Origin of the sequence: Niallia endozanthoxylica, assembly GCF_008710145.1 — a bacterium.
Taxonomy (GTDB): Bacteria; Bacillota; Bacilli; order Bacillales; family Cytobacillaceae; genus Bacillus_BD; species Bacillus_BD endozanthoxylica.
Window position 1 is genome coordinate 403,701 of record NZ_VYKL01000015.1, and the last position, 57,671, is coordinate 461,371.

Annotated in this window: 59 protein-coding genes (2 of these 59 cut by a window edge); 20 read left to right on the plus strand and 39 right to left on the minus strand. The window is 36.1% G+C overall.

Features of this window, described 5'->3' with window-relative positions; all coding sequences use genetic code 11:
• Together F4V44_RS09080 and F4V44_RS09090 are read left to right on the plus strand one after the other, a co-directional pair.
• Window positions 1-238: the 3' portion of a DUF1885 family protein gene (locus F4V44_RS09080; protein WP_150439675.1), read on the plus strand. The gene continues 197 nt to the left of window position 1, outside the view; the window shows 238 of its 435 coding nt (coding positions 198-435); the start codon falls outside the window, past its left edge; it ends in the stop codon at window positions 236-238.
• A 470-nt stretch (window positions 239-708) separates the two neighbouring features.
• Complete coding sequence (locus F4V44_RS09090) at window positions 709-1,128, plus strand: thioredoxin domain-containing protein (RefSeq protein WP_150439677.1); 420 nt, start codon at window positions 709-711, stop codon at window positions 1,126-1,128.
• 72 nt (window positions 1,129-1,200) lie between these two features.
• On the opposite strand, the gene lpdA is transcribed toward F4V44_RS09090, so the two are convergent.
• The 4 genes from lpdA to pdhA form a co-directional block, all read right to left on the minus strand.
• Complete coding sequence (gene lpdA / locus F4V44_RS09095) at window positions 1,201-2,610, minus strand: dihydrolipoyl dehydrogenase (protein ID WP_150439678.1); 1,410 nt, start codon at window positions 2,608-2,610, stop codon at window positions 1,201-1,203.
• 3 nt (window positions 2,611-2,613) lie between these two features.
• Window positions 2,614-3,900, minus strand: a complete 1,287-nt coding sequence (locus F4V44_RS09100) for a dihydrolipoamide acetyltransferase family protein (RefSeq protein WP_150439679.1) — start codon at window positions 3,898-3,900, stop codon at window positions 2,614-2,616.
• A 150-nt stretch (window positions 3,901-4,050) separates the two neighbouring features.
• Window positions 4,051-5,028, minus strand: a complete 978-nt coding sequence (locus F4V44_RS09105) for an alpha-ketoacid dehydrogenase subunit beta (RefSeq protein ID WP_150439680.1) — start codon at window positions 5,026-5,028, stop codon at window positions 4,051-4,053.
• Window positions 5,029-5,031: 3 nt separating this feature from the next.
• Entirely contained in the window at window positions 5,032-6,147 is a 1,116-nt protein-coding gene (gene pdhA / locus F4V44_RS09110) for a pyruvate dehydrogenase (acetyl-transferring) E1 component subunit alpha (RefSeq protein WP_150439681.1), read from the minus strand.
• Between the two features lie 708 nt (window positions 6,148-6,855).
• On the opposite strand from pdhA, the gene def reads away from it, so the two are divergent.
• The 3 genes from def (at window position 6,856) to rnjA (ending at window position 9,943) form a co-directional block, all read left to right on the plus strand.
• On the plus strand, window positions 6,856-7,410 hold the full coding sequence (def, locus tag F4V44_RS09115; protein WP_150439682.1) for a peptide deformylase: 555 nt from the start codon (window positions 6,856-6,858) through the stop codon (window positions 7,408-7,410).
• Between the two features lie 652 nt (window positions 7,411-8,062).
• Complete coding sequence (locus F4V44_RS09120) at window positions 8,063-8,272, plus strand: DNA-dependent RNA polymerase subunit epsilon (protein ID WP_150439683.1); 210 nt, start codon at window positions 8,063-8,065, stop codon at window positions 8,270-8,272.
• 3 nt (window positions 8,273-8,275) lie between these two features.
• Complete coding sequence (gene rnjA / locus F4V44_RS09125; RefSeq protein WP_150439684.1) at window positions 8,276-9,943, plus strand: ribonuclease J1; 1,668 nt, start codon at window positions 8,276-8,278, stop codon at window positions 9,941-9,943.
• Window positions 9,944-9,992: 49 nt separating this feature from the next.
• Here the strand turns inward: rnjA and F4V44_RS09130 are convergent, their stop codons facing one another.
• From F4V44_RS09130 to F4V44_RS09165, 8 genes are all read right to left on the minus strand, one after another.
• A complete protein-coding gene (locus F4V44_RS09130; protein WP_150439685.1) occupies window positions 9,993-10,688 on the minus strand; it encodes a potassium channel family protein in 696 nt (231 codons plus the stop codon).
• Between the two features lie 97 nt (window positions 10,689-10,785).
• Window positions 10,786-11,907 carry an N-acetyldiaminopimelate deacetylase gene (locus F4V44_RS09135; protein ID WP_150439686.1) on the minus strand — a complete coding sequence of 374 codons (1,122 nt, stop codon included), beginning with the start codon at window positions 11,905-11,907 and terminating at the stop codon, window positions 10,786-10,788.
• 301 nt (window positions 11,908-12,208) lie between these two features.
• A complete protein-coding gene (gene dapD / locus F4V44_RS09140) occupies window positions 12,209-12,919 on the minus strand; it encodes a 2,3,4,5-tetrahydropyridine-2,6-dicarboxylate N-acetyltransferase (RefSeq protein ID WP_150439687.1) in 711 nt (236 codons plus the stop codon).
• A 161-nt stretch (window positions 12,920-13,080) separates the two neighbouring features.
• Window positions 13,081-13,710 carry a CAP domain-containing protein gene (locus F4V44_RS09145; protein ID WP_396897489.1) on the minus strand — a complete coding sequence of 210 codons (630 nt, stop codon included), beginning with the start codon at window positions 13,708-13,710 and terminating at the stop codon, window positions 13,081-13,083.
• Between the two features lie 161 nt (window positions 13,711-13,871).
• A complete protein-coding gene (locus F4V44_RS09150; RefSeq protein ID WP_150439689.1) occupies window positions 13,872-15,377 on the minus strand; it encodes an MDR family MFS transporter in 1,506 nt (501 codons plus the stop codon).
• 74 nt (window positions 15,378-15,451) lie between these two features.
• A complete protein-coding gene (cbpB, locus tag F4V44_RS09155) occupies window positions 15,452-15,892 on the minus strand; it encodes a cyclic-di-AMP-binding protein CbpB (protein WP_150439690.1) in 441 nt (146 codons plus the stop codon).
• A 150-nt stretch (window positions 15,893-16,042) separates the two neighbouring features.
• Complete coding sequence (locus tag F4V44_RS09160; RefSeq protein WP_150439691.1) at window positions 16,043-16,279, minus strand: YkuJ family protein; 237 nt, start codon at window positions 16,277-16,279, stop codon at window positions 16,043-16,045.
• A gap of 245 nt (window positions 16,280-16,524) precedes the next feature.
• Window positions 16,525-17,730: an EAL domain-containing protein gene (locus F4V44_RS09165; RefSeq protein WP_150439692.1), complete on the minus strand. Its 1,206-nt coding sequence runs from the start codon at window positions 17,728-17,730 to the stop codon at window positions 16,525-16,527.
• A 179-nt stretch (window positions 17,731-17,909) separates the two neighbouring features.
• On the opposite strand from F4V44_RS09165, the gene F4V44_RS09170 reads away from it, so the two are divergent.
• A complete protein-coding gene (locus F4V44_RS09170; protein ID WP_150439693.1) occupies window positions 17,910-18,785 on the plus strand; it encodes a metallophosphoesterase in 876 nt (291 codons plus the stop codon).
• Between the two features lie 100 nt (window positions 18,786-18,885).
• Here F4V44_RS09170 and F4V44_RS09175 read toward each other — a convergent pair whose 3' ends face one another.
• Both F4V44_RS09175 and F4V44_RS09180 read right to left on the minus strand, forming a co-directional pair.
• The gene (locus F4V44_RS09175; protein ID WP_150439694.1) at window positions 18,886-20,988 is read right to left on the minus strand and encodes an RNA degradosome polyphosphate kinase; all 2,103 of its coding nucleotides are present in this window, start codon (window positions 20,986-20,988) and stop codon (window positions 18,886-18,888) included.
• A gap of 113 nt (window positions 20,989-21,101) precedes the next feature.
• Window positions 21,102-22,637: a Ppx/GppA family phosphatase gene (locus F4V44_RS09180; protein ID WP_191090612.1), complete on the minus strand. Its 1,536-nt coding sequence runs from the start codon at window positions 22,635-22,637 to the stop codon at window positions 21,102-21,104.
• Between the two features lie 175 nt (window positions 22,638-22,812).
• On the opposite strand from F4V44_RS09180, the gene F4V44_RS09185 reads away from it, so the two are divergent.
• Both F4V44_RS09185 and F4V44_RS09190 read left to right on the plus strand, forming a co-directional pair.
• A complete protein-coding gene (locus F4V44_RS09185; RefSeq protein ID WP_150439696.1) occupies window positions 22,813-23,307 on the plus strand; it encodes a L,D-transpeptidase family protein in 495 nt (164 codons plus the stop codon).
• Between the two features lie 186 nt (window positions 23,308-23,493).
• On the plus strand, window positions 23,494-23,967 hold the full coding sequence (locus F4V44_RS09190; RefSeq protein ID WP_150439697.1) for a YkyB family protein: 474 nt from the start codon (window positions 23,494-23,496) through the stop codon (window positions 23,965-23,967).
• 58 nt (window positions 23,968-24,025) lie between these two features.
• Here the strand turns inward: F4V44_RS09190 and F4V44_RS09195 are convergent, their stop codons facing one another.
• Complete coding sequence (locus tag F4V44_RS09195; protein WP_150439698.1) at window positions 24,026-24,931, minus strand: chemotaxis protein; 906 nt, start codon at window positions 24,929-24,931, stop codon at window positions 24,026-24,028.
• Between the two features lie 152 nt (window positions 24,932-25,083).
• Window positions 25,084-25,614 carry an RDD family protein gene (locus F4V44_RS09200; RefSeq protein WP_150439699.1) on the minus strand — a complete coding sequence of 177 codons (531 nt, stop codon included), beginning with the start codon at window positions 25,612-25,614 and terminating at the stop codon, window positions 25,084-25,086.
• A 182-nt stretch (window positions 25,615-25,796) separates the two neighbouring features.
• Between F4V44_RS09200 and F4V44_RS09205 the strand changes: the two genes are divergently transcribed.
• A complete protein-coding gene (locus tag F4V44_RS09205) occupies window positions 25,797-26,951 on the plus strand; it encodes an aminotransferase A (protein WP_150439700.1) in 1,155 nt (384 codons plus the stop codon).
• 46 nt (window positions 26,952-26,997) lie between these two features.
• Here F4V44_RS09205 and F4V44_RS09210 read toward each other — a convergent pair whose 3' ends face one another.
• From F4V44_RS09210 to F4V44_RS09230, 5 genes are all read right to left on the minus strand, one after another.
• Window positions 26,998-27,180, minus strand: coding sequence for a hypothetical protein (locus tag F4V44_RS09210; RefSeq protein ID WP_150439701.1), 183 nt, complete (start codon window positions 27,178-27,180; stop codon window positions 26,998-27,000).
• A 64-nt stretch (window positions 27,181-27,244) separates the two neighbouring features.
• Window positions 27,245-28,120, minus strand: coding sequence for an NAD(P)-dependent oxidoreductase (locus tag F4V44_RS09215; RefSeq protein WP_150439702.1), 876 nt, complete (start codon window positions 28,118-28,120; stop codon window positions 27,245-27,247).
• 217 nt (window positions 28,121-28,337) lie between these two features.
• The gene (gene ptsP, locus F4V44_RS09220) at window positions 28,338-30,053 is read right to left on the minus strand and encodes a phosphoenolpyruvate--protein phosphotransferase (RefSeq protein WP_150439703.1); all 1,716 of its coding nucleotides are present in this window, start codon (window positions 30,051-30,053) and stop codon (window positions 28,338-28,340) included.
• Complete coding sequence (locus tag F4V44_RS09225; protein WP_150439704.1) at window positions 30,053-30,319, minus strand: phosphocarrier protein HPr; 267 nt, start codon at window positions 30,317-30,319, stop codon at window positions 30,053-30,055. The genes ptsP and F4V44_RS09225 overlap by 1 nt, the downstream gene beginning before the upstream one ends.
• A 469-nt stretch (window positions 30,320-30,788) precedes the next feature.
• Window positions 30,789-30,983 (minus strand): hypothetical protein, encoded by a 195-nt coding sequence (locus F4V44_RS09230; RefSeq protein WP_150439705.1) that lies wholly within the window; start codon window positions 30,981-30,983, stop codon window positions 30,789-30,791.
• Window positions 30,984-31,159: 176 nt separating this feature from the next.
• Between F4V44_RS09230 and F4V44_RS09235 the strand changes: the two genes are divergently transcribed.
• Complete coding sequence (locus F4V44_RS09235; RefSeq protein WP_150439706.1) at window positions 31,160-31,348, plus strand: YkvS family protein; 189 nt, start codon at window positions 31,160-31,162, stop codon at window positions 31,346-31,348.
• Between the two features lie 177 nt (window positions 31,349-31,525).
• On the opposite strand, the gene F4V44_RS27805 is transcribed toward F4V44_RS09235, so the two are convergent.
• Window positions 31,526-31,642, minus strand: coding sequence for a DUF6254 family protein (locus tag F4V44_RS27805; RefSeq protein ID WP_223881839.1), 117 nt, complete (start codon window positions 31,640-31,642; stop codon window positions 31,526-31,528).
• A gap of 202 nt (window positions 31,643-31,844) precedes the next feature.
• Here F4V44_RS27805 and F4V44_RS09240 point away from each other — a divergent pair, with 202 nt between their 5' ends.
• On the plus strand, window positions 31,845-32,456 hold the full coding sequence (locus F4V44_RS09240; protein WP_223881840.1) for a CPBP family intramembrane glutamic endopeptidase: 612 nt from the start codon (window positions 31,845-31,847) through the stop codon (window positions 32,454-32,456).
• Between the two features lie 65 nt (window positions 32,457-32,521).
• Here the strand turns inward: F4V44_RS09240 and F4V44_RS09245 are convergent, their stop codons facing one another.
• The gene (locus F4V44_RS09245; RefSeq protein WP_150439707.1) at window positions 32,522-33,571 is read right to left on the minus strand and encodes a YkvI family membrane protein; all 1,050 of its coding nucleotides are present in this window, start codon (window positions 33,569-33,571) and stop codon (window positions 32,522-32,524) included.
• 231 nt (window positions 33,572-33,802) lie between these two features.
• Between F4V44_RS09245 and F4V44_RS09250 the strand changes: the two genes are divergently transcribed.
• A complete protein-coding gene (locus F4V44_RS09250) occupies window positions 33,803-35,947 on the plus strand; it encodes an ATP-dependent Clp protease ATP-binding subunit (protein ID WP_150439708.1) in 2,145 nt (714 codons plus the stop codon).
• A gap of 84 nt (window positions 35,948-36,031) precedes the next feature.
• Here F4V44_RS09250 and F4V44_RS09255 read toward each other — a convergent pair whose 3' ends face one another.
• On the minus strand, window positions 36,032-36,469 hold the full coding sequence (locus tag F4V44_RS09255) for a MarR family winged helix-turn-helix transcriptional regulator (RefSeq protein ID WP_150439709.1): 438 nt from the start codon (window positions 36,467-36,469) through the stop codon (window positions 36,032-36,034).
• Window positions 36,470-36,675: 206 nt separating this feature from the next.
• Complete coding sequence (locus F4V44_RS09260; protein WP_150439710.1) at window positions 36,676-37,191, minus strand: hemerythrin domain-containing protein; 516 nt, start codon at window positions 37,189-37,191, stop codon at window positions 36,676-36,678.
• A 252-nt stretch (window positions 37,192-37,443) separates the two neighbouring features.
• Here F4V44_RS09260 and F4V44_RS09265 point away from each other — a divergent pair, with 252 nt between their 5' ends.
• From F4V44_RS09265 to F4V44_RS09275, 3 genes are all read left to right on the plus strand, one after another.
• Window positions 37,444-37,686, plus strand: a complete 243-nt coding sequence (locus F4V44_RS09265) for an aspartyl-phosphate phosphatase Spo0E family protein (protein WP_223881841.1) — start codon at window positions 37,444-37,446, stop codon at window positions 37,684-37,686.
• Between the two features lie 484 nt (window positions 37,687-38,170).
• The gene (locus F4V44_RS09270) at window positions 38,171-39,217 is read left to right on the plus strand and encodes an acyltransferase family protein (RefSeq protein ID WP_150439711.1); all 1,047 of its coding nucleotides are present in this window, start codon (window positions 38,171-38,173) and stop codon (window positions 39,215-39,217) included.
• Window positions 39,218-39,357: 140 nt separating this feature from the next.
• A complete protein-coding gene (locus F4V44_RS09275) occupies window positions 39,358-41,109 on the plus strand; it encodes a B12-binding domain-containing radical SAM protein (protein ID WP_150439712.1) in 1,752 nt (583 codons plus the stop codon).
• 45 nt (window positions 41,110-41,154) lie between these two features.
• Here F4V44_RS09275 and F4V44_RS27300 read toward each other — a convergent pair whose 3' ends face one another.
• Both F4V44_RS27300 and F4V44_RS27305 read right to left on the minus strand, forming a co-directional pair.
• Window positions 41,155-41,319, minus strand: a complete 165-nt coding sequence (locus tag F4V44_RS27300; RefSeq protein WP_191090639.1) for a hypothetical protein — start codon at window positions 41,317-41,319, stop codon at window positions 41,155-41,157.
• A gap of 3 nt (window positions 41,320-41,322) precedes the next feature.
• Window positions 41,323-41,484 carry a hypothetical protein gene (locus tag F4V44_RS27305; protein WP_191090613.1) on the minus strand — a complete coding sequence of 54 codons (162 nt, stop codon included), beginning with the start codon at window positions 41,482-41,484 and terminating at the stop codon, window positions 41,323-41,325.
• Window positions 41,485-41,634: 150 nt separating this feature from the next.
• On the opposite strand from F4V44_RS27305, the gene F4V44_RS09280 reads away from it, so the two are divergent.
• On the plus strand, window positions 41,635-41,979 hold the full coding sequence (locus F4V44_RS09280) for a DUF3905 domain-containing protein (RefSeq protein WP_150439713.1): 345 nt from the start codon (window positions 41,635-41,637) through the stop codon (window positions 41,977-41,979).
• A gap of 269 nt (window positions 41,980-42,248) precedes the next feature.
• Here the strand turns inward: F4V44_RS09280 and F4V44_RS09285 are convergent, their stop codons facing one another.
• Window positions 42,249-44,396, minus strand: a complete 2,148-nt coding sequence (locus F4V44_RS09285) for a DNA topoisomerase III (RefSeq protein WP_150439714.1) — start codon at window positions 44,394-44,396, stop codon at window positions 42,249-42,251.
• Window positions 44,397-44,845: 449 nt separating this feature from the next.
• Here F4V44_RS09285 and cspD point away from each other — a divergent pair, with 449 nt between their 5' ends.
• A complete protein-coding gene (cspD, locus tag F4V44_RS09290) occupies window positions 44,846-45,046 on the plus strand; it encodes a cold-shock protein CspD (protein ID WP_019155915.1) in 201 nt (66 codons plus the stop codon).
• 64 nt (window positions 45,047-45,110) lie between these two features.
• Here the strand turns inward: cspD and F4V44_RS09295 are convergent, their stop codons facing one another.
• Together F4V44_RS09295 and F4V44_RS09300 are read right to left on the minus strand one after the other, a co-directional pair.
• Window positions 45,111-45,293 carry a zinc-finger domain-containing protein gene (locus tag F4V44_RS09295; RefSeq protein WP_150439715.1) on the minus strand — a complete coding sequence of 61 codons (183 nt, stop codon included), beginning with the start codon at window positions 45,291-45,293 and terminating at the stop codon, window positions 45,111-45,113.
• Between the two features lie 29 nt (window positions 45,294-45,322).
• Window positions 45,323-45,979, minus strand: coding sequence for a ribonuclease H family protein (locus F4V44_RS09300; protein WP_150439716.1), 657 nt, complete (start codon window positions 45,977-45,979; stop codon window positions 45,323-45,325).
• Window positions 45,980-46,161: 182 nt separating this feature from the next.
• On the opposite strand from F4V44_RS09300, the gene F4V44_RS09305 reads away from it, so the two are divergent.
• Window positions 46,162-46,551 carry a reverse transcriptase-like protein gene (locus F4V44_RS09305; protein ID WP_150439717.1) on the plus strand — a complete coding sequence of 130 codons (390 nt, stop codon included), beginning with the start codon at window positions 46,162-46,164 and terminating at the stop codon, window positions 46,549-46,551.
• Between the two features lie 104 nt (window positions 46,552-46,655).
• Here F4V44_RS09305 and F4V44_RS09310 read toward each other — a convergent pair whose 3' ends face one another.
• Window positions 46,656-46,925, minus strand: coding sequence for a DUF6123 family protein (locus F4V44_RS09310; RefSeq protein ID WP_150439718.1), 270 nt, complete (start codon window positions 46,923-46,925; stop codon window positions 46,656-46,658).
• Window positions 46,926-46,988: 63 nt separating this feature from the next.
• Window positions 46,989-47,450, minus strand: a complete 462-nt coding sequence (locus F4V44_RS09315) for a divergent PAP2 family protein (RefSeq protein ID WP_150439719.1) — start codon at window positions 47,448-47,450, stop codon at window positions 46,989-46,991.
• An 84-nt stretch (window positions 47,451-47,534) separates the two neighbouring features.
• Between F4V44_RS09315 and sspL the strand changes: the two genes are divergently transcribed.
• Entirely contained in the window at window positions 47,535-47,675 is a 141-nt protein-coding gene (gene sspL, locus F4V44_RS09320) for a small, acid-soluble spore protein L (RefSeq protein WP_150439720.1), read from the plus strand.
• Between the two features lie 54 nt (window positions 47,676-47,729).
• On the opposite strand, the gene F4V44_RS09325 is transcribed toward sspL, so the two are convergent.
• The 6 genes from F4V44_RS09325 to F4V44_RS09350 all read right to left on the minus strand — a co-directional run bounded on the left by F4V44_RS09325 (window position 47,730) and on the right by F4V44_RS09350 (window position 55,943).
• Entirely contained in the window at window positions 47,730-48,623 is an 894-nt protein-coding gene (locus tag F4V44_RS09325; RefSeq protein ID WP_150439721.1) for a 5'-3' exonuclease, read from the minus strand.
• Window positions 48,624-48,795: 172 nt separating this feature from the next.
• Window positions 48,796-49,290 (minus strand): GNAT family N-acetyltransferase, encoded by a 495-nt coding sequence (locus tag F4V44_RS09330; RefSeq protein ID WP_150439722.1) that lies wholly within the window; start codon window positions 49,288-49,290, stop codon window positions 48,796-48,798.
• Between the two features lie 16 nt (window positions 49,291-49,306).
• Window positions 49,307-50,059, minus strand: coding sequence for a nucleotidyltransferase domain-containing protein (locus tag F4V44_RS09335; RefSeq protein WP_150439723.1), 753 nt, complete (start codon window positions 50,057-50,059; stop codon window positions 49,307-49,309).
• A 54-nt stretch (window positions 50,060-50,113) separates the two neighbouring features.
• On the minus strand, window positions 50,114-53,785 hold the full coding sequence (locus tag F4V44_RS09340; RefSeq protein ID WP_150439724.1) for a dynamin family protein: 3,672 nt from the start codon (window positions 53,783-53,785) through the stop codon (window positions 50,114-50,116).
• A 506-nt stretch (window positions 53,786-54,291) separates the two neighbouring features.
• Window positions 54,292-54,855: an isoprenylcysteine carboxyl methyltransferase family protein gene (locus F4V44_RS09345; RefSeq protein ID WP_223881842.1), complete on the minus strand. Its 564-nt coding sequence runs from the start codon at window positions 54,853-54,855 to the stop codon at window positions 54,292-54,294.
• Between the two features lie 2 nt (window positions 54,856-54,857).
• The gene (locus tag F4V44_RS09350) at window positions 54,858-55,943 is read right to left on the minus strand and encodes a type III polyketide synthase (RefSeq protein ID WP_150439725.1); all 1,086 of its coding nucleotides are present in this window, start codon (window positions 55,941-55,943) and stop codon (window positions 54,858-54,860) included.
• Between the two features lie 358 nt (window positions 55,944-56,301).
• On the opposite strand from F4V44_RS09350, the gene F4V44_RS09355 reads away from it, so the two are divergent.
• The gene (locus F4V44_RS09355) at window positions 56,302-56,766 is read left to right on the plus strand and encodes a chemotaxis protein CheX (RefSeq protein WP_150439726.1); all 465 of its coding nucleotides are present in this window, start codon (window positions 56,302-56,304) and stop codon (window positions 56,764-56,766) included.
• Window positions 56,767-56,857: 91 nt separating this feature from the next.
• On the opposite strand, the gene F4V44_RS09360 is transcribed toward F4V44_RS09355, so the two are convergent.
• On the minus strand, window positions 56,858-57,671 hold the 3' portion of the coding sequence (locus F4V44_RS09360) for a nucleobase:cation symporter-2 family protein (protein WP_150439727.1). Its footprint extends 512 nt past the window's final position; 814 of the gene's 1,326 nt are visible here — the last part of the coding sequence; the start codon falls outside the window, past its right edge; its stop codon occupies window positions 56,858-56,860.

The following is a 57,671-nucleotide window of genomic DNA, read 5'->3' on the forward strand; positions in this document are numbered from 1 at the left end:
ATTGATATCTAATCACGAACGATATCATTCAATTACACTGAGTATAAATGAGGAAAAGGCTTCTAACAGCGATGAAAATGAAGCCATTCAAACATATATACAGCTTACGCTTACGAATCGCTCAACATATGGAGATAAAGGGAAAGCAAATGAATTTTGCAAATTTCTAGCAAATAAATTCCAAGGTGAACTTCATTTATTTAATGGCCGCATTATGTATTACTATAAAAGAAAATAATGAATCTTTCTAAAATGGATATTAAGCTAAATAATAAAAAGTATGTCGGCTAGACATACTTTTTTACCATAAGCTTAACAAAACAATATGCAGAAAACTATATAGACTTAAACTAATAAAAGTAATCATCATTGTTTTTCTTGTGGAATGAATAATCCAATTTCCAATGACAATAGCTAAATAAAAAAAAATGAAAAACATGATCATCTTGTATATATACCAATCAAACCTTGAAAGCCACTCAATATATGTAAATCCACTCCAAATCATTAACTGAATAATAATTACCATATAAGCCCGCATACAACACCACCATAAAAAAAGTCGATTGCATACTACTCTATACAGTAAATATATGTAAAGTCCCTCTTACTTATTTTTCAAATGTGTAACAAATAAATAACAATACAGATAATGACAATTATGTATGGTATTATAATGCTACTATTGAACCTTCACTATAGGAGGTTTTGATTACGATTTATTATGTAAAGCGAGGCATTGGTTACATGAAAAGGAAACCTATTCTTTTAATGACTGCTAGTTTGTTACTACTTTTGTCCTGCGACAAAAAAGAGCCGCAACATTCATTGAGTATTGATCATAACACTAAGCAGATTGTATTTTTTTCAAATGATGAGGCTCTAGAACAAGAAGTTTCCTATTACGATGCAATCATCGAATTAAAGAATAATTATCCAGAGGAAATGAAAAACTTAAAAATCCTTTCCGCTTCTGAATTAGATGATTATTCACGTATATTCGAAATAGACCATTGCCCCGCCTTGCTTGTATTTTATCAGAACAAAGTAATCGCAGAAATTGAAGGAGTAGCTACTAAAGAGGAAGTTATTGCACCAATAGCAAAAGTATTATCTGGCACTTCGTAATTAATCTCTCAAATTTAATTCCATTCTTTATAAATAGAAAAAAGCTGGCTCTAAAATGAACCAGCTTTCTTCTTACTTCAATATATGGATAGGATGACCTACAGCTACCTCTGCCGTTTCCATTGTAATTTCACCCAATGTTGGATGAGCATGAATAGTCATAGCAATGTCTTCTGCAGTCATACCTGCTTCAATTGCCAGACTAAGCTCGGAAATCATATCAGACGCACTCGCACCAGCAATTTGAGCACCAATAACAATACCATCTTCTTTTCTTGTTATCAACTTCATAAACCCGTCCGTGCTGTCAAGAGATAGGGCACGACCGTTTGCTGCAAATGGGAATTTCGCCGCTACGATATCAATACCATCTTCCTTGGCCTGTTTTTCTGTATAACCAACAGAAGCAAGCTCAGGTTCCGAAAATACAACTGCAGGAATACCTAAATAATCAATTTCAGATGCATGTCCCGCTATCGCTTCTGCTGCAATTTTGGCTTCATAGGAAGCTTTATGAGCTAACTGCGGTCCGGGAACAATATCACCTATTGCATAAATATTGCTGATATTCGTACGGCATTGTTTATCTATATCAATAATGCCTCTATCACTCATTTTAACACCTATTTGCTCAAGGCCCATTTCATCGGTGTTTGGACGGCGGCCAACCATAACAAATAAATAATCAGCTTCAACTTTCTTTTCTTCACCGTTTACTTCAAAAGTTACAACTACTCCGTTTTCAGTTTCTTCTACACCTTTAGCACTTGCTTTTGTATAGAATTCAACACCTTTGTTCTTCATATTACGTTTAACAAGTGCTGTCATTTGCTTTTCGAAACCAAGTAATATATCATCAGCACCTTCAATAACTGTTACTTGTGTACCAAAGTTTGCATAGGCACCACCAAGCTCCAAGCCGATAACTCCTCCGCCGATTACAACTACTTTTTCCGGAATCTCGTCTAATGCTAATGCACCTGTAGAGTTTAATACACGCTTAGAGTATTTAAATGCAGGTAATTCAATTGGACGAGAACCAGTTGCAATGATTGCATTTTTGAAATTATACGTCTGTGATGAACTCTCACCAATTACACGTAAAGAATTACCGTCGACAAAATAAGCTTCACCATATGCTATTTCAACTTTATTTCCTTTTAATAAACCTTCTACTCCGCCAGTCAGCTTTTTAACAACACTTGCTTTCCATTGTTGAACCTTTGAAAAGTCAACTGTTACATTTTCAGCCATAATCCCAAAATCAGCAGAATGCTTGGCTGTTTCATAACGATGTCCTGCTGCAATTAATGCTTTAGAAGGAATACATCCAACATTTAAACAAACACCGCCAACCGTATTTCTTTCTACGATAGTTACCTTCTGTCCTAACTGCGCTGCACGAATAGCAGCAACATAACCGCCAGGCCCAGCTCCAATGACTATAGTATCCGTTTCTATTGGAAAATCTCCTACTACCATTTATTACGCCTCCATTAACAATAGTTCTGGGTCATTAAGTAAACGTTTAATATGATTTAAAGCATTCTGCGCTGTTGCACCATCAATCATACGGTGATCGAAGCTTAAGGATAATGATAATACAGGCGCAGCTACAATTTCTCCATCCTTAACAACCGGCTTTTCAGCAATTCTTCCGATACCAAGAATTGCCACTTCAGGATGATTGATTACAGGAGTAAACCATTGTCCTCCAGCTGATCCGATATTTGAAATTGTACAAGAAGCACCTTTCATTTCATCTGGCGCAAGCTTTCCATCACGTGCTTTTACAGCCAACTCATTAATTTCATTTGAGATATTGAAGATTGACTTACGATCAGCATCTTTTACTACAGGGACTAACAAACCTTTATCTGTGTCAGCAGCAATTCCGATATTGTAATAATGCTTATGAACAATTTCATTATTAGCATCATCAAGTGATGTATTAAGTGCCGGGAATTCACGTAATGCACTCGTTAAAGCCTTAACAACATAAGGTAAGAACGTTAATTTAATACCCTTATTTGCTGCCACCTCTTTGAATTTTTTACGATGAGCAACAAGCTTCGTTACATCCACTTCATCCATTAATGTAACATGCGGTGCAGTATGTTTAGAATTCACCATTGCTTTCGCAATTGCTTTACGAATTCCACTCATTTTTTCACGTGTTTCAGGATATTGCCCCTGTGGAATAACAGGCGCTTGAACGTTAACCGTTTCTTCTGCAGATGTCTCTACAGCCGCTTCATTTGTTGCAGTTGCCGCGGCGCCACCATTCATGAATGCGTCAATATCCTGTTTTAAAATGCGACCATTATTTCCGCTTCCAGGAACTAAACGAATATCTACTCCTTTTTCTCGAGCATATTTACGTACCGAAGGCATAGCTACTACATGACGATTCGCATCAACTTCCGCCTGTACAGCAGTTCCTTCATTATTAGAAGCCTCAGCCTTAGGAGCTTCTTCTTCAGCTTTTGGCTGTTCCTCAGTTTCATCGCCTTTAAATTGCATATCTTCGTATCCAGGAGCATCAAATTTAATCAGCACCTGTCCTACTGTTGCAACCGTTCCTTCTCCAACCAATACTTCTTCTACCGTTCCTTCTACTGGAGATGGAATTTCTACAACTGCTTTATCATTTTGGACTTCACATAATACATCATCTTCTTGGACTTTATCCCCTGGTTTTACAAACCATTTGACTATTTCACCTTCATGGATACCTTCACCAATATCAGGCATTTTAAATTGAAAGGACATTATAAATTAACCTCCTATTATTATGAATGTCTAAATAAGTATCGTTCGATAGTATAAAAATACATGCCCTGTTAACAGCGTGCCTCCATATTTGAAAAAGCGCTATTAATCATTCAGGGCAATGTAATAAAAAAGCATTAATAAAACTAATTAAAAGGTTAATACTTTTTTAGCTGTTTCAATTACATCTTTAAAGTTTGGCAGCCAAACAGCCTCTGCTTGCGGGAATGGGAATACCGTATCCGGTGCAGCAACTCGCAATACTGGCGCTTCAAGACTCAATATAGCTCGATCATTAATTTCAGCAACAACATGCGCTGCAACACCCGCCATCTTTTGAGCTTCCTGCACAACAATCGCACGGCCAGTTTTTTCAACTGAAGCAATAATCGTATCAATATCAATTGGGCTGACAGTTCGTAAATCAATAACTTCTGCAGAATACCCTTCCTTTTCAAGCTCTCCTGCCGCTTTTAAGGACTCATGCACCATTGCACCATATGTAATGATTGATACATCGGTACCTTCACGCTTTACTTCTGCTTTTCCTAATGGGATAGTATATTCTTCTTCAGGAACTTCCTGACGGAAAGAACGATACAGTTTCATATGCTCAAGAAAAACTACTGGATCATTATCACGGATCGCAGAAATTAACAACCCTTTCGCATCATATGGTGTAGAAGGAATAACTACTTTTAATCCAGGCGTTTGTGCCATTAGACCCTCTAAACTGTCTGCATGCATATCAGGGGTATGCACACCACCGCCAAATGGAGCACGAACTGTAACTGGTGCATGGAATTTCCCACCTGTACGGTAGCGTAATCGAGCTAATTGTCCAGCAATTTGATCAAATACTTCAAAAACAAATCCAAAAAATTGAATTTCCGGAACAGGACGGAAGCCTTGTAAACTTAAGCCGAATGCTAAACCGCCAATTCCTGACTCGGCAAGCGGTGTATCAAAGACACGATCTTCACCAAATTCATTTTGAAGTCCCTCAGTAGCACGGAACACACCGCCATTTACGCCAACGTCTTCTCCAAAAATTAATACATTTGGATCATTGCGCAGTTCTGTACGTAACGCATCCGTGATTGCTTGAATCATTGTCATTTGCGCCATGGCTTATTTCGACTCCTTTGCTTGATAAATTTCATATTGTTCTTTTAAGTTGTGTGGCATTTCTTCAAACATGTTTGACATTAAGTCTGTCACCTTTTGTTTCGGAGCAGCATCTGCCTTTTTAATGGCCTCTTTAATATCCTCTTTAGCTTGTTCAATTACTTCATTTTCCTTTTCTTCACTCCATAATCCTTTAGCCTCTAAGAATTTACGGAAACGAACAAGCGGGTCTTTCTTTTCCCATTCATTATCAAGGTCTGAAGTACGATAGCGTGTTGGATCATCACCCGCCATTGTATGAGGACCATAACGATAGGTTAATGTTTCAATTAATGTAGGACCTTCTCCATTAACAGCACGCTCACGAGCTTGACTTACTGCAGCATATACAGCTAATGGATCCATACCATCAACTAGAATTCCAGGAATCCCAGCTGCAACAGCTTTTTGGGCAAGCGTCTCGGCAGCCGTTTGCTTCTCACGTGGAGTTGAAATAGCAAATTGGTTATTTTGTACAATAAAGATAGCTGGCGCTTTGTATGCACCTGCAAAGTTAATTCCTTCATAAAAATCACCTTGAGATGTACCGCCATCGCCTGTGTAAGTAATAGCAACCGCTTTTTGCCCACGTTTCTTTAATCCAAGAGCAACACCAGCTGCTTGAACATACTGGGCACCGATAATAATTTGTGGAACATAGACATTTACACCTTCAGGAATTTGCCCGCCTTCAAAATGTCCTCTTGACCATAAAAATGCTTGGTATAATGGCAAACCATGCCATACGATTTGCGGAACATCACGATATCCAGGCAGAACAAAATCTTCTTTTTCCAGAGCAAATTGCGATGCTAATTGCGATGCTTCCTGTCCTGCTGTTGGAGCATAAAAGCCCAAACGACCTTGTCTATTTAATGAAATGGAACGTTGGTCGAGAATTCTCGTATATACCATACGGCGCATTAACTCTTGTAATTGATCATCTGTTAAATCAGGCATAGCTGTTTCATTCACAACCTGGCCCTCTTCATTTAATATCTGAAACATTTGAAACTGCTCAGCAATTTTCTCAACTTGTGCTGCTGCATCAAATTGTACATTCTTTGTATTAGAAGCCATCCCAGTCATCCTTTCGTTTCTTTTAGACGTTAATAGAGTATCCAAAAATCAAGTATTCATAGCATTCCACCACAAGAAAAACTTTTTTAATATAAAAACACTTTCTTCTTCATTAATAAAAACAAAGAAAACACTTTTACATTACCCCATAATGCCTATACTATCTTTTTGAGTTCATGATACAGATAACAGTAATAATAAATTTCATTATCACTGTTATCTGTATCAGTCAATTCATTAAATAATTATAATACACATTCCGAACTGCATTATTAGTTTACTTATAAAACCAAACGGAGTCAACCAATATAATTAATTTTTTTAAAATCTATTTCTAAAGTTTGCTCAATAATTATCAATCTGTTTCATTTTTATTTTATACCTGTACTATATAACATATAGAACAAAAAAGAGCTGTTATAGGAAAGAATTGCATAAAAATAAATTCTCTCTACATGTTATTTCAGTAAAATGAATGACGAAAAAAACCATTGATTTTATAACAACAACAGATTGATATTTCCATGATTTTATTTGATTTAACACTATTGCCATACACTTTACCTCCTTAACAAATTATTATGTTATTATTTCTATTATTTTTGTAAGATATTTTGCCCTATTCATATCTCTTCATTTTTATTAACTTTTGACTTTTTCTTTGTTAAAATTGGACTACATGATTTATTAGAAGGAAGTGTTTAATTTATGCTTACAATGGATGATATTATTCGGGATGGACACCCGACATTAAGAAAAATAGCTGCCGAAGTTTCCTTGCCTGCTTCTGAAGAAGATAAGAAAATATTAATTGAGTTAATGAAATATGTTCAAAATAGCCAAGATCCAGAGATTTCATCTAAATACGGTTTGCGTCCGGGAGTCGGACTGGCTGCACCTCAGATTAATGTGTCAAAAAGGATGATTGCCGTTCATGTTACAGATGAAAACGATAAGTTATACAGCTATGCTCTTATAAATCCTAAAATCATTAGTCATTCTGTAGAAAAATCTTATTTAGCTTCAGGAGAAGGCTGTCTATCAGTAGATGATCCTTATCCAGGCTATGTACCAAGATATGCGAGAATCACAGTTAAGGGGTATGACGCAGACAGTAACGAGGTAAAACTACGCTTAAAAGGTCTCCCTGCCATTGTTTTTCAGCATGAAATTGACCATTTAAATGGGATAATGTTTTATGATCATATAGATAAAACAAATCCAATGAAAGAACCTGAAAACGCAATAAAAATAGGACGCTAATACATTTTTATCGAAAAAGGACAGAGCTTCTGTCCTTTTTTATTTCTAAGCTTTATTAGCGAACACTGATAATACATCTCATTTTTGACTCAGTCGTGAGAAGCGGACATTTCTCACGACTTTCAGCTATGTTGAAAGGTTGTTGTATCGTTATAAAGTTTATTCATCCTGCTACAAGTTAACTCAATCATATTCTATGCCTGAATTTTAATAAGGCCTATTTTCAACCCAGTTAAAATTCCATGTTTCACCATGAGAAATTTCCTGCTCAAAGACAAATAATATGACTAAAAACAAGAATAAATCTTTTTTAAACACCCATTTCTGCTTTACTTTAGACTAGGATTGTTTAAAATAGAAATAAGGAGATGAGCCACAATGTTAAAGAAGCTGAAAAAGAAGCTCTTAAAACAGTGGAACGATATGTTGCGAAAAAAATCAATTGCCTGATTTATTTGAGCCCTTCACTCTTACGAAGGGCTCCTTCCTTATTATTTCGCACAAAAGTAAAGTGCACCGCTAAAGTCCGGAACTTAACTTGATTATCAGATGGCTATACTTGATAGAAAATGGAGAAAATGAAAAAACATATATTAAAATTGTTTTTTTATAAAAATAAATTAACGATAAAAGGGATTAAGGAGTGATTTACGTGATTTTTAAGGTTTTTTTCCAAGAATCAAAAAACCAAATACCAGTACGTGAGAAAACAAAAACGATTTATGTTGAGGGCGAGACAGTAAGGGAAATCCGAAAAAAATTAAAGGATTACCCTTACAACATTGAACATGTAAGTCCAATAGATGGAGCTTTCTTAGAATACGAAAAACTGAACGAAGATTTTAAAGTATTGGAGATATAAATAATGAAATTTGTAAAAAATGATCAAACTGCTGTATTTGCCCTCGGAGGATTAGGGGAAATCGGCAAAAATACGTATGCAGTACAATTTCAAGATGAAATTATTCTAATTGATGCTGGAATTAAATTTCCAGAAGACGAGTTACTTGGAATTGACTATGTTATACCTGATTATTCTTATTTAGTAAAAAACGAGGATAAAATCAAAGGGCTTTTTATCACACATGGACACGAGGACCATATCGGCGGAATTCCTTACCTATTGCGGCAGATAAATATTCCTATTTACGGAGGCAAGCTTGCACTAGGTCTACTTCGCAATAAATTAGAAGAGCATGGTCTTTTAAGACAAGCAAAGCTTCATGAAATTAAAGAAGATGATATCATCAAATTTCGTAAAACATCGGTTACCTTCTTTCGGACTACACATAGTATTCCTGATTCATTTGGTATCGTGGTCAAAACCCCTCCAGGACAAATTGTCCATACAGGTGATTTCAAATTTGATTTTACCCCAGTTGGAGAGCCTGCTAATTTAACAAAAATGGCAGAAATAGGTAAAGAAGGTGTGCTTTGCTTATTATCAGACAGTACAAACAGTGAAATTCCTAATTTCACAATGTCCGAAAGACGTGTAGGTGATACAATTCATGACATCTTTCGAAAGGTTCAAGGACGAATTATCTTTGCGACTTTTGCATCTAATATTCACCGTCTGCAGCAGGTAACAGAAGCAGCAATTGCTAACGGTAGAAAAATTGCCGTTTTTGGGCGCAGTATGGAGGCAGCTATAAATATTGGATTAGAGCTTGGTTACATTCGGGCACCAAAGGATACCTTTATTGATGCGCAGACCATTAACCGTCTTCCTGCCGACCGTGTAACTATTTTATGTACCGGAAGCCAAGGAGAACCAATGGCTGCACTTTCTAGAATTGCAAATGGTACGCACCGCCAAATTCAAATTATTCCTGGAGATACAGTTGTATTTTCTTCATCTCCAATTCCAGGAAATACGATAAGTGTCAGCCGGACAATTAATATGCTGTTTAGAGCAGGAGCAGAAGTTATCCATGGTAAATTAAGCGATATCCATACTTCTGGGCACGGCGGACAAGAAGAGCAAAAGTTAATGCTAAGGTTAATAAAACCAAAGTTCTTTATGCCAATTCATGGTGAATACAGAATGCAAATTATGCATGCAAAATTAGCTGTAGACTGCGGTGTCGATGAAGACAACTGTTTTATTATGGATAACGGCGAAGTCCTTGCTCTTAGTGAAGATCAAGCACGAGTGGCTGGTAAAGTACCATCTGGAAATGTCTATATTGATGGAAGCGGTATCGGTGATATCGGGAATATTGTACTTCGGGACAGACGTATCCTTTCCGAAGAAGGACTTGTTGTCGTTGTCGTCAGTATTAATATGAGAGATTTCAAAATTGCAGCTGGACCTGATATCATTTCACGCGGGTTTGTCTATATGAGGGAATCAAGCGATTTAATTAATGATGCACAAAGCTTAATAACAAAACATTTAAATAAGGTCATGGAAAGACGCACCACACAATGGTCAGAAATAAAAAATGAAATAACAGATACACTTGCACCTTATTTATATGAAAAAACAAAGCGCCGCCCGATGATTTTGCCTATCATAATGGAAGTATAAAGTATTGTAACAAAACAAAGAAGCACCCGAATGGTGCTTCTTTGTTTTGTTACAATACTTTTTTCTCAAAACGATTAATATCGGCATCTGCACCAATAACAATAAGAATATCTTTTTCATGGATAATCTCATTTGCCTGTGGAGATACAATGATTTCATTACTTCGTTTGATTGCAACAATATTAATGCCATACTTAGCTCGAATATCTAAATTAATAATAGAATGGCCGTCAATTTTTTCGCTGGCAACTATCTCAACAATACTATGCTCATCCGAAAGTTCTAGATAGTCAAGTACACTGTTGGAGATCATATTATTTGCAATCCGTCTTCCCATATCCCTCTCCGGGTGTACAACATGATCAGCCCCGATTTTCAGCAACACCTTTTCATGATAATCATTTTGTGCTTTTACGGTAATATTCTTTACACCAAGTTCTTTTAAAATAATCGTTGTTAAAATACTTGCTTGAATATTATCACCAATGGCGACAATCACATGGTCAAAATTACGTATCCCCAGGCTTTTTAATACCTTTTCATCAGTAGAATCACCAACAACAGCATGTGATGCAATGGCTGAATACTCATTAACCCGGTCTTCATTGTTATCAATAGCCATTACTTCCATTCCTTGTTCAGCAAATGTACGGCAAATACTCCCCCCGAAACGACCTAAACCTATAACTGCAAATTCTTTTTTCACATTTATTCCTCCAACAGTAATACAAAATAGACTCTCCATATTTTAGCATAAATACACTTCACGATATGTATCATATTCAACTTAATAAAACAGAAGGCTGGTCATAAAAAAAACCGGTTACCCGGTTTATCATTGTCTACTCATTTCCTTTATATTCAATATATTGGCATATCATATTTATTGCTGTATCAATTGCCTTTTCATTTGGGTTTAGCTTGGAATGATGCAAACCATATTCTGACTCTACACCTAGCCAAAACATAAAACCGGGTATTTCCTTTAACATATAGCCAAAATCTTCACCGGTCATAGCTTCTTTACATTCAATTACTTTCACATCCGTACGCTTCGCTACAAAGTCCATAAACTCTCTTGTCAGCTTTGCTTCATTATACACCTGATAATACATCACACCAAAATCAATATTTGCTTCACATTGAAAACCAACTTCAATTCCTTTAACAATCTCCTCAATCCGTTTTTTCACCTTTTCCATTGACTCTACAGAAAGGGTACGGATCGTTCCTTCAAGTCTTGCTCTTTCAGCAATTATATTTTGTACGGTACCACTCGTTATTTTCCCAATCGTAATAACGGCACTATCAAGTGGATCAACATTTCTAGAGATAACCGTTTGCAGCTGTGTTACTAAAGAACACGCCGCAATAATCATGTCATTCGTTTGATGCGGAAATGCTGCATGACCGCCTTTCCCCTTTAAATCAATAAACAATTCAGAAGTATTAGCGAACAAAAGCCCTTCTCTAATCGCGATGGTTCCTACCGGATATTCAGGAGCAATATGAAGCGCCATAATCATATCAGGCATCCATTCCTTCATTATATCCGTTTTTAACATTGGTTCAGCACCGCCAGGTCCTTCTTCTGCAGGCTGGAAAATAAATAATAAATCATCATTAATAGGATGATAAACAAAGTGTGTTAAAGTTCCAAGTGCAATCGACATATGAAAATCGTGACCACAGGCATGCATTTCCGTTTCATGCTTAGAGTGAAATTCGAGTCCTGTTTCTTCGACAATTGGTAAGCCGTCAATATCCGTTCGGTATCCAATTAGTTTTTTAGGGTTTATTCCTTTTACCTTAACAAATATTCCTGTTTCCCATTGCTTAATCTCTAGTCTATCTTCTGGTAATGTTTGAAGATAGGTCAAAACATAGGACTGCGTTTTAAATTCTTGAAAGCCAAGTTCCGGAATTTGATGAAGATCACGACGAATTTGAACAAACGAACTCACTTTGACACCTTCCTTTCCATATTATACAACGATAAAGTGAAACTTCCATTAGTGGGGGTTTTTCTTCATCCCCCACCGATGGTTAGTTAAGGCCCACAGAATGTGGGTCACACAGGCGTTGCCACAAATGTAGCGTTCTTAGTCTGTGATTCCGCGAATGGACCTTTACGGGCAGTTGGATCTCCCGCCTATCTTCTTTACACCCTCAGAATCTTAAGGTGGGAGTCTTACTGCCCGTTAAGAGTGGGAGAAATTTCTGTAAAGAAAGCGTGGACTCATATGGTCCACGCCTAGTCCTAAATTACAGCTGACGAAGCTCTTGTTTAATTTCTGTTTTTGATTTGGTTTTTTCATCAATTTCTTTAATAACACGTGCCGGTGTACCCGCTACCACTGTGTATGGAGGTACATCATCAATCACGATAGCACCTGCTGCTACCACAGCTCCTTTTCCAACAGTAACGCCTTCAAGGACAACACAATTTGCTCCAATTACCACATCATCCTCAACGATAACAGGCTTAGCGGAAGGCGGTTCAATTACACCTGCCAATACAGTACCAGCCCCAATGTGACAATTCTTACCGACAGTTGCTCGTCCACCAAGTACAGCATTCATGTCAATCATTGTACCTTCACCAATTACTGCTCCAATATTAATAGAAGCACCCATCATAATAACCGCATTGTTCCCAATTTCAACTTGGTCACGAATAATAGCACCAGGCTCAATTCTAGCATTAATATTTTTCATATCCAATAATGGAATCGCAGAATTTCTTCGGTCATTTTCAATAACATAATCCTCAATTTGACCTTTATGACGTTCAATTGCTTGGCTAATTTCATCCCATTCACCAAAAACAACTCCGCTGTTTCCAGTAATAAATGATTTACTGTTTGAACCAAACTCAATTCCTTCTAAATTACCTTTTATGTAAACTTTTACAGGTGTTGACTTTTTACTATTTTGAATAAATGAGATGATTTCATTTGCATCCATCATTTTCATTTCTATTCCCCCCATTTTGTTCATATATATTACTAAAAATTACTTTATCAAACTAGAGCATTGAAAACAAGCAAAAATAACTATACCTTGGAGTTGAGTGCTCAATTAAAAATGCTGACAATTGCAGCAAGTCTACGCTGCAATGCCAGCATCTATCTTATTTATGACTGAATGAATAATTGAACCCATGCTCCATTATAGAAACCTACACCTATTGCATTATAATTCGCATTAAGAATATTAGCACGGTGACCAGATGAATTCATCCAAGCATTCATGACCTCTTGAGGCGACCTTTGTCCCTTTGCAATGTTTTCTCCTGCAGATCGATAGGATATTCCAAAGGCTCTGAGCATATCGAATGGACTTCCATAGTTTGGGCTTGTATGCGAAAAATAGTTACTATTAATCATATCCATTGCTTTTTTCTCGGCAACATTTTTAACATCCGCACGATGCTGAAGTGGCCTTAATCCCTGTTTGGCACGTTCAGCATTAACTAAGCGAACCACTTCTTCTTCAAACGTTCCGACTGACGCAGCACTTTCTTTTAAACGAATAATTCCCCCAACCTGCATATTATAGGGGTCAACGTTAGGATTAAGCTGCATCAGCCGTTTGTAATCTAATCCATAGCGCTTTGCAATAAACCAAAAACTATCTCCTCTTGAGATTTTATAAAACTCAAAGGGAGGCTCTTTGAACATTGTAATCGATTGAGCATTCGCGGCAGGTGGTATTATACTCAATCCAATCAACATGCTTAGTAATAAAGAAACTACTTTGTTCAATGTAATCATCTCCTCACCTTCATTAGTTTTGAAAAAACAAATAAAATTATGAGAAGATTTTTGTGGAAATCTTTATGGATATTAAATTCGTCCCATTGAATCGGAGAACTTTTTGCATTCCTCCCTTAACTTTAGAAGTGAATGACTTCCGCTGAATGAAGTTAAACCTTTTTCTCACGCGGCAATAGTAAGATTAGAACAAAACTAATCACGGCAATTATCAGTACAGCAAAATACACAATATTTAGAGAATAGGTTAGTCCATCTTGCAGGAATTGCAGCAGACTGTCTGGTATCCTATTTCTCTCATTTGGGTTCAATAAAATATTGATTGAATCTACAGTCAAATTCGCATTTATCTCCTGACCATTTTCCTTAAAATAACGTAAAATTTGGCTGTTTAATATACCTCCAAGAAGTGCTGCACCGATTGTATTCCCTAGATTTCTCATAAATGAATTAGAAGCAGTGGCTATACCTCTTCGCTCCCAATCGACAGTACTCTGGATAGTAACAATAAACGTTGTTGATGTTAAGCCCATTCCGAGCCCGACAAAGAAAGAACCAACAGCTGCCCAAATCGGACCGGCATCAGGTGTTAATGTGATAAAAAGAATACTTCCTAATATTAGGGCCACTCCCCCTATAAGAGAAGTGGTTCTAAATCCAATCTTTAACATAAGCGTGCCGGCAAATGTGGAGGCAATTGGCCAGCCAATCGACATGGTAGTAAGTGTAAAGCCTGCAATGATCGGCGGCTGCTCCATCACACCTTGTACAAATGTCGGCAAAAAACTTGAAATACCTATAAGCATAATGCCTGTTGTTAACGATGTCATATTCGCGATAAAAATGGAGCGTTCCTTCCATATGGAGAAGGGCATAATGGGTTCTTCCGCCCTTTTTTCTTGAAAATAGAAAAAAATAAAGGCGACAACACTAACGGTCAGTAAACCTAAAGATTCTCCAGAGAGCCAGCTCCATCGAGTGCCACCTTCAACAAGAACAAACATTAAACATGAAACGGAAATCATCATTAAGACAGAACCTGCATAATCCACTCGATGTCGCTTCTTTTCCACATTTTCATATAAAAATATACCTACTCCAATCATGGCTAGAATTCCAAGCGGTATATTCAGCCAAAAAACAAATCTCCAGCTTACGTACTCCACAAGAATACCACCCAGTGCCGGTCCAGCAATCGCTGAAATACCCCAGACACTTGACAAATACCCTTGAATATTCGCTCTTTCTTCTTTCGTATAAATATCACCGACTATAGTAGTAGCAATCGGCGTAATAGCCCCTGCCCCAAATCCTTGAATAAAACGAAAGACGATTAACATTGTCATTGATTCAGCAAAACCACACAGAATCGAACCAATTAAAAAAATCGTAATACCGAATAATAATATGGGTTTCCGGCCAAATAAATCAGATAGCTTGCCATAGATTAATACCGTTACAGCATTCATTAGTAAATAAGAAGAAAATACCCAGCCATATAGAGAAAAACCGCCTAATTCACCGACAATTGCCGGCATTGCAGTTGAAATAATCGTTCCTTCTATAGCACCTAAAAACATAGCAAGCATAATAGAAGCAAGAACAATCGGGCGATTCGTTTTCCTTCTCGAAGGGTCTTCTGACAGCGCTTTTACCATAAAAACAACCCTTTCTTAGCACTTTTGTTTATGGTGAAAAACATAAAATAGAGGATGTCTTTTGACATCCTCCTTCATTTAGTTTCACCTTGCAGACCATCACTTAATAAATGTAATACAGCTCTTCTTGTTAATATTCCTTCAAACAATCCATCTTGATTTTCTACACATAAAAAAGGATGGTCCACTAACAAGGCAATCGTATTTTGAAGAGAAGCATTAATTAAGAGATGCGGAACGTTACTATTCATTACTTGCTCAACGCGGGTTTGTTCAAGCTTTTCATATTCAATCCTTTCGAGCCCAAGAATCGATTCCATAATAATGGGGGTAGAAATAAGTCCATGAAGCTTATAATGAGGGTCAAGGACAGGTATTGCCGTGTAACCGCTTTTTGTCAAAACCAATAGAGCATGCTCCAGACTATTTCCTACTTGTACATGAGCTACCCGCTCAGAAGGAATCATTATATTGCGGATATTCATCTCTAAAAACTCATTGCCAAGATTGATCATAGCTGAAAACTCCCCAAACATTGTAATTTCATAAAATTTATTTTAACACAATTTACAATTTTTCGCTTCCATAACTCGGCCCATTTTTCAATTAGCATTAGTAGACAAGGCTTTAAAAAAAGGAACCAAATTGGTTCCTTTTTTTAAAGCCTATTGAATTAAATCAAAGATTTCAATTGTAATCATATCAATATTGTCAAATTGGTATCTTTTTGGCTTTTCTTTATCAAAATAAACTTCCAACTCAAAGGTTTCTGTCTTCGGTTGGTACGTTACTTGACATTTCCGTTCACCGTTCACCTCAAAAAAACGTTGTGAAGGTTCTCCATTATTTGATTGTTCCTGCAGGTTTTTTAACCTTGATATAATCCCTTGAAGCTGTGACATGCTCCCTCTCCTTTCAACAAAAGCCAAATATCTTACTACTAGGTTTCTCATTTGACTTATTTCTAAACCATAAATATAAAGTCTAAATTTTCCTGTACGAAAATAACTTAGCCAATATAAACAGCATAAAATAAAATGAATAGAGAACACAAGTAAAAGATGTAGAAAAATCGAGTTTTTTTTACATTAATACAAAAAAATAAGCTTTTTTCGACACAAATTAACAAAAGAGCTGTCACTTAAGGTTAAAGTAAACTATCATTTTGATAGAGAAAATCGTAGGTTAAATCAATAAATAAATATTCATGTGTATTTAAGGGATAAGAAAACGTTCTAGTTGTTTCACCTGTTTCAATGTCACAATATAAATCAGATAGAAGCCCTCTTTTATCATTACGCATTCGAATCAAGTTTTCTAAAAAGTACGGACGCCAACTCCAATTTTTTTTCATATACTCAGGCTGCAGCTCCCATTCATTTTCTTTTTTAAACAAATTCGGGGAAATTTGAAAGCCGTCTTCATCACAAACATATATTCTAAATGCCACTTGGTCTAAACCTTTTCCAAGAGCTATTAACAAATCTTCAATATTCATTGATTTACGATTTTTGCTTAATATTTCCTGGAGTTTTGTTTGAAAGCTTTCAGTTATTTGAAATACAGTTTCAAGTTTCTTCTTCTCATACATGATAAATTCGTGGAATTCTGCCTTTAATTTATTCTTTAAAGTATCTCTAGCAATAAAATTGGACAGCGGCTTTTCTAAGTAATATCCTTGATAGTATCTCCCGCCGTGCTGCCAGGCAAATTGAAGTTGATAAGTCATTTCAATATTTTTAAATAGCAAGGTTGCCCCGATTTTCCTAGCGAGAATCGCTAGAGAGTATAAAATATCCTGATAGGCAGGCGCAGGATTCATTGAGCGTAATGGCATCAAATCAACCTTTACAATATCAGGTTTTAACTGGCCAATTCGATCCAAGTGACTGCTTTCATCCCCTAATTTATCGACTGCAATTTTTATCCCAAATGTTCGGTAATAATTTAACAAATGATTCATCTCATCTTTTGATTCATCCATTGATACTTCAAGTACAATTCGATTTAAACCGATCCCCTTTGCTTGAAATTGCAGCAGGAATTGAAGAAATTCTTCACCGCTGTCATGAATGAGAAGATCGGCATCTCTGTTTACAAATAGCAGGATATCAGAATCTAATTCAGTTGCAAGCTCTAATGCCTTTGTCAATACCACATTATCTACTTCTAGTCGATACTCATCTGGGATGCTTTTATCTTGAAAAAATGGGCCAAGACTAATGATTTGATTATTATCAGTATATCTTCCTAATATTTCATAACCAATGACGCGATGTTCATCTGCACTGAATACCGGTTGAAAATAAGGAAAACAATGGCCTAAGTTGGTTAAGATATCCAATGCGTCCATAGTGAACCTCCTCGTGGATAATGAACAATTATACCATACTTTATTTTCCACTTTCTAAATCATCTTTTCAATTGATAAAACAACAGTTATAAAGCCTTATATTTTCTTAAACTACTTCTAATCACAAAGTTCGTTTGATAGTATATAAGAAGGTAATTTCAATGATAGGTCGGATAACTATGCAAAAAAAAATATCACGAAGAAAGTTTATAAAAAAAACAATGGGCTCTATATTAACCTTAATTGCAGCTGGTGCGGGCAGCTATTACTATGCTAGAGAAATAGAACCCAGATTACTTGATATTAACCGCCATACAATTAAACACCCCCTCATCCCAAAAAGCTTTGATCACTTTAAAATCGTTCAATTCAGTGATACACACCTCGGCTTCCAATATACACTCAAGCAATTGGATAAATTAATTGATCGAATCAATCGATTACAGCCGGATATTGTGTTATTTACTGGTGATTTAATGGACGAACCAAATAAGTTTCCAAAGAGTGATCAAATCATTCCTAGTCTATCAAATATTCAGGCTCCATTTGGTAAATTTGCTATTTATGGAAATCACGATCATGGTGGTTACGGTACTGATATTTATAGGGATATTATGGATAAAAGCGGGTTTACATTGCTGCAAAATGCTGCTCAAGAAATAAAGTTACTTGATGATAGCCGAATTCATTTGATTGGACTTGACGATGCTATGCTCGGGAAGCCAGATTTAGAAACTGCCACCTTAGACTTGCCTTCAGACACATATAAAATCCTTCTAGCTCACGAACCTGATATGGCTGAATTAGCCATTTACGAAGGTATTCATTTACAGTTAAGCGGACACAGTCATGGTGGACAAGTTAAGATTCCTTTTATAGGAGCCTTAATAACACCTCCATACAGCGAGTTATACTATGAAGGCTTTTATGAACTAGGAGAACCACATAGCCCGCTAACTTTATATGTGAACAGAGGCCTTGGAACAACTAGACTGCCCTTCCGTTTTTTATCAAAACCAGAACTGACAGTGTTCACATTAAAGAAAGTAAATTAACCACTGTAATGCTAATAAAACAGCAACTCATATAAAAAGAGCAGCCACATGTGCTGCTCTTTTTATAGCCAATTGAAAACTCAGAAATACCTGCGCTTATTTATTCTTCGACATCTTCAATCACCAATTTAGAATTTTCAATAAGGATAGCTTGGCTGTCAATATTAGGCTCATTCTCCTTTTTTTGAATATAACGATAGACCCCTTCATTATCCTGTTCCCGAGCTTTCAAATTATCTGATAGCTGGAGAGAAAGTAACTGCTTTAATTTTCTCTTTAATTTCCCCTCAAAAATAGGGAACAAAATCTCCACTCGTTTTTCCATATTTCTCGTCATCATATCAGCAGAGGATAAATAAGTTTTTTCTTCTCCATTGTGATGAAAGTAATAAATTCTGCTATGCTCTAAAAACCTGCCTACAATACTTATTACACGAATATTCTCACTGACATTTTCTATCCTCGGTTTTAAGCAGCAGATTCCACGGATAATCAAGTCAATTTTCACCCCTGAGGTGGATGCCTCATACAATTTCATAATAATTTTTTTATCCGTTAATGAATTCATTTTCGCAATAATATGTCCATTATTAAATTGCTTATGATATTCTATTTCTTGGTCAATTAATTTAATAAACTCTCCTCTAATATCATGTGGCGCAACAACAAGATAATGATAGACTGGCTTTTGTGTATAGCCACTTAAATAATTAAAGAAATTTGTTGCATCTATTCCAAATTTCTCCTTCGTTGTAATATAACCAAGGTCTGTATAGACTTTCGCAGTTTGATCATTATAATTCCCCGTCCCAAGATGAACAAATCGCTCAATCACACCATTCTTTCTCCGTACAACCAAAGTAATTTTACTGTGCGTTTTCAAATGTGTCATACCATAAATAACATGGCATCCAGCTTTCTCCAATTTCTTTGCCCACTGGACATTATTTTCTTCATCAAATCTAGCTTTTAATTCCACTAAAACAGTTACTTGCTTTCCATTTTCTGCTGCGCGTTTTAATGCTTCAATCACTGGAGAATCTCCGCTCACTCTATATAACGTTTGCTTTATGGCCAAAACGTCCGGGTCATCAGCAGCTTCTGCTACAAAATCAAGAATCGGCTGAAATGATTCATACGGATGGTGCAGCAGCATATCATGGTCCAAAGCATTTTGAAACATGTCTTTATTAGAATCAATTTCTAAAGAAGGCACCGGAATAAAGGGCTCATAAGTGAGATTATCTCTTCTTGAGGCAAACACTTTATAAAATGAAAACAAGAAGGTTTTATCCAACGGACCTGATATATAATAGACATCGTCTTCTTCAATTTCCAGTTCATCAAGTAAATAAGCTAAAATCTGTTTATCTAAATGTTCTTCCTTTATCTCAAGTCGAACAGCCGCTCCCCATTTTCGTTTCTTTAGTTCTTTTTCAATTACCTGCAGAAGATCTCTTGCCCCCTCCTCGTGTATTTCTAAATCAGCATTCCTTGTAATTCTAAATTGTGTAACGGATAGAATCTTATAACCATTAAAAAGTTTTGAAATAAAATAACAAATAATGTCTTCAAGCAAGACAAAACAAGTCGTGCCGTCAATAAATGGTACCTCGATAAAACGTTCTAATAAAGATGGAACTTGTACAATAGCAAGCTGCTGTTTGACTTGATGACCAGAAATACTATCCATCTCGATTGAAACTGCAATATTAATACTTTTATTTAAAAGCATTGGAAATGGGCGATAGGCATCGACAGCCATTGGAGTTAACACAGGAAAGATTTGTTCATTAAAATAAAGTTCAAGAAATTTCTTTTGAGCTGAGGTTAATTCATCAACCTTTAATAAATGAATATTTTCTGCTTTTAATTCATGGAGAATTTGTTGTTGAAAAGTCTCATCCTGCAGCCTAACAAGATAATGTGCTCTTTCAGATATTTTTTCCAGCTGCTGTTTCGGAGTCAAACCAGCTTTATTTTCAGGTTTCATAAACCCTACTTTTACTTGATCCTTTAAGCCTGCCACACGAACCATAAAAAACTCATCTAAATTAGAACTGAAAATTGCCGAAAATTTGATTCTTTCTAATAATGGATTTCTTTTGTCTAAAACTTCCTGAAGCACCCGTTCGTTAAAAGCCAGCCAGCTAATTTCCCTATTGTTATAATTTGATGGATGATTAAAATGACTATTATCCATATAACCCACACCTTTTTTGCGAAATTCGACCTATATAAAGTAATAAAAAATGCATTTTTTATTAAATAAGAATATATAATTAGAACTTTAAACGCCAAGTAATCTATCAAAGTTCAAGCATACTGTATAAACTTCAAGTGTATTGCTTTCTGGAGTACCTTTTCTAATTGACGAATATGTTTTTCCGTCTCATATTGTTCCACAAAAGGGTTCCCCTCACAATAAATCGTTAGCTGCATCAAATCATTAGAAGCTTCTTCAAAATGAATGTTCTTAACTATGCCTCTTTTTGAAGCATCAAGCGCAGTAGCGAGCTTAGCAACTGCACCAGCCATACGAATATCCTCCATTTCCTTTTTCGTAAACCAATTTGAAAATGGAGTAAAATACTGCTTTAATAATGTTTTATTTTTAAAGGAAGCGATATATGCCAATTTCAATCGGTCTTTATGGAATAGTCCATTAATGGATTGATTAGCTAACAAATAGAATGTATGCTGACTGCTCGAATCATCATCAATATACTGTCCTAGATAATAAAGTTCCGCCCCTTTTTTCACAAACTTACTTAGCGCTTGTTTATTTTCACAATGATAATAAGTGCTTGTTTTCTCAAATAAGATTTCAGCCAACTTTGCACGGTGGCTTGCATGCGCTGGGGCGACTCCATAATCAATAAGTAGTTCCGCAACACTATTTTGAACAATTTGATCAGTGTCCAAAAAGACATCATCAGTCTCGCTTGTTTTTAAAGAAATTCCATCTCTTAGTCCCTTTTTACTGAACATAAAAGAAAAAGATTGACTATATTCACAAAGACCCACAAATACTTCAAGTGCAGGTACAATAATATCCGCACGATCTTTCGAAAGTCCTTCCACCTTTTCTAGTTGTTCAATCGTTAGCTGACCAAGATACATTTGTATTTTTTGCAGGTCGGAATAACTCATTACATACTGATGTATCCCTGCAATTGGATATTTTTTTAACGTTTGATCAATTTGAGCAATGTTCCTTGCACTTCCTCCTATGGCAATAACTGGAACCTGTAAATTCTTTAACCACGGGAGCTGCTTTAAGGAATCCTGGATAAAATCAGAAAGTCCCTTTCTTTCTTGTTCTGTTATAGGATTGTTTTTAATGAACTGCTTTTTTAATGAGACGACTCCAAAGGGAAAACTATGATAATGTATTAATTTTCTATTTTCAAAATAGGTAATCTCTGTACTTCCTCCCCCCATATCGATTGTGACACCTGTATCAATAGGGGTTGAATGTGAGACAGCATAATAACCAAAAAACGCTTCCTCTTTTTCGGATAATATTTTCATATCAAAACCCGTTTTCTCTTTCACAAGAGCTTGGATTTCTACTTGATTTTTTGATTGCCTTACAGTAGCAGTTGCTGTACAATGAATTTTCGTCACTTGATGAAAGGCTAGAATTTCTTTAAAACCTTGCAGTATATCAATGAGGAGAGCTATTCCTTCTTTACTCAAATCATTATCTTGGTTAAGGTATTGGTTTAATCTCGCTACTGTTTTAATATTTTCAGCTTCCTTATAGCTTCCGCTAAGGATTTTTGCATAAATAACAAGGCGGATGGTATTAGATCCAATGTCAATCACTGCCCATTTTTCTTTCGTCATCTCCATTCTCCTTCCTGATTGTATACTAATTAAACGCAGCTGATTCATGCTTAGTCATTGCTATGTACATAAAGTATGATAAACATAAATCTATTCATTTTAAAAGAAAAAAGGAACTTTTGTCATCTTCATTCATAAGAATAATCATAACCCAAAACGTCTAGGAGGAGTAAAAATGGTTCATATCGTAAAACGGGGAGAAACATTGTATTCGATTTCAAAAAATTATCGTGTCTCAATTGCAGCACTGTTAAAAGCAAACCCCCACCTCACCAATCAAAATAATATCTATATTGGTCAATCCATTCAAATTCCAGGCCTGCCAAATCCAGACACTATCCCTTACCGAATTTCAATATCCAGAAGGAACAAAACATTACAGCTTTTTCTTAATAACCGCTTGATTAAAACATACCCCATTGCAGTCGGTAAAATGCTGACACAGACACCGTCCGGCACATTCGTTATCGTGAACCGTGAGCCAAATCCCGGCGGACCGTATGGTGTCATGTGGCTATCTCTTTCTATAGCCGGCTATGGCATTCATGGTACAAATAACCCATCCTCGATAGGAAAGGAAGTATCTCAAGGCTGTGTCCGAATGCATAATCATGATGTTCTTGATCTTGCCAAACAAGTTCCTAATGGAACCCTTGTGGCCATACAATAGAAATTCTACCGATTATATTCCTGCTATTCTTTAGACATAGCATAGTTTTTTCGAGAATTTATTTTCTTTTATTGCCAAAAGGGGTATAATAAACAATAATAATTAAAATTCATTTTCCTTGACAATATAAAAAATAACATTCATTAACTTTTCTATACCTCCAAAATACGGAAAGGAGACATCACATTGTCCACTAATAGGGATTATCCATCACAACCTCAATTAAACCCAACAATTAAAAGCCTCGCTCAAGCGATCTTCATTATTAATCGTCATGCAAAAACTGCCCCTAATCCAAAATTTTTATATAAACTTAAATATACTGCTCTGCATAAGCTTATAAGGGAAGGAAAGGCAAAAAAAATCGGTCTGCATTTTTCAAATAACCCTAAATACAGTCAGCAGCAATCTGACGTTTTAATCGCTTGTGAAGACTACACTTTTCACTTACCACCTTCAAAGAGTGATTTTACAGAACTTCCACACCTAGGCAAGTTGGACAAACAGATAAGAAATCCAAAAGCCTCACTTTCACTAACTCAAGCGAAAAAACTACTTTGCGCCTATACCGGTCTTAAAGAACATGAAAATAATGCGATGCCTCCAAGAAAAAAATATAACAAACCTATTTTCAAAAAGCTGGGGGAAAGTTATTTTTAAGAAAAACAGAAAATAAAAAACTTCCATTACATACGAATGGAAGTTTTTTATTTACCATTTACAAAGCATATTGATCAATTAAAAGTACCAGCTCCGCAATTTCCGGTTTACTCACCTGTGCATCAGCCCCTACAATTTGTCCTTTATGGCGCAGGTCATCTGTTATGAGGGACGAGAAAATGATAACAGGAAGTTTTGACAAATCACTATGTTCCTTCACTTTTTTCGTTAAATGATGACCATCCATTTGCGGCATTTCAATATCAGTAATAACTAGCTGAACTTCTTTTTCAATTTCCTTCCCGTTTTTCGCAATGGTTTCAAGATAAGTAAACGCATCTTTTCCGTTTTCAAAAAACTCAATATTCTGATAGCCAGCCTCATCTAATGTATCTTGGATTAACTTACGCAACAATGGCGAATCTTCAACGACCACTAAATGTTTATTTGATCGTTCACGATCACCGAGTTTTTTAAGTCTTTGAATATTAATCCCTGTATTTGGATTAATTTCAACAACAATTTTCTCGAAATCTAAGAGTAAAATCATCTCTCCATGAAACTTTATTACACCAATAATCTGGCTTTCTGACCCTTGATACATTTCAGATGGCTTTTCAATTTGGTCCCACGAAATTCGATGTATTTGGGATACACTGTGAACATGAAAAACAATTTTTTGTTTGTTAAATTCGGTTACAATAAATTTGTCCTTTTCCGGTGTTTCCGATGGCGGAAATCCGATTGCTTTTGCGACATCTACAACTGGTAAAACTTCACCTCGTAATTCAATGATTCCTTGAACATGGGGATGGGCATGGGGAACTTGAGTAACAGGTACTGGATTAATTATTTCTCTCACCTTTATTACGTTTATCCCAAATTTATTTGGTCCAATTCCAAATTCGACAATTTCTAGTTCATTTGTGCCACTTTCAAGTAAAATCCCTTTATTATTTTCCATGGCTTCAACCTACCTATCCAAATTTATTGAATTTATTTCTTTTACTATAACACGTTTACAAGCTATATTTAGATAATTTTTTAATATGTTTTTTCCCGAAAAAAATACATCTGAAACAGCATCAGATGTATTTTTTTCAAATAAGTTAAAATCTATTTTTTTACGACAACTGTGCCCGCAATAAAATCATGCAAGCCCTGTTTTTTCTCAGTAATACCAACCATTATATAACCGATAAATAGAATTCCTGATAGGAAAGACATAGCCAAATACCTTCCGAAACCACGCCAAAAAGATATGCGCTCACCTTTTAAATCGGTAACCTGTAAGCCAAGAGCCTTTTTCCCGATTGTCGCTTGCCACTTTGATGCTTGCAGACCGGCAAAATAAGCTACCGCGATTACGATACTAACAATCGAAGTGACAATAATAGAACCAAAATAAGTTGCTAAGAAGGACAAAGCTTCCTCATCTGTCATCCCTGTTTCCATATATGCAGGATCTGCCATCATTAAATAGGTGATGTCCGAAGTCCCAAAAAAGAGTAATAAAATTAGAATAGAAATAATAGTCAATGGAATACCAATGATAATTGAATCAATAAGATAGGCTGCAACCCGAATCCAAAATCCTCCATACACATTTTTTTCTTCATACTGATTTACTTCAGTTGTCGTTTCCAACTATCTTTCCCCCTTAAAATGCTTTCATTAAATTATAACATTAATTCAATGTATTCTTTCTATTGCGAATTATTATAGTGAATGACTTGCATTTGTTCCTTAGCTCGACTCAATTCTCCTTCCCTATTTAATCGACGGCATATTTACGATACAATAACCTTATTGTTTAGGAGGTTGAAGTTGTGGAGCATTTAATTAATACAAAAGTAAAAGAAATAGAAATATCTGGGATTCGCAAATTTTTTAATATGGTAGCAGGAACGGAAGGCATGATATCCTTAACAATCGGCCAGCCTGATTTCCCAACGCCATTACATGTAAAAGAGGCTGGTAAAAAAGCGATTGATGAAGATTTTACATCATATACTCATAATGCAGGTGATATATCGCTTCGTAAGGCTGCTTCCCAGTATATGAAAGAAAAATACAGCCTTAATTATCAAGCAGACTCTGAGGTGATTGTCACAGCTGGTGCAAGTGAAGCAATTGATATTGCCTTTCGTACCATTTTGGAGGAAGAATCTGAAGTCATTCTGCCGGGCCCAGTCTACCCTGGCTATGAACCCATTATTAAACTTTGTGGAGCGAAACCTGTATATGCCGACATTCGAGAAAACGGATTTCGTTTTACTGCAGATGTGATTGAGTCTTATATAACGAAACAAACAAGATGCATCGTTCTGCCTTATCCTTCTAATCCGACTGGAGTAAGCTTAAGCAAGCAAGAATTATTGGAAATTTCTGCGTTACTTGCAGAAAAAGATATATTTATCTTAGCTGATGAAATATACAGTGAGCTCGTTTACGACCACCAGCATGTTTCGATTGCCTCATTTTTGAGGGATCAAACGATTGTCATAAACGGATTATCAAAATCACATTCTATGACTGGATGGAGAATTGGCCTTTTATTTGCACCGGAAACCATTGCTAAACATATTCTAAAGGTTCACCAATACAATGTGACCTGTGCCACTTCTATCTCTCAAATGGCTGCACTGGAGGCATTAACAGAAGGAAAAAATGATGCATTACCAATGAAAGAGGCTTACCTTGAGCGCAGAAATTATGTGTATAACCGTTTAATTCAAATGGGACTTGAAGTGCAAAAGCCTGATGGCGCCTTTTATTTTTTTGTTAAGCTGCCAACTAAGCATGTTTCTTCATTTGACTTTTGTCTTCAGCTGGTAAGAGAAGAGAAGGTTGCAGTTGTACCAGGCAGTGCTTTTTCAAGCTATGGAGAGGGATACTTTAGGCTTTCCTTTGCTTGTTCAATGGAGACATTAGAAGAAGGCTTAAATAGAATTGAAGCCTATGTAAAAAAAGTGCAAGGGTAATGCCTGCACTTTTTTTACATATTGGAACTTAAGAATTCATCCCTTATTATAAACCGCCTTTATATTTGCCGGCATTTTTTGAAGCCTTTTCTTTTTTTGCTTTATCTTTATGAATTTTATTTGTATCGGTACTGCCGAATTCATGGGCAAACTCTTGATTGATAACAGCAGAGTCAAAACCCTTTTTATTTTTTTGCTGCGGATCATTTTTTTTATTTTTCTTTGCCATTTTCATACCTCCTTGTATCATACATAGATAGTGTGATTCGGAGGCAGTTTTTTATACAACATTATTACTGCCAATATTTATAGAGAGCTTGTGTACCGCTATTTTCCTCGCCATTTTGCGCAAGTGTTTCATACATTCGTTTAGCTAAAGCTAATCCAGGCGTCTCCATACCCATAGCCTCAGCCTCTGTAAGAGCAATTTTCATATCTTTGATAAAATGTTTAATAAAAAATCCAGGTTCAAAATTACCATGTATCATTCTCGGTGCCAAATTAGATAATGACCAGCTGCCTGCAGCTCCTGATGATATGCTTGTTAAAACCTTTTCTGGATCAAGCCCTGCTTTTTCTGCATATACAATGGCCTCAGAAACACCAATCATATTTGAGGCAATGGCAATTTGATTACACATTTTTGTATGCTGCCCTGCGCCCGCCTTCCCCTGGTAGACAATATTTGTACCAAGATGGTTAAAAAGAGGCTTTAATTTTTCATATACCTCTTTGTCACCTCCAACCATGATTGATAATGCCGCTTCCTTTGCACCGACATCCCCTCCGGAAACAGGAGCATCTACAGCGTATATCCCTCTTTCTATTGCCTCATGATAAATTTTCTCAGCTAATGTAGGCGTAGAGGTTGTCATATCTACCACATATGTATTTGGTCTCCCATGCGTAACGATCCCCTCTTCGCCTAAATAAACCTCTTCGACATCCTCTGGATATCCTACAATCGTAAAAATGACATTAGCTCTTTCAGCTATCTTTTTGGGTGAATCCACCCATTCTGCCCCTTTTTGTATCAGTTCCTCAGCCTTTTCCCTCGTACGGTTGTATACAATGACAGGATACCCTGCCGTTAATAAATGTCCAGCCATACTTCTTCCCATTACTCCTGTTCCAATGAATCCTATTACCGCATGTTCTAGTGTCAGCATTATTCATCTCTCCTTTCAATCAACTATTTCTATTGTATCATTTTCTAAAAATGAACCGCTCTTATACTTTCTTTTATTACTTTCTTTATATCCAAAAGACTCGATTGGGAAAAGGGCCTCATTTTACAAAACTATATGGTAAAAAACCGACTGTGATTTACAGTCGGTTAGAAGCTTTATATAATATAAATATTTCCTATTACAACACAATGTAGTACTATTTTTCGGCAGCTGCTTTTACTGCTTCGATTACTTCATTTGTTGTACTCATTTGTAATGCTTTTTGCGCCAATTCTTCCATTTCTTTTTTCGATAGTCGTAGAATCTGTGAACGTGCTTTCAAGATTGATGTTGCGCTCATCGAGAACTCATCAAGTCCTAAACCAAGCAATAGCGGAATCGCTGTTTCATCGCCCGCCATTTCTCCACACATTCCTGCCCATTTACCTTCTTTATGTGCTGCATCAATAACCATTTTCACTAATCTTAGTATAGCCGGACTATATGGTTGATATAAATACGAAACACGCTCATTCATTCGATCTGCAGCCATCGTATATTGAATTAAATCATTTGTTCCAATACTGAAGAAATCAACTTCTTTAGCAAATAAATCTGCCATAACAGCTGTAGATGGAATTTCTACCATGATACCAAGCTCAATTTGATCCGATACAGTGATACCTTCACTGATAAGCTTTTGCTTTTCTTCTTGTAAGATATTTTTTGCAGCCCTGAATTCATCCAGGTTCGCAATCATTGGAAACATAATTTTTAGATTGCCAAAAGAACTTGCCCGTAATAAGGCACGTAATTGAGTTCTGAAAATACCTTGTTCTTCCAAACAAAGACGAATGGCCCGGAAACCAAGAAATGGATTCATTTCTTTAGGTAAATCTAGATATGGCAATTCCTTATCGCCGCCAATATCAAGAGTTCGAACAACCACTGGTTTTCCCTGCATACCTTCAAGTACAGCCTTATAGGATTCAAATTGCTCTTCCTCTGATGGCAGTTCATTTCGACCCATATAAAGGAATTCAGTACGGTATAAACCAATACCTTCTCCGCCGTTATTGATAACGCCCTCTAAATCATTAGGTGTCCCGATATTTGCAGCCAGCTCTACATGTTCTCCGTCAGCTGAAACAGTCTTTTCATGCAATAGCTTAGCCCATTCTGCTTTTTGCTCTTCGAAACGAATTTGTTCTTGCTTGTATTTTTCAATTATTTCTTGGTTTGGATTAATATGAACTTCACCTTTTAAACCATCTACAATAATGATATCGCCATTTTGGATGTCTTTTGTTGCTGTTTTTGTTCCAACAACTGCAGGTATCTCCATAGAACGAGCCATAATCGCAGAGTGTGAAGTGCGTCCGCCGATATTTGTTGTAAATGCTTTAACATACTTACGATTAAGCTGTGCTGTATCTGATGGAGTTAAATCTTCCGCTACAATAATCGCTTCCTCAGAAATCATGCTTGGATTAATGATTTTAACTCCTAATAAATGAGAAAGCATGCGTTTTCTCACATCCCGTATATCTGCTGCTCTTTCTTTCATATATTCATTATCCATTTGTTCAAACATAGAAATAAACATATCTGTTGCTTCTTTTAGTGCATGCTCTGCATTTACTTTATCTGTTTTAATTTTATCTTCAATAGGAGTAATTAATTCAGGATCATTTGCAATGAGCAAATGCGCTTCAAAAATGGCAGCTTTGTCCGCACCAAGCTCTGCATTTGCTTTTTCACGAATCGCTTCGAGTTCTGTCTTTGTGATAGCAATAGCGTCCTTTAATCGTTTAATTTCCTGCTCTTCATCTGTAATTCGTGTCTTTTCAAAAGACAGATCCGGTTCAACTAATCGATAAGCCTTTGCGATTGCAATTCCACTTGACGCAGCAATGCCTTGTAAAAAACTCATTATTCCGCCAACTCCTCTTTATGTAATGTTTCTATGATCGAATTTAATGCAGCTTCCTCATCTTTGCCATCAACAGTAATAGTAATATCAGAACCTTTTCCAATACCTAAGGACATAACACCCATAATGGATTTTAAGTTTACTTTTTTTCCTTTATATTCAAGATGAATTTCAGAATCAAATTTTCCAGCAGCTTGTACTAGCATTGTAGCAGGACGTGCATGTATCCCTGTGTCAGCTATCACTTTAAATTGTTTTTCAATCATTTTAAAATCAATCTCCTTCTTAAAAGAAAAGCCTTGTTTACTAACAGTGTTGATTTTGACTCACTTAGAGCTGTCTGGTTATGATGTGACAGCAACCTTTCAGCAGCACTGAAAAGCGTGAGAAATATCCATTTCTCACGGATGAGTCAAAAGTCTAATTTATCAATATTATTCTTTAACATAGCCAAAAGAAAAAATATAAGATGTCAGGGCGAATGAGTTTATTATTATTTTCAAATAGTAAAAAAATATAAATATTTCATCTTGATGAAAGGCAATTACAAATTGGCATTCTTTTATTTAGTATTATTCACTAAATAAATTTAACTCATGTAAATTATGTACTCCCTAATATAACATTAGCTAACTATACTGGACATCTCCTACAGTAGGATAGCATTTTCACCATAACTGATAAAGCTTTTTAATGCATGTTCTAATTTTCAATTATTTAATAAACCGCTTATATTTAACTTCTGGCTTCCTGTAAATAATGATATAAAACACCTCCGCCTCTTTGAGCAATGCCACGGAAATGTTTAAAGTCCTCTCGCTTCACCAGAACTTGCCGAAAGTCAAGGAAAACTTCCTTCTGAACCATATACTCTTTAAGATTTCCGTTCTTAAGTTCCTCTAAAATATGTAACACTTCTTCTTCATTCATTGTCATCACTCCAGCTAATTTTATTAGTTAAATTGGTATGGTAATATAAAACATACATTATAATAGAAATAATATTAGATAAAATCAATTGAAAAAAGGTACCAAATTCCTTTACGAATAATCGAAAGTAAGGCAAAATAAGTAGTAAATTCGTAAATGAAGGAGAGATAAAGATTTTGAAAATAGCAGAGGTTGGCAATATCATCGAATTCAGAGAAGGATTACAGGGGATTGTTGAAAAAGTAAATGAAAATTCAGTAATTGTTGATTTAACGTATATGAATAACTTTCGCAACTTAGAATTAGATGCAAGAACAGTCGTAAATCATAAAAATTATAAAATTATTAAAGAATCCATCGGCTAATGGCACAGTTTTTTCTTTGGTAAAATGAAAATGTTTTCATTTATTCCGTCTTATCCCTTTACTTAATCCTCCAGCTACAAATTCCAATTTATAGCTGGAGGGATTTGACAAGATTATCTATCATAATGGAGGAACACACTAGTTTGTTCCTTAACTGCATTTTCATAGTAGAATCAATTATGATTCTTTCCCTTCATTTGCCAATTCCTTAAATGATTTAACTTTCCCATGCGGATGTTGATCCTGCTTACGTACTGCCCATGCTCTTTCTTTCTCCCTCTTGGCCCTTGTCATTTCAAACACCCCTTTTTTCGTATTCCAACAACGTGAAAATTTGCTGTTGTCACTTTTATCTTTTACATTTCCGAATTTTTTATCCCACTCTTAAAGGGGAGCTTGATTTTCAGATCGAATGAAAGACTCATCCAACCCTTTTCTACCAACCATACGTTATTTTTGGTAAAATAATGGTTGTCAATATGAAAGGAGCTTTATAGTGAGAAAATTTACTATCGATTACCGCATCTTTTTCGGTCTAATCATCGCCCACTTTTTTATGTATATAACATTTCAAGACAAAGCAATATTTTGGTATATGTTTACAGCAACCATGTTAATTTTAATGAGTTATTCCATCCTGCATGAAAAATCTGATCATCAGGTATCTTTTTTATTGTACAGTATGTATGGAGTGTTCTCTGGCATCATTTTATTTGCCATTTTTTGGACAGGTAATTTCTTCATTCAATTTTTTCATTTACCCTTTAATAAAGAAATTTCAAGACTATATACAAGCTTCGCCCCAAAGCAAATTTGGCACTACGTTGTTCTTTTACTCTTTATTGTGCCTGGAGAAGAGCTTTTTTGGCGCGGCTTTATCCAAAAAAGACTAACTAAATTAATGAATGTAAAATACAGCATCCTGTTAGCTTCCGTATTTTACGCTTCTATCCAAGTCTATTCAGGGTATTTTATTCATGCTTTGGCTGCACTTTTAGCAGGATTATTTTGGGGTGCTCTCTATGCGTGGAAAAAAAACCTTCCTTTAGTTGTCATTTCTCATTTAACCTTTGACGTTTTCATTTTTATCCTTTTTCCATTCCGCTAATAAAGAGATAAGTGTAACTATATATGAACTTTCTCAAATCTATGAGGGTGTCTTTTTAGACACCCTCATTCCTTTTTACAATCATTTTCAGGTTTCATCCACAATAAAATAATAAACACTAAACTGACATATCCAAACAAAGGATATAAATAAGATAGAAGCCGGCTGTATTCAATGAGGCTTAACAAATATGAAATAATAAAAATCCCCGCTACAATAACCATTTTCGGAAATGGCAAATATTGTTTCAATTGTTTTTCCAAACCGAAAACATTTCCAATTACAGATGTAAAAATTTCTCCATATATAATGAGGACAAAAATCCAGTGTAAACTAGGTATTAAGTTTTTCATAATAATAGCCATTGGAATCTCATATGAAGCAAAATTTGGCAGCATGATTAAGGTGAAGTGACCGGCGATAAGAATAGCTGTTAAGGCAGCACCACCTAGTATTCCTCCCCATTTAATAGTCCGTTCATCTTTTACCTCTGCTGCAACTGGTACAAGGACTGCTTGGGCAAGAGATAAATTCAATGCTGTATATAAAAATGGGGAAGCTACCGCTGACCATCCATCCTTTACATAAGGAATATATAATAATTGCTCCATAAAATTAGGAATGCGTAGTGAAACTACCATTAAAATGATACTAAATAATATCATTAAGGGAACGACAAACGTATTAACAGCAAACAAACCTTTAATTCCCACTATCATGACTATAATTGAAAGGATAATCGTAATCATAACACCATATACTCTCGATATCCCTAGCTGTTCTTCAAATACAGCACCAGCACCAGAGAGCATGACGGCACATACTCCAAGCAGCATAAGTAATAATAATAAATTAATCACTTTTGCTAATGTTTTTCCAAATAAATATTCATTAAATTCTTCATAGGACACCGCGTTAATTCGAGCTGAAATCACCATTAACTTAGAACCTAAAAAAATAAGAATGTAACCTGACATTAGCATTCCTATTAAGCCTATAAAACCAAATCTGGAGAAAAACTCTACAATTTCCCTTCCCGTTGCAAAGCCGGCTCCTACTACTGTCCCAACATAAACAGCAGCAATTTGGACAGCAGCTCCCCAATTTGTTTTCAAATGACTCCCTCCCTTCCTTCACTATATGATGGAAAGGACAAACTATGACGAGCTTTTAAAAAACCTAGTCTACCTTTAGCTAGGATCATGCGTATTGTGACTATCCCTTATATTGGAAAGACAAAAATCAACATTTTTTTCATAAACCTCTTGAAAGTCAAAAAAGGTCAGAGTATAATCAAACTATAAAAGGTCAAATATAGTCAAAGTCAAATCGAAAGGAGAATGTTTATGCTTTGTCAAAATTGTGAGCAGCATACTGCAAATATTAGTATGAGACTTGTATTGAATGGAAAGGAAAAGCAGATACATCTCTGCCAGACTTGCTATAATTCCCATAGACAAACAAAACTTACGAATTTTGGTCCATTCAATGGATTTAAAGGATTTAATGAACTGCCAATAGAAGATTTATTTTCTAACATAAACAAGCAGCCATCTCCAAATAATCAAGCTCATTATGAAGATTCCGAAAATCAATCAACAAAAGGTTTCCTAGATCAGTTTGGACGTAATTTAAATCAAATGGCAAAAGCAGGGTTAATCGATCCTGTTATTGGCCGGGATGAAGAAATTATCCGCGTAATTGAAATTCTAAACCGCAGAAATAAAAACAATCCAGTATTAATTGGAGAGCCTGGTGTGGGGAAAACTGCTATAGCTGAAGGACTTGCATTAAAAATTGAAGAAGGTTCTGTACCTGCGAAATTAAAAAATAAACAAGTCTATTTATTAGATGTTGCTTCACTAGTAGCCAATACAGGTATACGCGGTCAATTTGAAGAACGAATGAAGCAATTAATCAATGATTTACAAAAACGAAAGAATATTATTCTATTTATAGATGAGATTCACCTACTTGTCGGGGCCGGTTCTGCAGAAGGTTCAATGGATGCAGGAAATATTTTAAAACCTGCACTTGCTCGAGGAGAACTGCAGGTTGTCGGCGCAACCACCTTAAAGGAATACCGTCAAATTGAAAAAGACGCTGCCCTTGAACGCAGATTCCAGCCTGTTCAAGTAACTGAACCAACAGTTGATGCAGCCATAGACATTTTAAAAGGACTGCAGCCAAAATATGAAGTCTTCCATAACGTAACATATACAGAAGAAGCATTGAAGGCATGTGTCACTCTCTCACACCGCTATATTCAGGATCGATTCCTTCCTGATAAAGCGATTGACCTTCTTGATGAGGCCGGTTCTAAAATCAACCTGTCTTCAAGCTACACTTCTCTCGAGGAAATTGAAGTACGCTTAAAGGAAATAGCACGCGAAAAAGAATCGGTCTTAAAAGCAGAAGAGTACGAAAAGGCAGCTAAGCTGCGAGAAGAAGAAAAGCAATTGGAAAAGGCTCTCAACACATCAAATGAACATGAACGGCCAATTGTTGATGTTCAACATATCCAAGAGATTATTGAAAAGAAAACAGGGATACCTGTTGGAAAATTACAGGCTGATGAGCAGGTAAGAATGAACGAATTACAAAAGAACCTAGGAGCAAAAGTCATCGGACAAGTGGAAGCTGTCGATAAAGTGTCTAAAGCCATTAGACGGAGCCGAGCTGGTTTAAAATCAAAAAACCGTCCAATTGGATCATTTCTATTTGTCGGACCTACTGGTGTCGGAAAAACGGAGCTGTCCAAAACATTAGCTGAAGAATTATTCGGTACAAAGGATGCTATGATTAGACTCGATATGAGTGAGTATATGGAAAAACATAGTGTGGCAAAAATTATTGGGTCACCTCCAGGCTATGTCGGACATGAAGAAGCAGGACAGTTGACTGAAAAAGTCCGCCGTAATCCTTACTCTATTATTCTACTTGATGAAATTGAAAAGGCTCATCCGGATGTACTTCATCTGTTCCTGCAAATACTTGAAGATGGACGCTTAACAGACAGCCAAGGCAGAATGGTAAGCTTTAAAGATGCTGTCATTATTATGACAAGTAATGCCGGAGCAGGTGACAAAAAAATCGAAGTCGGTTTTGAGAAAAATAACGCAATTAACGAATCAAATATTCTACAATCTCTTGGCAACTACTTTAAACCAGAATTTTTAAATCGTTTTGATAGTATTATTGAATTTAAATCATTAGAGAAAACACATCTACTGCAAATTATTGATCTAATGCTCAAAGATTTAAATGAAAACTTAAAGGAACAGCAATTTACTCTAACAGTCACAAATGCTGTAAAAGAAAAACTAGTTGAACTTGGCTATCATAAGACCTTTGGTGCCCGTCCTTTAAGAAGAGTCATTCAAGAAAAATTAGAAGATAAAATAGCAGACTATATTTTAGAAAATGGTCAATCAAATGTTGACTTGGAAGCTTCTCTTCTTGATGAAGAGATTATCATTCAAGAAAAATAATCGAATACAAGAAAGGAGTCACAATTAGTGACTCCTTTCTTGTTCATACAGCATAACATTTGATTATGGAAAAAGAATACTCCATTAATATTCTTTTAGAGACAGTCCAATTTTCTTTATTAGACCGATAGCTGTTTGCTGCTCTTCACTGGAAAGCACAGACATAATTCGTTCAATTTCATTCTGGTGTGACGGAAATATCTGTTCAATTAATTTTTTGCCTTTTTCAGTTATCCGCGCAAACGTAACCCTTCGATCCTCTGCACAGGCAACCCGAATAATATATTCTTTTTTCTCCAACTTATCAATTACATATGTCATGCTTCCACTTGCCAGTAAAATTTTTCCGCCAATTTGCTGCAGGGGCTGATCTCCCTTATGATACAGCAATTCTAATACGGCAAATTCAGTTGGGTTTAATCCATATAATTGAATTCGTTTATTTACATGTTCATTTACTGCCCGATAGGCACGCGAAAGAACAATAAATAATTTTAATGATTGATCATTTTCATTCCCCATAGCTTAACCAATCCTTTAAATATAATAATAAAAGAAGAATCAACATTGTATATTTCAACTCTTTAAAATTTAATTATAGAAAATTGTTCATTCTATGTCAATGCAGTCTATATAGGTTGCAGAAGTTCCTGAACGAATAGAAAAAACAGTCAAAGAGGACAGCAGACTTCCTCTTTGGCTGTTTTCATTTATCAGAGTAGGAAGGGTTAGCCCGCTACTTTCACATATAGTTCTTCCTTTTCACTTTCACTAAAAAGTCTTTCTCCCATTGGGAATAACACATTTTCTTCTTTCATAAAATGGGAAATTAACAATGAATGAGCCTCCCTAATTAGTAAGGAATGCGTTACCATGTTCTCTTCCATTGTCTCCTTATCCGATTGTGTTAAAAAAGATTGAATCAAACGCTTTGCCTCTTCATGCTCATATTCCATTACAGCAATGGGTCCCCCGCTTTTTCCAATATAAGTCTCTAACATCGGAAAAAGAATAGACTCTTCTTTTTGTGAATGTGCTTCAAGCTCTTTAAAAAAAGCACTAACCTTCTTTCTTAAGTCAGCAAATACCTCTGCTTTCTCCTCTTGTTGATTCAGTAATTGAACCATTTGCAATAGAGCCTCTAATTGCTGTCTAAGACTCACATGCTCCTCAAGTAATTTTTCAAAACCTTTGCTAAACTCAACCGGTCCATTTCCTATTAATGAACTCATGCAACCTTCCATGGTACAATCCCCTTTCAGCAACAATCATCATCTTTAAATATAATTAAAATTATTAACCGTCGTAGTGATGATTATCACTACGGTAAATTGAGCTTTAAATAATTTCGTATGTTCATGTCGAAACTTTTTCCCTCTAAAAAAAATGTCTAATATTGCGATTCTATTTACAATATTGAAAATTATTGTAATAATTCAACAAGAGCAGTACTACAAGAATATTAAAGAGAAATTGTTAGGGCAGGAGGAAGTTCGTTGCAAGACAAGAAGAAGACCATATTAGCTGAAATTCAAAAGAAACGAGAAAAGATGATAAGTTTAGCTCAAGAAAAAGGTCTGACTAATAATGATACAATAAAATGCAGCCAAGAATTAGATCAGCTGATTTTCCAATATCAATCTTCTTTTCGCAAAAATCGTCGGCAAAGAGGTGAACTAAAAAGAAAAAGAAACGTAAAATATATGCTGCTATTGCCTAAATTATCAGTAACCTCATAATAAAAAAAATCCCCTCTATTTATGTTTTCATCTAGAAAAAAGTCGAGATTAGATGTTCATATACATCAGAATCTCGACTTTTTTCTTATGTTTACGCGATGTATAAGGATAGCAGTTACCATCACATAAGCACAGCCTGTTTGCTAAATGACAAGAACATCTCCTTTAATTGATTTCATTTTTTGTAGAATATTAATGACTAAAGCGATTAATACAATTTCATGATTATATTTCATAGAAATGCTGATCCTATGACAGTTATTAGAGGAGTTTATAAGTATGTAACAAATGGCTGTTTTTATAGTTTTTTTCTCAGCTATATGAGAAAATCTGTTTAACCTTTTCCATTTTCGTTATGCTAACGAACAATGTTGATAAGCAACGTCTTCCATATTAAAGGGGATACTATATTTTTATCTTTTGGGCTATTATATATGATGGTTACAAAATGAGTTGAGTTACAATTGGGGGATATGTAAACATTATGAAACAACGTGAATTTTATTTTGACAATGCCAAGTTCATATTGATTGTCTTTGTCGTGTTTGGTCATTTACTTAGATCATTTATAGAAGAAAATGAAATTATTTATTCATTATATAAAGTCATTTATACTTTCCATATGCCGGCTTTTATCTTAGTTTCCGGATTTTTCGCAAAAGGATTCAGACAAAACGGTTATGTATTGAAAATAGCTAAAAAACTAATCCTTCCTTATCTTGTGTTTCAGACTATCTATTCATTATTTTACTATTTTCTCTATCAAAAACCTGAGTTATCCATCAATCCGCTTGATCCGCATTGGTCACTTTGGTTTTTAATCAGTCTATTTTTCTGGAATGTCATGTTATATGTCTTTGCCCGGTTTCAATGGAAGTATTCTTTAACCATCACATTAATCATTGCCCTAGTCATTGGATTTGCCGATTCCATTTCAAATTTTTTAAGCTTGTCACGAACTTTTGTGTTTTTTCCATTGTTTTTGCTTGGCTACTATTTAAAAAGAGAACATTTTTACAAGCTGTTACATGTTAAATTCAAAATATCGGCTTACACCATTTTTCTAATTGTTTTCGCTGGTTTTTATCTTTTCCCTGACTTGGAGTATGAATGGTTATTAGGATCAAAACCATATGCAGAAATGGGCGTTGACTCCGTTACTGCTATGTTTATACGTCTTGGTGTTTATATATTAAGTATCATCATGATGGCAAGTTTCTTTGCCCTCGTACCTACCAAACGCTACTTTTTCACCAATCTTGGAAGAAACTCACTTTATGTGTATTTATTACACGGATTCTTTATCCGATTATTCCGCGTGAGTGATGTTAAAAATTACTTTTCAGATGTAGAAAGCTTTCTACTGTTAGCCGGCATTTCATTGTTATTAACGTTAATTCTTTCAAGTACAACCATTACATCTTTTGCCCAGCCGCTTATTGAATTAAAAGTGTCAAAAACAAAAGAAATGCTATTAAAATGTTGGTGGGTCATGCGGTTTTATAAAAATAAACTCTTGAATCACCATTAAAAACCACAAAAAGCTCATCCGATTTTTTCGGATGAGCTTTTTGTGGTAAAGTGGACTATATATGACTAGAAAAATTTCGTTATTATCTGATTTTCAGATACAATAGTTCTACAAAGATTTATCGAAGGAGTTTACATGAAATGAAAATTATTTGCGCTACATTAAATGCAAAGTATATCCATACGAATTTAGCGATTCGTTATTTAAAGGCCTATGCACAACCTGAATATGATGTAGAATTGGCCGAATACACAATAAAAGACCCCGTTATGAATATTGTAACAGACCTTATTCGTAAAAAGCCTGCTGTGATTGGATTCAGTTGCTATATTTGGAATATTGAAGAGACGATTAAAGTCATCAAGATGATTAAAAAAATTGACCCTTCAATCACCATAATGGTTGGCGGACCAGAAGTTTCATACGATGTTCAGGCATGGATGGAAACTGTCACTGATTTTGATTTCATTATTATTGGTGAAGGAGAAGAAACCTTTAAAACTTTACTGGGTGAATTGGAGGGAGCAAAACGCTTTGAAGCGGTCCCAGGTATTGCTTACCGTATGCAGGAACAAATACATATTAACCATCCGCTTCATAAAATTGATTTACGTGAACTTCCTTCACCTTATCGATTTGCTGAAGATATCCCTCACCTCAGTAAACGTATTACCTATATTGAAACAAGCCGTGGCTGTCCGTTTAGCTGCCAATTCTGCTTATCTTCCATTGAAGTAGGCGTCCGTTATTTTGATCGCGAACAAATTAAAGAAGATATCCGTTATTTAATGAAGAATGGTGCCAAAACATTAAAATTTGTTGACCGTACCTTCAATATAAGCAGAAGCTATGCAATGGACATGTTCCGCTTTTTAATTGATGAGCACTTACCTGGAACAGTTTTTCAATTTGAAATTACTGCAGATATTATGCGCCCTGAAGTCATTGAGTTTTTAAATAAAGAAGCTCCTCCCGGCTTGTTTCGATTTGAAATAGGTGTCCAGTCAACAAATGAGTATACAAATGAACTTGTACAGCGAAAACAAAATTTTGATAAGCTTGCAAGAACAGTTACCCTTGTGAAGGAAGGGGGCAAAATTGATCAACATCTTGACTTAATTGCCGGCTTGCCTGAAGAAGATTATCATTCATTTAGAAAAACATTTAATGATGTGTTTGCCTTTCGCCCAGAAGAATTACAGCTAGGCTTTTTAAAAATGCTTCGCGGTACAGGTTTAAGGATTCGCGCAAATGAATACCAATATATTTATAGCGATCATTCACCTTATGAAATTCTTGGTAATCGCGTCCTTAGCTTTGATGATATTATCCGCATTAAACAAGTAGAAGATGTACTGGAGAAATATTGGAATGATCACCGCATGGATTATACGATTGAATATCTTGTGGGGACTGTTTTTCCGTCACCATTTGACTTTTTCCAAGAGTTTGGCAGCTATTGGGAATCTCAGGGCTGGTCAAAGATTGGACATCAACTAGAGGATTTATTTAAGCGACTTGATGAATTTCTCCAATCTTATTCTATAAAGGATAAAGAAATTGTAAATGATTTGATGAAATATGATTATTTAGCTAAGCATAAATATAAACCGCGAAAACCTTGGTGGGAACCAACACTTACAAAAAATGAAAGATCGGGGTTCTATCAGGCACTAATTAAAAATCCATCTCATCTTGGAGACCTTGAGCTGGACGAAAAAGATTTGTTTAAGCATACAATATTAGAGCCTATTTCATTTAATATCGACCATTATATTCACCATGGAACAATTAAGCGGGAACCTCATATGCTATTTGTTTATTTCAATCCAAAAAGTAATATACCAACCTTAATTTCAATGGACTATCATTCTGCTCCATTATCAAATTAGACTAATAAGAGGGTGGGGTGCTTAATCACCCCACCCTCTTATTAGTCATTTTCTTTCCTTTACTTGGTCTTTATTTGTAATGAATGGAAATTCATATTGCTTACTTGCATTCATGTCACCAAATTCCATTCCAAATTCCACATTTGAGATTGTCTTTTCTTGTTGATTTCTCGTTGTTTTTTTAGTTGGAGTCGTATGTTTTAATGGCATGGGTTACGATCTCCCCTCTCGGCCTTGTTTTGAATTACGGTTGGCCCCTTTCATCGGATTTTCACCATGACTAAACTCAGCAGAAAACTCTGTTTCTTGTCGATTTTTTCTCGGTGTTTTACTGTGTTTAACAGCTGCATCAAATTCCGCTTTTCGTTTTGCCATTTTTACTTCCTCCTGTGGTTTGTCGTATTCTAGTCCATTACGTAACGACAAGCATATTTTCTGCTTCTTTGCAGTTTTCATACAAAACGAGCACTTCCTTTTTTTTCAGTACATAAAAGAATAATTAAAAGCAAAAATAAGGAAAAAAGGATGAGTCGATTGAGCAAAAAACAACGAATTGATATTGATAATACACTTCCACATCAAATAAATTCTCCAAGTTTCAAAAATACTGGAATAGAAATGCAGCCTCCATTTGTTAATTCCTTTGGCGTGACAATTGGTGATAGTAAGTATAGTTCAAAGAATTCCCCGTTAGAAAATTGGAGCGAAGATACAGATCCTGCAATAATGGCGGGGAATGAGTGGGTGCATCCAACAAATGATATCGGCTGGAATACAGCTGAAAATAAAGAAATACTTGAAAATCTAAAGCCTCCTCAGGCAAGCCCCTTTATGCATCCAACGATTGATGTAAGCAAAGGCACCGATTAATATAAAAAAGTATTTGAAGGCCTGCACAATTATGCAGGCCTTCAAGCTGAATTTTATTTTTTATTAGGCTTTGTTAAATAATATTGTTGATTTTTGACTCATTTAAGCTGTATTGTCATGAAATGGTAGGAGGAAATGCATTTTCTCCTACCACTTCATGACAATACAGCAACCTTTCAGCCATAGCTGAAAGGCGTGTGAAATGTTCATTTCACACGAATGAGTCAAAAATCTGGCTTATCAACATAGTACTTTAACAACGCCTTTTATTAAGAGAAGACAAATTGGATTTTCTTCTCTTTGTCATCCCACTTAATTTGAGCAGCAAACTCTTTTTCCTTTCCTTTAAATCCTTCAATTACCTCTGTTGTTCCTTCAAGAAGCAGCTTCTTGACTTGTTTTTGCGTGATTGTTTTCCCTTTTATTTTTTTAGAAATCGTGAACTGGCAGCCTGTTTTTTGATAGTTAGAACAGCCATAGAAACTGCCTTTATCGATAACCGTTCCACCGCACAGCTTACAAGTACCTAGTTTAGTCGGAGCAGACTTTTTAAATTGTCTCGGTACAAAAGAGTCGGTTGTTTCTTCATCAAAGCTCCACTCATTTGATTCCTGAACAGTGCTCGCAATTAGATGGGCAATCATCTTATTTGTTTGTTCCATAAACTGCTTAGGCGAAGCAGCACCCTCTGATATTTCCTTTAACCTTTGTTCCCACTTTGCTGTCATAGACGGGGATGCTAGTATTTCATTTCCAACGGCCGAGATTAAGATTTTTGCTTTTGCTGTAGCATAGACCAGATTTTTCCTTATCTCTATATACTTACGATCCTTCAGCATTGTAATAATCCCGGCACGAGTTGCTTCTGTTCCCAGTCCTTCCGTTTTCATTAATACTTTTTCAAGCTCTTTATCTTCCATATGTTTGCCTGCTGTTTTCATCAATGTAATTAACTGACCTTCTGTATAGCGCTTTGGAGGCTGTGTTTTACTTTCCTTTACGGTTACTTTAACTACTGAACCTTTTTCTCCCTTTTCTAATACAGGAAGCACCGGATCTTTCTCCTTTTCATTAGATGGAAGAACCTTTCTCCATCCTTCCTGAAGTTGAACTTTGCCTTTCGAAAGAAATACTGCTCGGCCATCAACAAGTGTAGTAACAGTCGTATATTCCGCAATGGATTTTTCATAATGAGCAGCAATTAAACTTTTCACAACCATATCATACAGCTTTTGTTCATCTGAGCTTAATGAGTGAAGAGCAGGTACTTGTTCAGTTGGAATAATGGCATAGTGATCGGTTACCTTTTTTTCATTAACAAAACGTTTATTTGTGAGGATGGACTCATTTGGCAGTGGAAAAAAAGCTGCATATTGAGGTATGTTTGCTATTTTTTTCAATATTTCCGGGAACATTTCAGCTTCTCCCTCTGTAACATAACGAGAATCTGAACGAGGATACGATACAAATCCTTTTTGATACAGCTTTTGTAATGTATCCAGCGTTTTTTTCGGAGGAAATTTATACAAACGATTAGCATCAGCCTGAAGGGCAGATAAATTGTACAATAACGGAGGCAGGTAGTCTTTTCTTTCCGCCTGAACATCAGTTACTTCCGCCGGTTTCTGTTCACAAAATTGAGCAATCTTTTCAGCCATTTCCTGTGTTTTAATTCTTGATTCACCATCTTGTTCCCATTTGCCTTTATATTTCTTTCCATCTACTTTAAAGTCGGCCAGTACCTCCCAAAACGGTTCAGAAACAAACTCTTCAATCTCACGTTCACGTTTAACAATCAGAGCCAGAGTCGGCGTTTGAACTCTTCCCACTGAAAATACATCGGAAAAACCTCTTTGTTGCAAAAGGAGACTATATAATCTAGATGCGTTCATTCCTACTACCCAATCAGCACAGGCTCTTGTATAGGCTTCATAGTATAAGTTTCTTGTATCTGATTCGGACAATAAAGACTGAAACCCTTCTTTAATTGACTTTGGCGTAAGAGAGGAAATCCATAGCCTTTTCATTGGCAGGTGCGCTTTTGTTAACCGTAGAATATTTCTGACTATGAGTTCACCTTCACGCCCCGCATCACCTGCATGGATAACTTCTGTTACTTCTGGATGGGTGACGAGACTTTTTATAATATTGAACTGCTTTACTTTATCCTTTGTTACCTCATATTGGAATTGCTGAGGTATCATCGGCAGTGTTGAAAGCGACCATTTTTTCCAATCTGGTTCATATTTTTCGGGATTCACTAATTGACATAAATGCCCAACTGCCCATGTAACATAAGCACCGTTCTGAAAAATATCATTTGGAAATATTTCAATAAATCCATTTTGTTTTTTATGTTTAAAAACAGATGCCAAGGTAGACCCCTGATCTGGTTTCTCAGCAATAATTAATTTCATATCGGAATGCTCCTTTATAAATCCGTAAATGTAAAGGCGAGCAGATTTTATTTTCACATTAAATCACACATTCGTAAAGGCTAAGATTTATTTAAATGAGGAAAAGGAAGGAAATCTTGCATACTGAAGTATTGCGCAGTTATGCCGCTCTTGTCATACAAAGAGGAATAGTTATGTTTTTCTCTTATTATTCTATCAACCTTTTTAATAATTTGCATATAGAAAGATGCAAATCAATGGAGTTTATCAGTACTATTTTCAATTCGATAATCTCCGAAATTATGCATGTAAACCTTGACTGAAAGCGTTTATTCATGTATATTATAGACATCATTTATCAGAATATATTTCCGCTATTACTAGATTTAGCCATTATATTTTGGGCAAATGATAATATTTATTTTTATAGACGCTCGCACGTCTTGAAAGGCTTAGGAGGAAATGTAAACATGCAAAACGGTAAAGTAAAATGGTTTAATAACGAAAAAGGTTTCGGTTTTATTGAAGTTGAAGGCGGAGATGATGTATTCGTACACTTCACAGCTATTCAAGGTGATGGCTTTAAATCTTTAGAAGAAGGCCAAGAAGTTTCTTTTGAAATCGTTGAAGGAAACCGCGGACCTCAAGCTTCCAACGTTGTAAAACTGTAATTATATAATAAATAATTAAACATTAATGAGGCCGACGACTATTCGTCAGCCTTTTTTATGTTAATCATTTTTGTGTAAGTTTTTCACCGCACTGCCGAATTTTTTCACCAACTGTACAAGTTGCAATACAGAAACGATGAGCAAAGTTTCGTCCTTTATCCTTTCGATTCTGTTTATATAGAAAACAGCCATTACAGTAGTTATTCATAATGGCTTCGGCTTCATTAATGATTTCCTTTCTCCTCATTTGACCACCACCTTTCATGATTGACGTAATTATATTAATTGCATTTTACTGAATATCTCTTTCCCTTCGAGTGCCTGTGTCGCAAGCTTATCTGCTTCTTTATTTTCGCTTCTTGGAATAGACTGATAGCGAGGCTTTAAACCTAAGGATTTTATTTTTTCTTCAATTCGGTCCAGCCAACGGTTTAAATTTTCTTCGTAGCAAGGCCACTCACCCTCAAGCTGTTTTAGCACACCTTGTGAATCACCCTTAAAATCACATGGAACCTGGTGAACACCTAGCTCTTCTAATAAATTTAGCGCATAGTAAAGTGCCGCATATTCAGCTTCATTATTTGAGTCCATCTCATCAATCAGCTCATTGGCCCGTAAACGAAATTTCTTTTTTCCTTGTCTAAAATAAATGACCGCTCCAAGCCCTGCCTGGTAGGTGCTAATATTAAAACCGCCATCAAAATAAACCATTACTTCATGAGGGTCCTCTTCTATCTCAACCGTTAACTTTTTCATTTCTTTTAAGCTCCAGGATTGCCCCATCTCGTCATAAAAAGTAAGCTCACGAGCCTTGCCGGATTTTTCAATATCCTCTCCACCTAAGATGGCTAACTCAGCATCCATCCAATCAGATGTAAAATAAACCCCTTCTTTTCCTTTTAATTTGTACGTCCATTCTATTTTGTACTTCACTAAAATTCATCCCCTTGTCATCATTCATTTTCCTGGGTAACCTGCATCCTTCGTTATGTATGAAATGATAAAGTTACTTTCATGATATTGTTATTTAGTTTATACTTTCTTCTATGAGGAAATGCCATAAAAGGTGAATTTTTCAATATTTTTGTCTGAATGTTGCAAGCGGGAGGTTCATTATGATAGAAGTTTATTTTGACGGAGCCAGTGCAGGGAATCCCGGTCCTAGCGGTGCAGGTATTTTTATTAATGCAAACGGTCAAGTTGAACGCTTTATCATTCCTTTACCGGAGATGAGTAATCATGAAGCTGAGTTTCATGCATTTATTTCGGCTTTAGAGATTTGCATTAAGAAAGGCTATAAAACGGTCTCGTTCCGAACGGACTCGGAACTTGTCAATCGAGCGATCGAAAAAGAATTTGTTAAAAATAAAGCTTTTGCTCCATTACTCGAAGAAGCACTTTCCCTCACACAAGAATTTGATTTATTTTTTCTAAAATGGATATCAAGCCGTGAGAATAAAAATGCTGATGAACTGGCAAGAAAGGCTATTCAACAAGGTAAATAAATTTTAGTATTTAAGGAAAAGACGTGCCAAAATGGGCACGTCTTTTCCTTAGTGTAATGTTATAAAGTAAGAGGCTAATAATCCCTAAGCAACTAGTGGATATTTTATATAGCCATTAATTTTCGTTCTTTAATGAAACGAATAGCAGCTCCGCGTGTACTTATTTTACTTTTGACAAGCGTTTCTAATAAAGAAATATAGTAACTACCGTCGAATTCCTTTTGTGATTTTAATGTTAGCTCAATTGCAGTATTTGTCAATTCATCCGTTGCTTTTGTATATTGCTTACCGTAATGGATGAAGCCAATTGCATCCTCTTGCAATTTAAAACCTTTACTTTCAAGAAAATCGACATATTGTGCTACTGTTTTCAAAATGATCCATTCCTCTCCCTAACATAGTCCCATTAACATAATACTTCAATTTTAGACAAATTTCTATCTTTTTTTTGTTATTAAATGACCTATTGTTCCTGTAACTATACCAAGTATTGCTCCGCCAATTACTTCTTCCGGTTGATGACCAAGCATTTCTTTCAGTTTTTTCGGCGTTTTTTCTTCAAATTCAACGGGTTTGTCCTTTTGGACCTTTTCTACTAATTCACCTAAATCATTAACCTTCAACGTTAACTCACCGGTTTGGCGGCGGATCCCTTGGGCATCATACATAACAATCAGCCCATAAATCATTGATAGAGCAAAATCAATCGTTGGAAGACCTCTTTTTAAAGCAATATATGTGGTCAGTGACGAAACTCCAGCGGAATGAGAACTGGGCATCCCTCCAGTTTGAAAAAATAATTCGGGTTTCCATTTTCGTGTCTTCACAAAATGAATCGGAATTTTCAAACCTTGAGCCAAGCCAATACTTAATAAAGCAATATATACCCCTTTATTCATAAACTTTCACCTCTCTTCTACTAGTGTGAAGAATGATGAGTTGATTTATTCTTCTTGGAAATAATAGTAATGGAGGTGAGGGAAATGGGTCAAAAAAAGCATTCAAACAGAGGCACAAAGGCACCTGGAGTAAATCCGCAAGGCTATGGTCAAGATGCTGAATTTGCAGAAGAACCAAAAAGTCAACTGGAAAATAGAGCAAAAAAGTCAAACACAAAAATTTAGGTTAAGCCATGAAAAAAAGACAGACAACAACGTCTGTCTTTTCTCCCATTATCCTTAATTGGCTATTTCATTTTCAAATTCAATGAAACGGTGAAGACCTTTCATTTCCACTTCATTAAATTTATCCAGCACCTTTTCTCGGTCAAGAATAAATCTTGCTTTGTCAAGTTCATAGTTAATTGGGACATCACATTTAATTTCAGCCAGCTTTTTGCTTAAATAAAGCATGTCTAAATCGTTCTCAATCTTCGTTTTCTGAGCCTTTGTTAATTGGTCTAAATTAGCTACGACACCGTCTACATGTCCATACTGCTGCAGTAGCTTTAAAGCTGTTTTTTCACCAATTCCCTTTACACCAGGATAATTATCGCTTGGATCTCCCATAAAGGCTTTTAAATCAATCATTTGTTTCGGCATAATTCCTTTTTCTGCAAAAAATGTATCTTTATTATGCACCAGATAATTTCCAAAACCTTTTTTTAATAAAATCACCGAAATATAATCATCTATCAGCTGCAATATATCCTGATCTCCTGTAAGAATATAAACATTTGCTTCATCTTTTGCCTGAGTAGCAATTGTCCCGATACAGTCATCAGCCTCAAACCCCTCTATTCCAATGTTTGGGACATCAAAGGCTTCTACCACTTCTTTGACAAGGTCAAATTGGGGAATTAACTCAACCGGTGCTTCCGACCGATTTCCTTTATAATCAGAGAAAATCTCATTACGGAAGGTCTTGCTCCCCATATCCCAGCATACCGCCACATGGCTTGGTTTAAAAGCTGATACCGCCGTAAAAAAATGCTTCACAAATCCGTTAACTGCATTCGTGGGAATGCCTTTTGAGTTAATCATAAACTGTCCTGTTACAGATGTAGCAAAAAAGGCCCGGAACAAAAGTGCCATACCATCGACTAGCATTAACGAAGGTTTGTTATTATTCAATTCTTTCACACTCCCTATCCTATCACATTTACATGTAAAGCTAATTATAGCATTTATATATATAGAATGTGTTGGTAATCACCTGAGCAATTAACAGAATAAGGATAATCATATTTTTCTTTGAACAGAAAAAAGTGCCAAATACTAGTGATTGACACTTTCTGTTAGGTGGTTATACAAATACCGTCGTCCCTTTTGCCATAATAACCGTATCGATAACATTTCCATCTTTATTAATGATTGTTTCTTCCTTTTCCATTTCAAACTGATTGGAATGATAAAAACTGATATTTTGCGGAGTATCTTTGCGAACCCGGCACGTAATTTGATCCTTTTTGTTATCACGTGCATATTCTTCGAGCCATTCAAGCATTTTTTTAGCTAAACCTTTTCCTCTGGCTTCAGGTATAACCGATAGCCTGAAGAAATACAAGGAAGCCTCATCCATTTCCTTAAACCGTACGGATCCAACTGGTTTTCCATTTATATAAACCAGTATAGCCTGTTCAGCTCCTCCACGAATAGAATCCACCAATGTTGATAGTTTTTCATTCATGGCACTTGAAGGCGTGTCATATTTATTATATTCCCTAAATGCATCCTGCATGGTTTGATAGACGTATTCTATTTCTTTTACAGTTTCTACTAGTTTAATCTCATATTCCATATCCACACCCCGTATTTCATAGACGTAAAAGCTCCCAAATCCATTCGTTCAGTTCATTTTCTATCGATTTCCCCTTCGATAAACCATAGGAATCCTCAAGTAATACAGGCCTTTCCTGCTCCATTATTCTAATTCCATCTTCAACATCAGCAGCAGAAACCAACCTTCCGTCCATCTTAGCCTCCATGATTTGTTGGTAAAAAGAAACCAACATATCCTCGTTAGGAAATAAGGACGTAAAAGAACGATACAGAGCATTTACCGGCACTTTTTGTTCTAAAATAATCACCTTTGCAAGCAGGAGAGCACGCACCGCTTGTATTAATTGCTTTTGTCTTTTTTCCGTAAAAGTCTTATGGCGGATATCCTTCAAATTCCGATCCATTAAGTGAATGTAATGATGAAACAACGAAAGCAGCGAATAACTTTCAGTAATAAATCGCTGTAGCTTGTCAGAAAATTGCTGATTATCTCGATACAGAACGGGAGAAAAGGCCCATTCACACAAACTAGGATTCGATTTTTGCAGTAAATGAAATGCTTTATAAAGGTCCCATCCTTGGGCATCATAAGGCGCAGGAATATCAATCGTTTCCTGCGCCTTTCTTAATGATAAATAACTTCTCACATCCCGGGTTTTATAGATAAAACGAACATCATAGTCAGAATGATCGTTTACCCCTCCCCATGCCCGGCTGCCGGTTTCAGAAGCGAATAGAATCTCAATATTGTATTCGTCTTCGATTTTCTTTAACCAAGATTCAATCATTTCTTCCACCTCGTTTGTGACAGACCGAGAATGATTATGTTCTTTCAGCAGCCATTACTGTACTTTCTCGGCATTGGCCAGCAATTTTTTCTCAATTGCCCGAAGTTCCCCAATTGGAATTTCATTTGATATAGAAGCGAGTGCTCCTTGATAGTATTCTTCAACTTGTTCCGTCAAATACACGAGCAGAAGACGAAACTCAGCTTCAAGCTGGTCTCCATAATGAAGTTTTAAACGCTCTTTTCCTGCCGCTAAGTAATCGTCAGCAGGTTCTTGGAGATTTGCTTCTAATTCTTCCCCTAACAACTTTCTCTCATTTTTTTCAAAGAATGATTTTGGATTTTTAAAATAGGCTAATGCTGTTTTAAAACGCTGATTATCAAGTGACACAAACGCTGTTTCAAAATCAATCCCTTCCAATCGGTTCATCTCATAGGTGCTAAAGGACAGATCCGAATTATGCTCCTGTATCGCCGCAATGATTGAGCGCTCAGACTGAGAAAGATTCTTTCGTATAAAAGCTTCAATTCGTAAAGTAGTAGCGCGCAGCTCCTGAGCAAAATCATAACCAAAGTCTTCTAAAAATGCATCAAGTGCCGTTTGAAGCGCCTTTTTCAAGTTTCTTCCATCATCCTTTAAAATCGCAGGATTAAAGGCTTCCTTTAAAAAGTCACTAAATCTTAAAAATACGCGTTGCTTAATGTAAAAGACAAGCTCTTCTGCTTCCTGAACCAATCTTTTCTGTAAAAAGGATGGCTGTTGCGATTGAATGAGATCCCTTATTTGAGCTTTTTCTGCTTCCAACTGGATTCGCTTTTGGGCCTTTGTATCTTGATCCTCTTCAGCGGAATGAATAAAGCTTTGCAGCTGCGCCAGTACCCGTTCCATCTCTACTTTTGCTGAATTAATCGCAATCCCCCTTAGATCATGCTCAATAAAGGAGTAGAATCGTTCTTCAAATAAACGGATACCTGATTTCTCTGTTAGTACCCCGGCTATTTTCTCTTTCAAAGACATAAGACTTGAAACAGGATACAAATGTGGCTGTCTAATTCCGTAGGTCACGAGCTGGTCTTCCACATAATCAAGGACAGCATGCATCTCTTCCTCATCATGAGCTAAGTCAATGGCATTCACAATGAAAAACATCTTATCAAGCGCAAATGTGTCTTTTACACGACCTAGTTGAATCAAAAATTCACGATCTGCTTTCGAGAATGCATGATTATAATAGGTAACAAACAAAATGGCATCTGAATTTTTGATATATTCAAAGGCAACACCTGTGTGACGGGCATTAATGGAATCCGCTCCAGGTGTATCGACTAATGTAATCCCTTTGCGAGTTAGTTCACATTCAAAATACACTTCAATCCACTCTACTAAACAGGACTGTTCTTCATTTGCAACAAACCCCGAAAAGTTAGCTAAATCGGTTTGAATCGTTTCACCCAACTGATTCTGATAAGCTCCAATGCCTCGTACAAATGCTTGTAAAAAGGCTAAGTGCATTTTTTCATAGGCATCAGCATTGCTATGATTTCCTATTACTTCTTTTGCTGCAGTAACGGCATGCTGAAGCGTATCTGCTTGCGAACCAAACGCTGTCAGTGATCGATTGACATCATCCATTAATGTTTTGAGGGCCTTCAGCTTTACCAAGACCGTTCCATGAGGATGCTCCGCATCAACCGGCATAATTTTGTTGATTGCTGCTGTTGTTGGATTAGGTGAAACCGGCAATAGACTTTCTCCTAAAAGCGCATTGGCAAATGAAGATTTCCCCGCACTAAAGGCACCAAATAAAGCAACCGTGAATGATTGATTCTTAAGTCTTTCTGCTTTCTGCCCCAGCTCTTCGGCTAATTTTTTAAACCCTGGTACACCCTTTACTTGATCAGCCGCAAACTTTAAGCTTGGAATAAGTGCTTCTAGTTCCGTTTGATTCGTTTGCTGACTAGAAACAACCGAACGAACAGAACGAGATTTTTTCTCTTTTTCAACTTTTGCCTGCTTGTTTTCCAAGCTGTCAGTTACTATAATTTCCGCTTCTTCCGCATGATCTACAGCCAATTCCTTGAAAAGCTCAATATAATCAGTTTGATTAAAGTGTCCTGTTAGTAACTGCTCTATTTGAATATTCGAAAGCAGCTGCTTCTCTTCAATTTCCGCAATATCTTTGTAGGCATTGTAATAAAAAGTAAGAGATGATAATCTCTCCTCAAGCTTTCTTTTTTGAACAGCCTGTTTTTCCTGTAATCGAGTCAATAAAGCAGACCGATAGGAAGACAACTGTTCTTTCGTTTTCCTTTTTACCTCATTTGTAACGTCCCTTGTGTATGTCAGTACATAATCACCAGATAAACGTGCACCTTCCTTAACTGTCGAAATGAGTAGGTCTTTGTCAAACTCAACCTTGAAATTTTGAACAGCAGATAAAAGTTCTTCATCTTCTATATCATTATCTTTCAAGCTTTTCACAAACAATTCTTTCATATGCCAATCAATTTGCGATGTTACTTTTTCAGCAAAATCTGCAAAGAACCGGTCAAGTCTAAGCGAGCGCTCCTGCTCCGTTTTTTGTTTTGCAAAAAACAAACCGACTTTAAATTCAGGCTGTCTCGCCGCCAGATATTGCTCGGCTAAATCACGGGTTTGGAAAGGCATAATATAGGCATTATCTAGTACACTGTCAATTTCATCATATAACTGCTTTTCCTTTTGATTAAGGGAATGACTTAATTCATTCAGCTGATTTTTTAGTTCAGCAACTGTTTCCCCTAGATTGTTCCTCTCTTCTTCCGAAAGCTCTGCTAAACGCTCGTTAAGCTCGTTAATAGCTGCCTCATCTTTTTCTGATAAAAATAAGCGATGCTCCTCGCATAATTTCGTAAGCGATTGGAAAACTGATTCAGGGAGAGCATCTAACCGATGACTTACCTTTTCCTCAATAAACTTTCTTAGTGCCGGAAATTGGTTTTGCGGGTGATCCGCTTTCTTTAATGAAGTATAAAAGATTTTTGCCGGCTTCACACCCCATGATGCAAAGGAGTTCGTTACACTTTCTTGAAACGCCGCGAAACTCAATTCTTCATCTCGATGCTTATCAATCTGGTTAATCACTAAATATACTTCTTTACCAGCTTCTGTCAGCTCCTTTGTAAAAAGGAAATTCAATTCACTCTGAACATGATTATAATCCATCACATAAAAAACTAAATCAGCCAGATGTAACGCTGATTCCGTTGCAATCCTGTGAGCATCATCAGTCGAATCAATACCTGGAGTATCCATAATAATAGTATCTTTCGGAATAGATGTTTTAGAATAACTAATTTCAATTGACTGAATTTGATCCCCATCCTTACAATATGATTTTACCTGTTCATAATCGTATGGTGCCGGATAAATAAGCGGACGGTCTTCCTTGAAAAATACTTTAGCATAATCATCGCCAGACTTGATTTTTACCAAATTGGCACTTGTCGGAATGGGGCTGGAAGGCAGCAAGTTCTCACCCATAATCCGGTTAATCATACTTGATTTCCCCGCAGAGAAATGACCGCAAAAAGCGATAGAATACTCCTGTTTTTCCAGCTTTAAAGCTAAGTCCTTTGCACGTTCAGCTGACTGAACATTTTTATGTTTTTCAAACAATTCGTATAACGCAGCTATTTGTCCTCTTAACAGAACCGCGTCTCTTTTTTGTATCTCCGTTTTCACCATGAATGACTACCCCTTATTTTTTCAATATACTAACTATTTTAAACGATTTTACGTCTATTTCCTACTAAAAAACGCATATTAATCATGCCATGTTAATATTTACTATAATAAGTTTCAGGAAATAAAAATTATGTGAGGAAATGATTAACAAAAGTGATCTCAATTTTCCTAGTCGCTCCATTAAACCAAAATAAATAAAGCCGAGCTTCTTTTAGAGAATACTCGACTTTATCAAAAGTTTCTTATAAGCATAATGAACCCCTTTCTTTACTGCTTGGCTGAAAGCGTTTCCCAAACATACTAAAAAAGAGAAGCTATTTACTAATTGGATGCGGCTTTGAAACATTATTTAGTACATGCTTTAAAACGAAAGAGTAAACACCTACAGTAACTGCTATAAAAACGGCTGTCATCCCCGAACACCATCCTTTTATTGATAATAACTCTCATTTGCAATTAAATCATATCACGAATGATAATCCTTTTCAATAAGAATTTTGAAAGGATTAGGCTTTATTTACATTTTTTAGATTTTTAAATTTCAGCCATGCAGAAATCGGGTATTCTGTCAGTTCGTTTAAAGCCTTTTCCTCTGCTGGAATTCGGATTGCAAGAATGGCTCCATTCAAAATTGTAAATAAAAACGCGGTGAAATAAGCTTGAAACATAATAGGAATGATAATAAATTCAATAGCAACGACCAAATAATTAGGATGTTTTAGAAACCGGTACGGTCCCTTTTCCACAATTTGGACTCCCGGCAGTATGATAATTTTTGTATTCCAGCATTTCCCTAATGATAAAATGGCCCAGATACGTAAAATCTGTGTGAGAATAAATAAACTAAGCAAATAAGGCCATACCGGAGACAATTCTGTCTGCCAAATTTTCACTTCCAGTAAATAAATGATAAAAAACATGGTATGTATAAAAACGATGATACGATAATGCGATTGTCCAAATTCTTTTGCGCCCCTTTTTTTCATCCACACTTCATTTCTTTTGGCAATTACTAGTTCACATATGCGCTGCAGGATAATGAATAGAAGAAATAGATAAAAGATGAACAAATCTAATCCCACCTAACTAACAATAATTCCGAACTAAAACCTGGTCCTAAAGCCGTACACAGCCCCCATTCACCTGAGATTGCTTTTTGTAAAAAGCCTTTTAAGACAAGCAGCACGGTTGCTGACGATATATTCCCATAGTTTCTTAACACATTAAAGCTGATTTCAATCATAGATGAATCCAATTGTAATGTTTTTACATAAGCATCCAGTACCTTTTTTCCTCCTGGATGGGCAATAAAATGATTAATTCTCTCCATCGAAAGTTGGTGCTCGTGTAAAAATTCTCCTACGATTGGCTTCAACCACTTTTCCACAATGACTGGAATATCCTTCGAAAAAACGACGTACAAGCCATCATTTTTCACTTCCCAACCCATTACATCAAGTGAATTACGCATTGTAGTCGATTGAGTAGCCAATATTTTGGGTATGGACTCTAAGGAACAAATGGACTCTGCTTCGACTTCATCTCCTGAAACAAGTACACATACGACCCCATCTCCAAACAATGATGTTCCGATTAGGTTACTTTTCGATAAATCGTTTGGCTGGAAAGTTAAGCTGCAAAGCTCGATAGCTAAAACCAGTACTTTCGCCTTCGGGTATGCTTTACAGTATTCAAATGCCCGTGATAATCCAGCCGCTCCACCAGCACAGCCTAAACCCCAAATTGGAATTCTTTTCGTTTTTTCCGAAAATGGTAGTACATTCATAATACGCGCTTCAATACTTGGCGTTGCTATGCCTGTACTGGTTATGAGGAAGATAGCCTCAATTTCCTCATATGCTACCTGTCTTTTTAAATACTCATGATTATGCAAACAATTTGAGATAGCCCTTGAACCAAGGTCAATAGCGCTTTCAATAAAAGCGTTATTTTTCTCAACAAATGGGTGATTGTGTTGATACCAGTCCAAATCTTTCACAAAATGCCTTTTTTCTACCTGCCCATGAGGGAAGACATGTAACAATCGATTAATATCTGGGAATGACTGATTAAAAAGCTGCTGTGAAAATTGCATGACTTCTTCTTGATGTAATACAACTGGCGGAAAGGCATCTCCAATGGATAAAATGGCTGGCATTTCATTTTCTCCTATCTTTTGGTTATGCTATTACTTTCTCCATTTATAGATCTAATATACTTTTTTGAAGTAGAGGTTAAGAGTGGCATGAAGAAATGGAGGCAAAAAAAATTCCCCATGTAAAATCTGGGGAATGAAAGTTTTGAAGGATTTTTTAATGTTGTGCACTTACACTTATAGTATAAACTATTTTAAAATACGCATCACCCAACAATTATTTCCATATTTATGTGTTACTCGTAAAAGAGACCTATATATTCATTCTATTTATAGTAATATTTTCACAAAATGTTGCGTTTCTTCTCTAAAAACTATGCTAAAATTGTCATTAGTTGATCGAACATTGGAGGAATAAGACATGCCATTGACAAAGCTTGCAACTGATATCTTACAAGGAACCAGTAACGCCGTAAAAGAAGTTCTTCCATTTGAGCTCTCAATAGAACAACCGTCCTTGTTGACTCAACCATATACACAACATTGTGTTGGAGTCCTTATTGGCATGACCGGTGATGTCAGAGGACGATTAATTATTGATGGAAGTGAGAAGACATTTGGCAAAATTGGTGAAGGGATGTTTGGCATGATGGTGGAAGGTGAAATGTTGGAGTCCTTTGCCGGTGAACTTGGGAATATGATTGCCGGTACATTATCCACATTTATCTCACAACAGGGACTTGAAATGGATATAACCCCCCCCACAGTTCTTGTTGGCCAAACAAAAATATATGGATTTGATAAAGCATACCGCTTACCCATTACTGTCCAAGGAGCGGGAACCGTTATCATCCTATTAATGATTGAGCAAGAATTAGAGAGATAAAAATAGAAACATTTATAAATACTTAACAATAAAAAACCCCTTAACTAGAAAATTTCATTTTAGTTAGGGGGTTTTTTATTTTAATATACTTTTACTTATTAACTGCCATGCTGGAATTATTTGTTTCCTTAATCTTGATAGCTGCCGGCTTCTTCTTCTTTAACTCATTAAAAATGATATTCATAATGATTGCTGTCAAACTTCCTGCAACAATTCCATTTTCAGTTAGAATTCGAATACTTTCAGGCATTTGCGCAAATAAACCAGGGACTGCAGTAACACCCATACCAAGTCCGACTGAACATGCAATAATCAGTAAGTTTTCCTGGGATGAAAAGTCAACCTTACTTAACATTTTAATTCCGTTCGCAAGAACCATTCCAAACATAGCAATCATTGCTCCGCCCAAAACGGCTGCTGGAATAACAGTTGTCAGTGCTCCAACTTTTGGAAGCAACCCAAGTGCCATCAGCATAAAACTCATCACAATGATAACTCTTTTCTCTTTTACACCTGTTAATTGTAAGAGACCAACGTTTTGCGAAAATGTTGTATATGGAAATGAATTAAATAAACCGCCAAGAATGATAGCCATTCCTTCTGCACGATACCCTTTGGCTAAATCGTTATCTTTTATTTCTTTATCACAAATATCTCCTAGAGCAAAATATACACCTGTAGCCTCCACAAGACCAACTAGCGCCACCAGAATCATAGTGATAATGGATGATAATTCAAAGGTCGGCATACCGAAGTAAAATGGCTTAATCATATGGAACCAAGAGGCATCCGCCACTGGTGTAAAATCAACTTGACCCATAAAATACGCCGCAACCGTTCCGAATATAATCCCGATTAAAATACTAATTGAACGAATAAAGCCAGTGAAAAAACGATTTACTACA

Excerpts from the sequence above, each read along its gene's own strand:
- F4V44_RS09150 (WP_150439689.1), bottom strand. The coding sequence starts at position 15,377 with ATGGTAAAAGCGCTGTCAGAAGACCCTTCGAGAAGGAAAACGAATCGC.
- F4V44_RS09100 (WP_150439679.1), bottom strand. The coding sequence starts at position 3,900 with ATGTCCTTTCAATTTAAAATGCCTGATATTGGTGAAGGTATCCATGAA.
- F4V44_RS09230 (WP_150439705.1), bottom strand. The coding sequence starts at position 30,983 with ATGAATGAAGAAGAAGTGTTACATATTTTAGAGGAACTTAAGAACGGA.
- def (WP_150439682.1), top strand. The coding sequence starts at position 6,856 with ATGCTTACAATGGATGATATTATTCGGGATGGACACCCGACATTAAGA.
- pdhA (WP_150439681.1), bottom strand. The coding sequence starts at position 6,147 with ATGGCTTCTAATACAAAGAATGTACAATTTGATGCAGCAGCACAAGTT.
- F4V44_RS27805 (WP_223881839.1), bottom strand. The coding sequence starts at position 31,642 with ATGACAAGGGCCAAGAGGGAGAAAGAAAGAGCATGGGCAGTACGTAAG.
- F4V44_RS09350 (WP_150439725.1), bottom strand. The coding sequence starts at position 55,943 with ATGCCAGCCATTTTATCCATTGGAGATGCCTTTCCGCCAGTTGTATTA.
- F4V44_RS09160 (WP_150439691.1), bottom strand. The coding sequence starts at position 16,279 with ATGTCACAGCTTCAAGGGATTATATCAAGGTTAAAAAACCTGCAGGAA.
- F4V44_RS09175 (WP_150439694.1), bottom strand. The coding sequence starts at position 20,988 with ATGGATAATAGTCATTTTAATCATCCATCAAATTATAACAATAGGGAA.
- F4V44_RS09275 (WP_150439712.1), top strand. The coding sequence starts at position 39,358 with ATGAAAATTATTTGCGCTACATTAAATGCAAAGTATATCCATACGAAT.
- F4V44_RS09185 (WP_150439696.1), top strand. The coding sequence starts at position 22,813 with ATGGTTCATATCGTAAAACGGGGAGAAACATTGTATTCGATTTCAAAA.
- F4V44_RS09225 (WP_150439704.1), bottom strand. The coding sequence starts at position 30,319 with ATGATTGAAAAACAATTTAAAGTGATAGCTGACACAGGGATACATGCA.
- F4V44_RS09305 (WP_150439717.1), top strand. The coding sequence starts at position 46,162 with ATGATAGAAGTTTATTTTGACGGAGCCAGTGCAGGGAATCCCGGTCCT.
- F4V44_RS09355 (WP_150439726.1), top strand. The coding sequence starts at position 56,302 with ATGCCATTGACAAAGCTTGCAACTGATATCTTACAAGGAACCAGTAAC.
- F4V44_RS09250 (WP_150439708.1), top strand. The coding sequence starts at position 33,803 with ATGCTTTGTCAAAATTGTGAGCAGCATACTGCAAATATTAGTATGAGA.
- F4V44_RS09270 (WP_150439711.1), top strand. The coding sequence starts at position 38,171 with ATGAAACAACGTGAATTTTATTTTGACAATGCCAAGTTCATATTGATT.
- dapD (WP_150439687.1), bottom strand. The coding sequence starts at position 12,919 with ATGAAAATGATGGATGCAAATGAAATCATCTCATTTATTCAAAATAGT.
- F4V44_RS09260 (WP_150439710.1), bottom strand. The coding sequence starts at position 37,191 with ATGGAAGGTTGCATGAGTTCATTAATAGGAAATGGACCGGTTGAGTTT.
- F4V44_RS09315 (WP_150439719.1), bottom strand. The coding sequence starts at position 47,450 with ATGAATAAAGGGGTATATATTGCTTTATTAAGTATTGGCTTGGCTCAA.
- cspD (WP_019155915.1), top strand. The coding sequence starts at position 44,846 with ATGCAAAACGGTAAAGTAAAATGGTTTAATAACGAAAAAGGTTTCGGT.
- F4V44_RS09280 (WP_150439713.1), top strand. The coding sequence starts at position 41,635 with ATGAGTCGATTGAGCAAAAAACAACGAATTGATATTGATAATACACTT.
- cbpB (WP_150439690.1), bottom strand. The coding sequence starts at position 15,892 with ATGATCAATCTTGGCAATGAGTTTTTAGAGATGAATATCCGCAATATA.
- lpdA (WP_150439678.1), bottom strand. The coding sequence starts at position 2,610 with ATGGTAGTAGGAGATTTTCCAATAGAAACGGATACTATAGTCATTGGA.
- F4V44_RS09180 (WP_191090612.1), bottom strand. The coding sequence starts at position 22,637 with ATGACGAAAGAAAAATGGGCAGTGATTGACATTGGATCTAATACCATC.
- F4V44_RS09130 (WP_150439685.1), bottom strand. The coding sequence starts at position 10,688 with ATGGAGAGTCTATTTTGTATTACTGTTGGAGGAATAAATGTGAAAAAA.
- F4V44_RS09255 (WP_150439709.1), bottom strand. The coding sequence starts at position 36,469 with ATGGGGAATGAAAATGATCAATCATTAAAATTATTTATTGTTCTTTCG.
- F4V44_RS09215 (WP_150439702.1), bottom strand. The coding sequence starts at position 28,120 with ATGCTGACACTAGAACATGCGGTAATAGGATTCATTGGAACAGGAGTA.
- F4V44_RS09330 (WP_150439722.1), bottom strand. The coding sequence starts at position 49,290 with ATGGAATATGAGATTAAACTAGTAGAAACTGTAAAAGAAATAGAATAC.
- sspL (WP_150439720.1), top strand. The coding sequence starts at position 47,535 with ATGGGTCAAAAAAAGCATTCAAACAGAGGCACAAAGGCACCTGGAGTA.
- F4V44_RS09295 (WP_150439715.1), bottom strand. The coding sequence starts at position 45,293 with ATGAGGAGAAAGGAAATCATTAATGAAGCCGAAGCCATTATGAATAAC.
- F4V44_RS09340 (WP_150439724.1), bottom strand. The coding sequence starts at position 53,785 with ATGGTGAAAACGGAGATACAAAAAAGAGACGCGGTTCTGTTAAGAGGA.
- F4V44_RS27305 (WP_191090613.1), bottom strand. The coding sequence starts at position 41,484 with ATGGCAAAACGAAAAGCGGAATTTGATGCAGCTGTTAAACACAGTAAA.
- rnjA (WP_150439684.1), top strand. The coding sequence starts at position 8,276 with ATGAAATTTGTAAAAAATGATCAAACTGCTGTATTTGCCCTCGGAGGA.
- F4V44_RS09170 (WP_150439693.1), top strand. The coding sequence starts at position 17,910 with ATGCAAAAAAAAATATCACGAAGAAAGTTTATAAAAAAAACAATGGGC.
- F4V44_RS09105 (WP_150439680.1), bottom strand. The coding sequence starts at position 5,028 with ATGGCGCAAATGACAATGATTCAAGCAATCACGGATGCGTTACGTACA.
- F4V44_RS09195 (WP_150439698.1), bottom strand. The coding sequence starts at position 24,931 with ATGGAAAATAATAAAGGGATTTTACTTGAAAGTGGCACAAATGAACTA.
- F4V44_RS09285 (WP_150439714.1), bottom strand. The coding sequence starts at position 44,396 with ATGAAATTAATTATTGCTGAGAAACCAGATCAGGGGTCTACCTTGGCA.
- F4V44_RS09210 (WP_150439701.1), bottom strand. The coding sequence starts at position 27,180 with ATGGCAAAGAAAAATAAAAAAAATGATCCGCAGCAAAAAAATAAAAAG.
- F4V44_RS27300 (WP_191090639.1), bottom strand. The coding sequence starts at position 41,319 with ATGCCATTAAAACATACGACTCCAACTAAAAAAACAACGAGAAATCAA.
- F4V44_RS09335 (WP_150439723.1), bottom strand. The coding sequence starts at position 50,059 with ATGATTGAATCTTGGTTAAAGAAAATCGAAGACGAATACAATATTGAG.
- F4V44_RS09165 (WP_150439692.1), bottom strand. The coding sequence starts at position 17,730 with ATGGACGCATTGGATATCTTAACCAACTTAGGCCATTGTTTTCCTTAT.
- ptsP (WP_150439703.1), bottom strand. The coding sequence starts at position 30,053 with ATGAGTTTTTTACAAGGCATTGCTGCGTCAAGTGGAATTGCAATCGCA.